Genomic DNA, 57,671 nt, shown 5'->3' with positions numbered 1-57,671 from the left:
GCCTTGCCGCGGAGCTTGCGGGTGGGCTTGACCCGGGTGCGGAGCTTGCTCGAGTAGAACCAGGTGGTCGGCACGGCGATGGCGTAGGAGCCGTCCTTGGCCGAGCTGGTCTTGCCGACCGTGCGCCAGCCGGAGGCGATCTTCTGCTCGAGGACGACGCGGCGCTTCTGCTTGCCCTTGTCCTTGATCCGGCCCGACATCACGACTGCTCCGCCGGGGTTGGTCGCGGTGGCGCTGAGTGCGGCGGAGACGCGCGTCTTGCGCCCTCCGGCCTCGGCAGGTGCGGCAAGCAGCGAGACGGTCAGCGTGCTCGTGGCGAGCATCGCGACGGCCGCCAGGACAGGTGTGCGTGAGAGTCGGCGCATGGAGTGACGCTACCCACGCACGCTGCGGGGAAACCCGCCGCAGCGATTCACGCCGCGACCCGGGCCAGTCGATAGCGTGGCGCCCATGGTCGAGGCGCGAGAGGAGCACCCTGCCCGGCGCCGGGTCGAGGCCCTCGCGCGCCGCTGGCGCGACCACCTCTGGCGGGTCGTCGTCACGACCGTCGGCTCCTGCCTGCGACACCGGGTCACCGGCCTGGCCGCGGAGGCGGCGTTCTTCGCGGTCCTCTCGGTGCCGCCGCTGGTGTTCGCGCTCGCCGGCGCCATCGGCTTCGTCAGCGACCGCTTCACCGCCGCGCAGATCGACGACGTGCGCAACGCGGTCCTCGAGATCTCGCGGCAGGCCCTCACCGACCGCGCGGTCGACAAGATCATCCGCCCGACGATCGACACGGTGCTGGACGGCGGTCGCTACGACGTGATCTCGATCGGCTTCATCCTCGCGCTCTGGTCGGGCTCGCGCGCCCTCAACGTCTTCGTGGACACCATCACGATCATGCACGGCCTCGGTGGCCACCGGGGCATCGTGCGCACGCGTGCGCTGTCGTTCGTCCTCTACGTCCTCGCGATGGTCACGGGCGCGGTCAGCCTGCCACTGGTGGTCGCAGGCCCGTCTCTCGTCGACAAGCTCCTGCCGGAGCGCCTGGACTTCCTCAACAGCCTCTATTGGCCAGTGGTGCTGGCGGTCTGCATCTGCTTCCTCGCCACGCTCTACCACGTGTCCGTCCCGGTGCGGACCAGCTGGAGCTTCAACCTGCCCGGGGCGGCGTTCGCCCTGTTCTGCTGGATCGCGGGCTCCTACGTCCTGCGCTGGGTCCTGACCGTCACCGCCGCGGAGTCCCGCTCGATCTACGGGCCCCTCGCGGCGCCCATCGCGGTGCTGCTGTGGCTGTACCTGCTCGCCCTCGCCGTGCTGATCGGCGCGGCGGTCAACGCCGCCTTCGACACCGTCTTCCCGCAGAAGAACACGACGCGCGCGCGCCTGGAGCTGGTGCAGCGCCTGCGCGACCGGATCATCGTGCGAGACTCCTGACCGTGCACGACACCAGCAACCAGGCCAGCGTCGGCCGGGTGTCCCTCCCCGATCGGACGAGGTCGCCGTGGTGGGAGCTCGGGCGCCGGCTGCTGATGGCGATCTCGATCCTCGTCGGCACCTGGCTGCTGGTCTACTTCGACCGGGAGGGCTACCGCGACGGCAACGACCCGACCAACACGCTGAGCCTGCTCGACGCGTTCTACTACACGACTGTCACGCTCAGCACGACCGGCTACGGCGACATCGCTCCCGTCTCGGACGCGGCGCGACTGGTCAACGCCCTCGTCATCACGCCGGCCCGCATCGCCTTCCTGGTCCTGCTGATCGGCACCACCCTGGAGGTCCTCGCCTCCCAGGGACGCGAGATGTTCCGGGTCGCCCGGTGGAGGAAGAACATGGACCAGCACGTCGTCGTCGTGGGCTACGGCACCAAGGGCCGCAGCGCGATCGACACTCTCGTGAACAACGGCTACGACCGGTCCTCGATCGTCGTGGTCGACCCCGGCACCGTCGCGCTGAGCGAGGCCAACCGCGACCAGCTCGTCGCCATCGCCGGCGACGCCACCCGCCGCGGCGTGCTGCGGCAGGCCGGTGTGGAGAAGGCGACCCACGTCATCATCACCACCGACCGCGACGACTCCAACGTGCTCGTCACGCTGACCGTGCGCCAGCTCAACCCGGACGCCTGGATCGTGGCGGCGGTGCGCGAGCAGGAGAACGTCCCGCTGATGCGGCAGTCCGGTGCCAACTCCGTGATCACCTCCTCCGACGCCGTGGGCCGCCTGCTCGGGCTGTCGTCGATGTCGCCGATGCTCGGCTCGGTGATGGAGGACCTGATGACCTACGGCGAGGGCCTCGAGGTCGCCGAGCGCGACCTCCTCGTCAACGAGGTCGGCAAGCAGCCGCAGCGGCTGCCGGACCAGGTCATCGCGGTCGTGCGCGACGAGAAGGTCTACCGCTACTTCGACCCGGTGGTGTCCCTGCTGGCGCGCGGCGACCGGCTCATCGTCGTACGTCCTGCCAAGGAGCTGCCGTGGGCGCCCCGCCCCGGCACCCACGGCGAGGAGCTCGCCGAGGACGACGACTGAGTGGACGCCCTGTCGTGATCGCGTCGCACGCCCACCGCTTCGTCTTCGTCAAGACCCGCAAGACCGCCGGCACCAGCCTGGAGATCGCGCTGTCGCGCCACTGCGGCCCCGACGACATCGTGACGAAGATCAGCCCCGAGGACGAGGAGCTGCGCGCCGCCGCCGGGGGAGTGGGGCCGCAGAACGACGACACCGACCCCAGCTCGTACGCCCACATGGGGGCCCGCCGGGTCATCGAGGTGATCGGCCGCGAGACGTGGGACGCCTACTTCACCTTCGCCGTCGAGCGGAACCCGTACGACGTCGTGGCTTCGTCGTTCCGCTACAGCGCGCGCAAGCCCACCTTCACCAAGACCTTCGCCGAGTTCGTGCGCACGCCGCGCCGACTGGACCGGCTCGCGCTCAACGAGCGGCTCTACCGCCTCGGCGGGCGCGTGGTGGTCGACCGCGTCTACCGCTACGAGGACCTGCCGGCCGCGGTCGCCGACGTCTCGTCCCGCCTGGGCATCGCGCTGGACCTGCCGCACGCCAAGCAGGGGAGCGGGCCGCACTACCGCGAGCTCTACGGGCCCGGCGACGCCGAGATCGTGGCCGAGCGCTTCCGGCGCACGATCCGGGAGTTCGGCTACGAGTTCTGAGGGTGCCCAAGCGGGCTCCGACGAATTACACAATTGTTCTTCGTCCATCGGCGTGGCGGCCTTGACATTTGCCTCATACGATCGCTTCTCGTGCCCCATCAGTCACAAGTGCCACACCCGTCACAGAGCGCCTCGACGCCCGGAACCATTCTCCGGGACGTCGTGCGCCGAGTCCTGGGAACGGCCAAGCTGCTCGCCGGCGCGTTCGTCCTGGTCGTGCTCGTCACGCCCGGCAACGCGAGCCAGTTCAGCCTCGCGTCGTCGACGTACCTGTGCCAGGGCTACCAGGGCTGCGCGGCCGCGGGCTACAGCGACGCCGGCTACCGGCAGGCCTCCTCGACGATGTACTGGAAGATGTACTCCGGGCACAACTGCACCAACTACGTGGCCTACCGGCTGGTCCAGGCGGGCATGCCGAACACCCGTCCCTGGAGCGGCAACGGCAACGCGTCGAACTGGGGCGTGGCGATGGCCGGCATCACCGACCAGACCCCGACCGTCGGCTCCGTGGCCTGGTACAAGCCCCACGTGACCCCGGCCGGCTCGAACGGCCACGTCGCCTACGTCGAGCAGGTCATCTCCGACACGGAGATCGTCGTCTCGGAGGACTACTGGGGCGGTGACTTCTACTGGCGCCGCGTGACCAAGACCGGCGGCGGCTGGCCCAGCGGGTTCATCCACTTCAACGACCGCGTGGTCAAGCCGACGTCGGCGCCCACCATCGCCGGGTCGCCCGCGGTCGGTTCGCCGCTCGAGGTGGCGGTCGGGGCGTGGACGCCCGCGCCCACCAGCATCGGCGTGCAGTGGCTCGCCGACGGCGTCGCCATCCCGGGCGCCACGACGACCGGCTACGTGCCCACGCCCGACGTCAAGGGCAAGACCCTGACGGCCCAGGTGACGGCGCAGCTGAGCGGCTACACCCCGGGCTCGGCGGCGCTGGCGACCGCACCTGTCGCCCCCGGCACCTTCCAGCCCACCCAGCAGCCGGCCATCCAGGGCACCCCAGAGGTCGGCACCACCCTGTCCCTCAGCACGCCGTCGTGGACGCCGCAGCCCGCCAAGGCGGTCACGCAGTGGTACGCCGACGGCGCCGCGCTCGACGGGGCCACCGGTTCGACGCTGACCCTCACCCGGGACCAGATCGGCAAGAGCATCAGCGCCCGCGTCATCGCCAGCTCCAAGGGCTACAAGAAATCGAGGGCGACCGCGCCGGCGACGACGCCCGTCCAGGCCAAGCCGGTGGTGGTCCTCACCCCGTCGCGGGTCAAGGGCACGCCGCAGGTGGGCAGCCGTCTCAAGGTGAAGGCCGGCACCGTCAAGCCCGGCGACGCCACGACCACCTACCAGTGGCTTCGCGACGGTCGACGGGTCGCCAAGGCGACCAACCCGATCTACACGGTCCGCAAGGGCGACGTCGGCCACACCCTGTCGGTCGAGGTCACCCGCGAGCGGCGCCACTTCCGCCCGACGACGGAGACGGTCGCCGTGGCGGCCCCCGTCACGACCGTGCCCGAGCTGAAGGTCCGTCCCGAGGGCAAGCGCGGACGTGCGATCGTCGACGTGAAGGTCAGGGCGCTGGGAGTGCCGAAGCTGACGGGCACGATCACGGTCCAGGTCGGCAAGAAGATCGTCGAGGGCCAGCTCGTCGGGGGCAAGGCGCACCTCGTCGTGCGCGACCTCCAGAAGGGCACCAAGCCCGTGGTCGTCCGCTTCGCCGGGACCGACCTCGTGCAGCCGGGCGTCTCGCGCACCACGGTCGACGTGCGGTGACGCGCCCGGCGCGAAGATCGAGCACCTGGACAAGAAGTGGCCGGAAGCACGTAGCTGGAAATGCCAGAAGGCCCCGCTTCGGCGGGGCCTTCTGTGGTGGTGGGCGATACTGGGTTTGAACCAGTGACCTCTTCCGTGTCAAGGAAGCGCGCTACCGCTGCGCCAATCGCCCGTGTTGAGTTGTGATGACGCGAGGTGGGTACGGGATTTGAACCCGTGTAGACGGATTTGCAGTCCGTTGCCTCGCCTCTCGGCCAACCCACCGTGGAGGTTCCGAAAATGTACGGGGGAGACCTTCCGAGCGGACAACGAGACTCGAACTCGCGACCTCAACCTTGGCAAGGTTGCGCTCTACCAACTGAGCTATGTCCGCCTGCTAACCCCGGCCGGTTTCCCGTCCTGAGCGCGAGTGGAACAGTAGTACATGGGTTGCGTGGCTCCCAAATCGGGTCGCCGGTCTGCGTGTTCTGCCCGCATAGGGTGAGCGCATGCGTGCGTGGCTCAACGGTGACCTGCTGGCCGATCCGACCCAGGGGGCCATCGCGGTCACCGACCACGGCTTCACCGTGGGCGACGGGGTCTTCGAGGCCGTGAAGACGATCGACGGCGTGCCCTTCGCGCTCGGCCGCCACCTGGCCCGCCTCGAGCGCTCGGCCGCCGGCCTCGGGCTGCCGGTCCCCGACCTCGACGTCGTACGGCAGGGGGTGGAGGCGGTGCTGGCGGACGGCGCCGCCGGCGACCGGATGGGTCGGCTGCGGATCACGTGGACCGCCGGGCCCCACCCGATGGGCTCGGGCCGCGGCGGCGGGCCGCCGACGCTGGCAGTGGCCTACAGCGCGATCTCGCACCCGGCCGCAGCGACCACCGTCGTGACGGTCCCGTGGACCCGCAACGAGAACGGTGCGACCGCCGGGCTCAAGACGACGTCGTACGCAGAGAACGTGATCGCGCTCGCCCATGCGGCCGAGCGGGGCGGCACCGAGGCGATCTTCGCCAACACCGCCGGCCACCTCTGTGAGGGCACGGGGTCCAACGTCTTCTACGTCGTCGACGGCGAGCTCCGCACGCCGACGCTGGCCTCGGGGTGCCTGGCCGGGGTGACCCGCGAGCTCGTCATCGACTGGTGCGGAGCCCGCGAGGTCGACGAGTCGCTGACCGAGGTCCGAGCGGCGGCCAGCGAGGCCTTCCTGGTGTCGACGACGCGCGACGTGCAGGCCGTCTCGCGCTGGGACGACCGCGACCTGCCGAGCCCCGGACCGGTGACGGAGTGGTGCGCGGCGACGTGGGCCTCCCGCGAGGCTGAGACGATGGAACCGTGACCGACCCAGCTCCCGGCCTCGACCCGGCCATCGCCGCCCGGCTCCACCCCACCGCGGAGGGCCTCGTGCCCGTCGTCGTGCAGCAGCACGGCTCCGGCGAGGTGCTGATGCTGGCGTGGGTCGACCACGAGGCGCTGGCGCGCACCATCGACACCGGCCGGGCGACGTACTGGTCGCGGTCACGCCGCGAGTACTGGGTCAAGGGCGACACGTCCGGCCACGTCCAGTGGATCAAGGAGATCCGCCTGGACTGCGACGGCGACACCCTGCTCTTCGTCGTCGAGCAGGTCGGCGCGGCCTGCCACACCGGCGACCGCACCTGCTTCGACGCCGACCTCGTGCACCGGATCCGTGGCTGAGCCCACGCGCCGACCGAGGAGCACCTTCGGCCCGGTCGTCCTCCTCGGGCTGGTGGCGGCGACCGCCGCTGCGGTCGCGGGCAGCAAGTCGTGGGTGACAGGGAGCTCCGGCGACTTCGACACCGCCGACCAGGGCAACCAGGCGATGGTGTCGACCCTCTCGGCCAACGGGGCGAGCGAGTCGCCACTCGCCCTCGCGCTCGCGCTCGTCGTGCTCGCGGGCTGGGGCGTCGTGCTGGTCACGCGCGGGGGCTTCCGGCGCGCGGTCACCGTCCTCGCCCTCGTCGCGTCGGTGGGACTCGTCGCTGCGACCGCCGAGGCCTTCTGGAGCCTGCCCGGCAAGCTGGCCGACGCCCTGCTCGAGCTCTCCGGCACCGACACCGCCAGCACCAGCTTCACCGGCTGGTACGCGGTCGCGCTGGTCGCCGCACTGCTGTGCGTCGCATCGACGGCGGCCGCCGTACGCCTGGTCCCGACGTGGCCCGAGATGGGCAGCAGGTACGACGCCCCGGGCGGGGCTGCGGCCGACGGCTCCGGCGCGGCCGAGGTGCCGACGGAGAACATCGACATCTGGAAGGCCCTCGACGAGGGTCGCGACCCGACCGCCTAGACTCAGCGCGCAACGATCCGGTTCGACGAAGGAGCACCCACGATGGCGTCAGGCCACGGCAACACCCCCGCTGCTTGGACCGCGGTGGCGGTCGCGATGCTCGGCTTCGTCGTGGGCAGCGTCGCCCTGCTCCAGACCCCGACCCAGATGACCCTGCTGTGGATCGGCATCATCGTCGCGGTCGTGGCGTTCCCGCTCTTCCTCGTGCTGGCCAAGCTGGGCTTCAACACGTCCGACCACTGACGGCGTCCGATCACTGGGCGTGTCCGAGCGGTTGCCGCCCGGGTGAGAGGCTGAGCGCATGCCTGCGACCGGTTCCGTTCTCGACGACATCGTCGCCGGCGTGCGGGAGGACCTCGCCCGCCGCGAGGCCGACCTGCCGCTGTCCGAGCTGCTCGCGCACCTGGCCGACGCACCGGCCCCGCGCGACCCGATGCCGCACTTCCGGGCCCGCGGCTCGAGCGTCATCGCCGAGGTGAAGCGCAAGAGCCCGAGCAAGGGTGCGCTCGCCGACATCCCCGACCCCGCCGAGCTCGCCCGGGCCTACGCCCGGGGTGGCGCCGCGGCGATCTCCGTGCTCACCGAGGAGCGCCGGTTCGGCGGCAGCCTGGCCGACCTGCGCACCGTGCGGGCGGCCGTCGAGACGCCGCTCCTGCGCAAGGACTTCATCGTCGAGACCTACCAGCTCGTCGAGGCGCGCGCCGCGGGCGCCGACCTGGCGCTGCTGATCGTCGCCGCCCTCGACGACGACACCCTGCGCCGCCTCCACGACGAGGCGGGCGAGCTGGGCCTCACCGTCCTGGTGGAGGTCCACGACGAGGCCGAGGTCGAGCGGGCCCTCGCGCTCGACGCCGAGCTGATCGGCGTCAACAGCCGCAACCTCAAGACCCTCGAGGTCGACGCCGACGTGTTCGGCCGCCTCGCCCCCCAGATCCACGCCGACGTGGTCAAGGTCGCCGAGAGCGGCATCACCGGCGTCGCCGACGTGCAGCGGTTCGTGTCCGAGGGCGCGGGCGCGGTGCTGGTCGGCGAGGCGCTGGTCAAGGACGGCGACCCCGAGGCCGCCGTACGAGCAATGACAGGAGTGACAGCCCGATGAGCCAGGTGGAGAGCCGGACGATGCCCGGCGGTCCGATGCGCTACGAGGCCGACGAGCGCGGCTACTTCGGAGAGACGTGGGGCGGGCGGTTCATGCCCGAGGCCCTCGTCGCGGCGCTCGACGAGCTGACCGTGGCCTGGCAGGACGCGATGGCCGACGAGGCGTTCGTCTCCGAGTTCGAGCGGGTGCTCCGTGACTACGCCGGCACGCCGAGCCGGCTCTACCACGCCGAGCGGCTCTCGGCGCAGGTCGGCGCCCGGGTGCTGCTCAAGCGCGAGGACCTCAACCACACCGGCGCCCACAAGATCCGCAACGTGATGGGCCAGGCGCTGCTCACCAAGCGGATGGGCAAGACCCGCGTCATCGCCGAGACCGGCGCCGGCCAGCACGGCGTCGCCAGCGCCACCGCGGCCGCGTGGTTCGACCTCGACTGCACCGTCTACATGGGCGCCGTCGACACGCGTCGCCAGGCGCTCAACGTCGCGCGCATGCAGCTGCTCGGCGCCAAGGTCGTCCCGGTCGAGTCCGGCAGCGCGACGCTGAAGGACGCCATCAACGAGGCGCTCCGCGACTGGGTCGCCAGCGTCGACCACACCGCCTACCTCTTCGGCACGGCCGCCGGCCCGCACCCGTTCCCGAGCATGGTGCGCGACTTCTGCCGCGGCATCGGCGACGAGGCGCGTGCCCAGTGCCTCGACCAGTACGGCGTCCTGCCGGACGCCGTCGCGGCGTGCGTCGGCGGCGGCTCCAACGCCATCGGCCTGTTCACCGCGTTCCTCGAGGACGAGGGCGTCGAGATCCACGGCTTCGAGCCCGGGGGAGACGGCGTCGAGACCGGTCGGCACGCGGCGACCATCCACGCCGGCGAGGCGGGCGTGCTGCACGGCGCGCGCACCTACGTCCTGCAGGACGAGGACGGCCAGACCATCGAGTCGCACTCGATCTCGGCGGGCCTCGACTACCCCGGTGTCGGCCCGCAGCACTCGTGGCTCGCGGCGTCCGGCCGGGCGTCGTACACCCCGGTGACGGACGCCGAGGCGATGGACGCGATGGCGCTGCTGAGCCGCACCGAGGGCATCATCCCGGCGATCGAGTCGGCGCACGCCGTGGCCGGCGCGCTGGAGGTCGCCAAGCGCCTCGGCGAGGAGAAGGGCCCCGACGCGACGATCATCGTGAACCTGAGCGGTCGCGGCGACAAGGACATGGGCACGGCCATCGAGTGGTTCGGCCTCGGCGATGCCGAGGACGGTCCGGAGACCGATCTCGAGCAGGCCTCGAAGGAGGCCGTGCAGTGACGTCGACGAGTGCCGCGTTCGAGAAGGCGCGGTCCGAGCACAGGGCTGCGCTCATCGGCTACCTCCCGGCCGGTTTCCCGAGCGTCGAGGGGTCGATCAAGGCCCTCCACACGATGGTCGAGGCCGGCTGCGACGCGATCGAGATCGGGCTGCCCTACAGCGACCCGGTGATGGACGGCCCGACGATCCAGGCCGCCGCACAGCAGGCGCTCGACGCCGGCGTGCGCACGCGCGACGTGCTGGAGGTCGTCCGTGCGGTCGCCGAGACCGGCGTACCGACCCTGGTGATGACCTACTGGAACCCCGTGGAGCGCTACGGAGTGGAGCGGTTCGCCGCCGACCTGGCCGCGGCCGGGGGAGCGGGGCTCATCACGCCCGACATCACGCCCGACTACGGCTCGGAGTGGATCGCCGCCGCCGACGCGCACGACCTCGACAAGGTCTTCCTTGTCGCACCGAGCTCCACCGATGCGCGGGTCGCGATGACCGCCGCCGAGAGCCGCGGCTTCGTCTACGCCGCCGCCGTCATGGGTGTCACCGGTGCCCGCGAGGCCACCTCCGACCTCGCCGGGCCGCTGGTCGGCCGCGTGCGCGCGGCCGGCGACATCCCGGTCGCGGTCGGCATCGGCGTCAGCACCGGCGACCAGGCGGCCGAGGTCGCCGGCTACGCCGACGGCGTCATCGTGGGCTCGGCGTTCGTCCGCGCCCTGCTGGACCACCCCGACGACGAGGCCGCCGGGCTCGAGGCGCTGCGCGCGCTGACCGCCGACCTCGCCGAGGGCGTACGCCGTGCGTAGAGCCCGCACCCTGCTGGCCGTCTCCCTGCTGGGCCTGGTCACCGCCTGCGGTGGTGCCTCCGAGGAACCGGCCGGTCTCACCGGCACCCAGCTCGACCCGCCCTTCGAGGTCTCCTCGACCCCGCTCGTCGACACCAGCGGGGCGTCGTACAGCCTCACGAAGGACACCGACAAGGACCTCACGCTGGTCTTCTTCGGCTACACCAACTGCCCCGACATCTGCGGGCAGGTGATGGCCACGCTCGCCGGCACGCTCACCCGGCTCACCGACGAGCAGAAGGACCGGCTCGACGTGGTCTTCGTGACCACCGACCCGGCCCGCGACACCGAGAAGGTCGTCGAGAAGTACGTCGACGCCTTCGACCCGAGCATCATCGGCCTCACCGGCAAGCTGGACGACATCATCGAGGTCGGGCGCAGCATGGCCGTCGGGATCGATCAGGGCGAGAAGCTGCCCAGCGGCGGGTACGACGTCACGCACGGCACGCAGGTGCTGGCGATCGACGCCGACGACGAGACTCCGGTGTTCTGGGACTACGACGTCTCCCAGGCGCAGCTGGCCCACGACGTCACCGCCTTGCTCGACCAAGGATGATGACCACCATGCTCACGCTCCCGGCACCCCTGGTGACCCTGCTGTCGATCCCCAGCCCGTCCCAGGGCGTGTGGCACCTCGGTCCGGTGCCGATCCGCGGCTACGCGCTCTGCATCATCATCGGCATCGTCCTCGCGATCTGGATCGGGGAGCGGCGCTGGGTCGCGCGTGGCGGGCTCCCGGGCGAGGTCAGCGACATGGCCATCTGGGCGGTCCCGTTCGGCCTCGTCGGTGGCCGGCTCTACCACGTCATCACCGACTGGCAGCTCTACTTCGGCGACGGCAAGAACCCGATCACCGCGCTCTACGTCTGGCGCGGCGGCCTCGGCATCTGGGGAGCCATCGCGCTGGGCGCGGTGGGTGTGTGGATCTACGCCCGGACACGCGGGATCAAGCTGCTGCCACTGCTCGACGCGCTCGCGCCCGGCGTGCTGGTCGCGCAGGCGATGGGTCGCTGGGGCAACTGGTTCAACCAGGAGCTCTACGGTCGCCCGACCGACCTCCCCTGGGGCCTGGAGATCGACGTCGCGCACCGCGAGACGCGCTACCTCGACGTGGCGACGTACCACCCGGCGTTCCTCTACGAGTGCGTGTGGAACCTCGCCGCCTTCGCCCTGCTGATCTGGCTGGACCGCCGGTTCAAGCTCGGCCACGGCCGGGTGCTCGCGCTCTACGTGATGCTCTACACCGCCGGCCGCGGCTGGATCGAGAACCTCCGCATCGACGACGTGCAGATGAACGACGTCTTCGGGCTGCGGCTCAACGTGTGGACCTCGATCGTGCTGTTCGTCCTCGCGGCGCTGTTCTACGTCTGGTCCGCGAAGCGGCACCCGGGGCGCGAGGAGGTCGTGCGCACCCGCGAGCCCGAGACCGACGACGCCGAGGAGCGCGAGACTGCCGATCCCACGGCCTGAAACGGCGCGCGACGGCGCCTGTCACCGGTGATAGATTCCGTCTCGCTCGGGCCAACGTCGTCCCCAGCGGTAACGCCCACCCCTCTGCACGCCCCTGGCATGCGGAGATGACGACGGGAGAATGCCTCCATGCACGCATTCCCGCCGAGCCAGGGTCTCTACGACCCTCGCCACGAGAAGGACGCCTGCGGCGTCGCCATGGTGGCGACCCTGACGGGTGAGGCCAGCCACGACATCGTGGCCAAGGCGCTCACCGCCCTGCGCAACCTCGACCACCGCGGCGCCGCCGGCGCCGAGGTGAACTCCGGTGACGGCGCCGGGATCCTGCTCCAGGTGCCCGACGCGTTCCTCCGCGACGTCGTCGACTTCGAGCTGCCGCCGGCCCGGTCGTACGCCGTCGGCACGGCGTTCCTGCCCGGCGACGCCGACACCGTGGCCAAGACCCGCCAGCGGATCGAGGAGATCGCCGACGAGGAGGGCCTCGCGGTCCTCGGCTGGCGCGAGGTTCCCGTCGACGACTCCACGCTCGGCGCGACCGCGCGCAGCGTGATGCCCGCCTTCGCCCAGCTGTTCGTGGCCGGCAAGGGCGCCCGCGTCAGCGGCATGGGCCTGGAGCGGATGGCTTTCTGCCTGCGCAAGCGCGCCGAGTCCGAGACCGACGTCTACTTCCCGTCGCTCTCCTCGCGCACCCTGGCCTACAAGGGCATGCTCACCACCGACCAGCTCGACCAGGTCTTCCCCGACCTGACCGACGAGCGGATCGCCTCGGCGATGGCGGTCGTGCACTCGCGCTTCTCCACCAACACGTTCCCGAGCTGGCCGCTGGCCCACCCGTTCCGGTTCATCGCACACAACGGCGAGATCAACACCGTGATGGGCAATCGCAACTGGATGCGGGCCCGCGAGGCGCTGCTCGAGAGCGACCTGATCCCCGGCGACCTCGAGCGGCTCTTCCCGATCTGCACGCCCGGAGCGTCGGACTCGGCGTCCTTCGACGAGGTGCTCGAGCTGCTGCACCTCGGCGGCCGCTCGCTGCCGCACGCGGTGCTGATGATGATCCCGGAGGCGTGGGAGAACCACCGCGACCTCGACCCGCAGCGCCGCGCGTTCTACGAGTTCCACTCCACGCTCATGGAGCCGTGGGACGGCCCCGCGTGCGTGGTGTTCACCGACGGCACCCAGATCGGCGCGGTGCTCGACCGCAACGGCCTGCGCCCCTCGCGCTACTGGGTCACCGACGACGGCCTCGTCGTCCTGGCCTCCGAGGTCGGCGTGCTCGACCTCGACCCGGCCACCGTGGTCCGCAAGGGCCGCCTGCAGCCCGGCCGCATGTTCCTCGTCGACACCGAGGAACACCGGATCATCGAGGACGAGGAGATCAAGGGCCAGCTCGCCGCGGAGCACCCGTACGACGAGTGGTTGCACGCCGGCCTGATCCACCTCGACGACCTCGACGACCTCGAGCACATCGTCCACACGCACGCCTCGGTGACGCGGCGCCAGCAGATCTTCGGCTACACCGAGGAGGAGCTGCGCGTCCTGCTGAGCCCGATGGCCAACACCGGCGGCGAGGCGCTCGGCTCCATGGGCACCGACACACCCATCGCCGCGCTCAGCGACAAGCCGCGCCTGCTGTTCGACTACTTCTCGCAGCTGTTCGCGCAGGTCACCAACCCGCCGCTCGACGCCATCCGCGAGGAGCTCGTCACCTCGCTCAGCGGCTCGATCGGTCCAGAGGCCAACCTGCTGCAGCCCACCCCGGCCTCGTGCCGCCAGGTCGTGCTGCCGTTCCCGGTCTTCTCCAACGACGACCTGGCCAAGATCCGCCACATCAACCGCAACGGCGACATGCCGGGCTTCCAGGTCCACATCGTCCGCGGCCTGTACGACGTCGCCGGGGGAGGGGAGGCGCTCGCCGCGAAGCTCGACGAGCTGTCGGCCGAGGTCTCCGCCGCGATCGCCGACGGCGCACGCATCATCGTGCTGTCCGACCGCCACGCGACCGCCGACCTGGCGCCGATCCCGTCGCTGCTGCTCACCGGCGCGATCCACCACCACCTCGTCCGCGAGAAGACCCGCACCCAGGTCGGGCTGCTGGTCGAGGCCGGCGACGTGCGCGAGGTGCACCACGTGGCGCTGCTGGTCGGCTACGGCGCGGCCGCGGTCAACCCCTACCTCGCCATGGAGTCGGTGGAGGACCTCGCCCGCGAGGCCTACTACGTCAAGGTCGACCCGGAGAAGGCCGTCGCCAACCTGATCAAGGCGCTCGGCAAGGGCGTGCTCAAGGTGATGTCCAAGATGGGCGTCTCCACCGTCGCGTCCTACACCGGCGCGAAGATCTTCGAGTCCGTCGGCCTCTCGCAGTCGGTCGTGGACCGCTACTTCACCGGTACGACGTCGAAGCTCGGCGGCATCGAGCTCGCGACGATCGCCGAGGAGGTCGCGCGCCGCCACGCGGTGGCCTACCCCCGCGGCGGCATCTCGCCGGCGCACCGCGAGCTGACCATCGGCGGCGAGTACCAGTGGCGCCGCGAGGGCGAGCCGCACCTCTTCGACCCGGAGACGGTGTTCCGCCTGCAGCACTCGACCCGCACCGGCAGCTACGACATCTTCAAGCAGTACACCGACCGGGTGAACGAGCAGTCGCAGCGCCTGATGACCCTGCGCGGTCTGTTCACCTTCAAGGACGGCGAGCGCGCGGCGATCGACATCGACGAGGTCGAGCCGGTCTCCGAGATCGTCAAGCGCTTCTCCACCGGCGCGATGTCCTACGGATCCATCAGCAAGGAAGCCCACGAGACGCTGGCGATCGCCATGAACCGGCTGGGCGGCAAGTCCAACACCGGTGAGGGCGGGGAGGACCCCGACCGCCTGTACGACGCCGAGCGACGCTCGTCGATCAAGCAGGTCGCGTCGGGCCGGTTCGGCGTCACGTCGGAGTACCTCACCAACGCCGACGACATCCAGATCAAGATGGCCCAGGGCGCGAAGCCCGGCGAGGGCGGCCAGCTGCCCGGCCACAAGGTCTACCCCTGGGTGGCCAAGACCCGGCACTCCACGCCGGGTGTCGGCCTGATCAGCCCGCCGCCGCACCACGACATCTACTCGATCGAGGACCTGGCGCAGCTGATCCACGACCTGAAGAACGCCAACCCGTCGGCGCGCATCCACGTGAAGCTCGTCTCCGAGGTCGGCATCGGCACGGTCGCGGCGGGCGTGTCCAAGGCCCACGCGGACGTCGTACTGGTGTCGGGGCACGATGGCGGCACCGGCGCCTCGCCGCTCACCTCGCTCAAGCACGCGGGCGGTCCGTGGGAGCTCGGCCTGGCCGAGACCCAGCAGACGCTGCTGCTCAACGGGCTCCGCGACCGGATCGTGGTGCAGGCCGACGGCCAGCTCAAGACCGGCCGCGACGTCGTCATCGCCGCGCTGCTCGGTGCCGAGGAGTTCGGCTTCGCGACCGCGCCGCTGGTCGTCAGCGGCTGCATCATGATGCGCGTCTGCCACCTCGACACCTGCCCGGTCGGCGTCGCCACGCAGAACCCGGTCCTGCGCGAGCGCTACAGCGGCCAGGCCGACTACGTCGTGAACTTCTTCGAGTTCATCGCGCAGGAGGTCCGCGAGCTGCTCGCCGAGCTGGGCTTCCGCAGCGTCGCGGAGGCCGTCGGCCAGGTCGGCACGCTCGACGTCGCCGAGGCGATCGACCACTGGAAGGCCTCCGGCCTCGACCTCGCGCCGATCCTGCACCAGGCCTCGCGCCACGGTGAGTTCGGCCAGTTCGAGGACCAGGACCTGCGCAACACCAAGGGCCAGGACCACGGCCTCGACAAGGCGCTCGACAACGAGCTCATCGCCATCGCCGCACCGGCGCTGGAGTCCGGTGAGCCGGTGCGCGCCCAGGTCGCGGTGCGCAACGTCAACCGCACGGTCGGCACGATGCTCGGCCACGAGGTGACCAAGCGCTACCGCGGCGAGGGCCTGCCCGACGGCACGATCGACATCACGCTGACCGGCTCGGCCGGCCAGTCGTTCGGCGCCTTCCTTCCCCGCGGCATCACGCTGCGACTCGAGGGAGACGCCAACGACTACGTCGGCAAGGGCCTCTCGGGCGGCAGGCTCGTCGTACGCCCCGACCGGGCGGCGACCTTCACGGCCGGGGAGCAGATCATCGCCGGCAACACGATCGGCTACGGCGCCACCTCGGGCCAGGTCTTCCTCAGCGGCCGCGTGGGCGAGCGGTTCTGCGTCCGCAACTCCGGCGCCAGCGCCGTGGTGGAGGGCGTGGGCGACCACGGCTGCGAGTACATGACCGGCGGCGTCGTCGTCGTGCTCGGCCCGACCGGCCGCAACTTCGCGGCGGGCATGTCCGGCGGCTACGCCTTCGTGCTGGACCTCGACGAGTCGCGGGTCAACCCCGAGCTCGTCGAGCTCGCCCCCGTCGAGGGCAAGGCCGCCGACGAGCTCAAGGCACTCGTCGAGCAGCACGCCGAGGAGACCGGCTCGGCGGTCGCCGCCGAGCTGCTGGCCGACTGGACCACCGCGCTGGGCCGCTTCACCGAGGTGATGCCCAGCGACTTCAAGCGCGTGCTCGAGGCTCGCGAGGAGGCCCTGGAGGACGGCCTCAGCGAGGACGAGGCCGCCGCACGGATCATGGAGGTGCTGCATGGCTGACCCGAAGGGTTTCCTGAAGAACGGCCGCGAGGTCGCGTCCCGGCGCGAGGTCGCGGAGCGGGTGCAGGACTGGGACGAGGTCTACCCCGACGGGATCGGCCGCGCGCTGCTGCCGATCATCAACACCCAGGCCGGACGCTGCATGGACTGCGGCATCCCGTTCTGCCACCAGGGCTGCCCGCTGGGCAACATCATCCCGGAGTGGAACGACCTGGTCTGGCGTGACGACTGGGACGGCGCGATGGACCGCCTCCACGCGACCAACAACTTCCCGGAGTTCACCGGCCGGCTCTGCCCGGCTCCCTGCGAGACCGCCTGTGTCCTGGGCATCAACCAGGACCCGGTGACCATCAAGAACGTCGAGGTCTCGATCATCGACCGCGCCTGGGGCTCGGGCTACGTCCGGCCGCAGCCGCCGGAGTGGCTCTCGGGCAAGACGGTCGCGGTCATCGGCTCCGGACCGGCCGGTCTCGCCGCCGCCCAACAGCTGACCCGTGCCGGCCACACCGTGGCGGTCTACGAGCGGGCCGACAAGATCGGCGGGCTGCTGCGCTACGGCATCCCCGAGTTCAAGATGGAGAAGAAGCACCTCGACCGGCGCCTGGACCAGATGCGCCGCGAGGGCACCGTCTTCCGCGCGGGCGTCAACGTGGGTGGCGACCTCACCGGTCCGCAGCTGCTGGCCCGCTACGACGCCGTCGTGCTCGCCATGGGCGCCACGGACGCGCGTGACCTCCCGGCCACCGGGCGCGAGCTCGGCGGGATCCACCAGGCGATGGAGTTCCTGCCGCAGTCCAACCGCGCGTCGCTCGGCGAAGAGGTGCAGGACCAGATCGTGGCGACCGGCAAGGACGTCGTCATCATCGGCGGCGGAGACACCGGCGCGGACTGCCTCGGCACGTCGATCCGCCAGGGCGCGCGGTCGATCACGCAGCTGGAGATCATGCCCCGGCCCGGCGAGGACCGGCCCAGCAGCCAGCCGTGGCCGACGTACCCCATGACGTTCAAGGTCTCCTCGGCCCACGAGGAGGGTGGCGACCGGCTGTACGCCGTCTCGACGCAGGAGTTCGTCGGCGACGCCGACGGCAACGTCGCCTCGCTCAAGCTGGTCGAGGTCGACGCGAAGTTCCAGCCCGTCGAGGGCACCGAGCGCGAGATCCCGGCGCAGCTGGTGCTGCTCGCGATGGGCTTCGTCGGTCCCGAGAAGGCCGGCCTGATCGAGCAGCTCGGGGTCGAGCTCGACCAGCGCGGCAACGTCGTGCGCGACGAGTCCTACGCCGCCTCGGTCCCCGGCGTGTACGTCGCCGGCGACGTGGGGCGCGGCCAGTCGCTCATCGTGTGGGCGATCGCCGAGGGGCGCAGCGCGGCGGCCTCCGTCGACGCGTACCTCACCGGCTCGACCACGCTGCCCGCGCCGATCAAGCCGCACGAGCGCCCGCTCGTCGTCTGAGGTCCGGCACGCGAGCGGTGCGTGAGGCAGGTTCTTTGAGCAGAAAACCTGTCTCACGCACCGCTCATGTGCGGATGAGGTCGTTGGAACGATCCAAGACCCGCTAGGGTGAAGGACGTGCGTAGAGCCAAGATCGTCTGCACCCTCGGTCCCGCCGTGAACACCCCGGAAGGGATCAGGGCCCTCGTCGATGCCGGCATGGATGTCGCCCGGCTGAACATGAGCCACGGTCGGTACGCCGACCACGAGGCCGTCTACCGCCTGGTCCGCCAGGCGTCCGACGACACCGGGCACGCCATCGGCATCTTCGCCGACCTCCAGGGGCCGAAGATCCGCCTGGAGACGTTCTCCGACGGACCGGTCAAGCTCAAGAAGGGCGCCCGGTTCACCATCACCACGCGCGACGTCGAGGGTGACGTCGAGCAGTGCGGCACGACCTACAAGGGCCTGCCCGGTGACGTGAGCCCCGGTGACCCGCTCCTCATCGACGACGGCAAGGTGCGGCTCAAGGTCGTCGCCGTCGAGGGCCAGGACGTGATCACCGAGGTGGTCGTCGCCGGCAAGGTGTCCAACAACAAGGGCATCAACCTGCCCGGCGTGGCGGTGTCGGTGCCCGCGCTGTCGGAGAAGGACACCGAGGACCTGCGCTGGGCGCTGAAGCTCGGCGTGGACTTCATCGCACTGAGCTTCGTGCGCAGTGCGACCGACGCCGAAGACGTGCGCGCGGTGATGCGCGAGGAGGGCGTCTTCGTCCCCGTCATCGCCAAGATCGAGAAGCCCCAGGCGATCGCCAACATCGACGAGATCGTCGACGCCTTCGACGGCGTCATGGTGGCCCGCGGCGACCTCGGCGTGGAGTGCCCGCTCGAGGACGTGCCGATCCACCAGAAGCTGATCATCGACAAGGCCCGCCGCAACGCCAAGCCCGTGATCGTCGCGACCCAGATGCTGGAGTCGATGATCAGTGCGCCTGCGCCGACCCGCGCCGAGGCCAGCGACGTCGCCAACGCCGTGCTCGACGGCGCCGACGCCGTGATGCTCTCCGGCGAGACGAGCGTGGGGGAGTACCCCATCATCGCCGTCGAGACGATGGCCCGGATCGTGGAGTCGACCGAGGACCACGGCCTGAGCCACATGGCCGCCGTCACCTGGCAGCCCCACACCCGCGGCGGCATCATCGCCAAGGCCGCGGCCGAGGTCGCCGAGAGCGTGGGTGCGAAGTACGTCGTCGCCTTCACGACGAGCGGTGACTCCGCCAAGCGGCTCTCGCGCTACCGCGGCCCGATCCCGATCCTCGCCTTCACGCCGCAGGCGCGCACCCGCTCGCAGCTCGCGCTGACCTGGGGCGTGGAGACCTTCCAGGGAGCGGAGGTGGAGCACACGGACGAGATGGTCCGCCAGGTCGACGAGTCGCTGCTCCACATCGGCCGGGTCAGGGAGGGCGACCTCGTGGTCATCATCGCGGGCAGCCCGCCCGGCATCCCCGGCTCCACCAACGCGCTCCGCATCCACCGGATGGGCGACGCGATCAACGAGGCCGCGCCGGCGTACCGCCGCGAGCGCTGACCTCTCGCGGCTTCCTGCCCCGAAACCCCTCAGGTCGGGGCCTGTCCGGGCGATGGGTGGAGCGGTGACCTGACGACACGGACGTCAACGGCGCCGCGAGCCACTCGGAGAACAGTTGAAGACGTCGAACCGCCCTGCCCTGCGTGACCTGAGGATCGGGGTACGTCTCACGGCTGCCTTCGCGGCCTGCGGCCTACTCGTCGGCCTCGCCGCCTTCCTGGGCCTCTCGGCCCAGAGCAAGGCCGACGGGATGCGTGACCAGCTCGAGGAGGTCGCCTCGCACCGAGCCCTCGCCGACCTGATGCTGATCAACATCAACGACATCACCGGCTGGCAGGGCCTTTACCTCGCCGACGCCACGGCCTTCGGCGTCGAGGCGGCGCTGTCCTCCGACGGCTACAACCGCGAGGGCTACCTGAAGAGCAAGGACGCCATCGAGGCGATGTTCGCCGACGTCGACACGACCGGTCTGACGGGGGAGCAGAAGGACCTCCTCGCCAGCACCGAGGCGAACTTCCAGCAGCTCTTCGCCGAGGACGACTGGGTCGTCGAGCGACTCCAGGCCAAGGGCCTCGACGCCATGCCCCAGATCATGAACAGCATCAACGGCGGCTCCGCGGGCGAGGCCTGGACCGCGGTGTACGACGACATGAGCGCGTTCGGTGACTCCCTCGAGGCCCGCGACAAGGCCCTCCGGGCCGACCTCGCCGTGGTCTCGCGCAACGGTCACCTGATGGTCTACGCCGGCCTCGTGCTGGTCGTGCTCGCCGGCACCGCCGTGGTCGTCTCGGTCACCCGGTCGATCACCCGACCGCTGGCGCGCGCCGTTGCCGTGCTCCAGGCTGTCGCGGCGGGACACCTCGACCAGCGGCTCGAGGACGACCGAGGGGACGAGATCGGCCAGCTGGCGACCGCCCTCAACAGCGCCGTCTCCAACCTCGGCGGCGCCATGTCGGAGATCGCCGGCACCGCGATCCAGCTGGCCGGCGCCTCGGAGGAGCTGTCCGCCGTGTCGGGCCAGATGACCAGCTCCGCGTCGGACTCGTCCGCGCAGGCGGCGCTCGTGTCGTCCGCGGCCGGCCAGGTGTCGAGCAACGTGCAGACCGTCGCCGCGGCGACCGAGCAGATGGGTGCCTCCATCCGCGAGATCGCCGTCAACGCCAGCAACGCCGCGGGTGTGGCCGCGCGCGCCGTCGTGGCGGCCGAGTCGACCACCGCGACCGTCGCCAAGCTCGGCGAGTCGTCGACGCAGGTCGGCAACGTGGTCAAGGTGATCAGCTCGATCTCCGAGCAGACCAACCTGTTGGCCCTCAACGCCACCATCGAGGCCGCCCGTGCCGGCGAGTTCGGCAAGGGCTTCGCGGTCGTGGCCAACGAGGTCAAGGAGCTCGCGCAGGAGACCAGCAAGGCGACCGGCGACATCGACCAGCGCATCCGGGCCATCCAGGCGGACACCCAGGAGGCCGTCACGGCCATCTCCGAGATCGCCCAGATCATCGCCCAGATCAGCGACACCCAGAACGTGATCGCCTCCGCCGTCGAGGAGCAGACCGCCACGACCCAGGAGATGACCCGCTCGGTCGCCGACGCCGCCGTCGGCTCCACCGACATCGCCGAGAACATCACCGGCGTCGCCCGCACCGCCTCGGACACCCAGGCGGCCGCCGGCAGCACCAGCTCGGCGGCCGAGGAGCTCTCCCGGATGGCCCAGCGCCTCCAGGGCCTGGTCGCGCAGTTCCAGTACGACGCCCCAGCTGCGGCCGCCTCCGCCTGACCGCAGGCCCGCGCCGGCCCCCCTGGCCGGCGCGGGCTACGCCTTCGGTCCGATCAGGGCGTCGAGCCTGCCGACGGCAGCTCGCCGCGAGACCGACACGGTCCATGGACCCGACCGTCGCCACTCGACCTCGGCCAGGTCCAGTGCCCAGCCGCACAGCACGAGGATGTCCTCGGACCGGTTGGAGAACTGCCAGCGCGGGTAGTCGTAGCGACGCTTCTCGCCGGCGACCACCCGGGTGGCCCAGTTATTCACGCGCGCACCGTCCGAGTGGAAGAGGCCACGCAGGAAGCCGGCCGGGAACGCCCGCACGACCTCCTCCTGCCAGGGCTCGAGGACGATGCTGCGCTCGTGCTTGCGTCCAGAGCCGTGCTGCGGGAACAGACACGGCCAGTGCTTCCAGGTGTTCTGCACGACCAGCGTTCCCGGCGCACGCACGTGGGTAGCGCGGCCTGCCGGATGAACTGAGGTGATGAGTCGGTCGACGTCATGAATCACGCTCGGCCATGCCGGATCGCACGAGACCCTCAGTGTGGTGTGCGACTGATGGCGCGAGATGCAGCCGTCGCCCAGGTAAAACCCGAGGAGGGTTGCGTAGTCGCCACCTCGAACCGGGCACGCCCCGGCGCAGCGACAGCACTGGCTCGCCAGTGAGTCCGGATCTCGCGACCAGGCGCGAATAGTGGAGCGGGCGATTCCTGTCGCCCTGCTCGCGGACGACAGAGCGGCACCTTCGCTGAGGAGCGTGAGAGCCCGAGCCCGGTCCGCTGGTAGGTACATGTCGTCAGCGTGGAGGAGCCCTCCGACAGTGCCCCGGGTGAGATTCGAACTCACACTGAATGCTGTTTGAGAGCATCGCCTCTGCCGTTGGGCTACCGGGGCCCGAAACGCGGGGAAACCGTACCCGACTAGCCTTACCGTCGTGACGCAGCCTGCCCCCGACCCGGTCGACTCCAGCACCGCTCCCGACGGCGTACGACGTGTGGTGATCGCCGAGGACGAGGCGCTGATCCGGATGGACCTCGCCGAGATGCTGGGCGAGGAGGGCTACGAGGTCGTCGGCCAGGCCGGCGACGGCCAGAAGGCGATCGAGCTGGCCCGTGACCTGCGGCCCGACCTGGTCATCCTCGACGTGAAGATGCCGGTCCTCGACGGGATCGCGGCCGCCGAGGTGATCGCCTCCGAGCGGATCGCGCCGGTCGTCATCCTCACCGCCTTCTCGCAGCGCGACCTGGTCGCGCGGGCGCGCGACGCCGGGGCGATGGCGTACCTCGTCAAGCCGTTCCAGCGCGGCGACCTGGTGCCGGCGATCGAGATGGCGGTCAGCAGGTACGCCGAGATCACCGTGCTCGAGCGCGAGGTCTCCGACCTCCAGGAGTCGTTGGCGACCCGGAAGTCCGTCGACCGCGCCAAGAGCGTGCTGCAGGAGAAGCTCGGGCTGAGTGAGCCCGACGCGTTCCGCTGGATCCAGAAGACCGCCATGGACCTGCGCCTGTCGATGCGGCAGGTGGCGGACGGCGTGGTCGAGCACGGAGTGGCCGGCCTCGGCCAGGGCGACGGCGCCTGAGCCGCCACCACCTGGTGGCGCCCAGTGCGCGCCTCGCAGCAGATCTCGCGGCGAACCGATGGCGGCACCGCGGAAACCGTTGATGACACCGCAGGTTTCGGTTCTGTTTCCGGTACAGACCGCTTGGTCACGAAACGGCAACGGCCATCAAAACCCGGCGTGCAATCGTGTCCCGCGCCACATTCATGGTGTTAGGTTCCCCGCACGAGGCTGCCGAGGTGGACAGCCCATAGAACTACGGAGGGATCCATGATCCGCTCATCCAGGACGTGGCAGGCTGTCGCGTTGTCGGCAGTTGCCGGTCTGGCGCTCACCGCGTGTGGCACGACCGACACCGGTGGGGGCGACGCTTCGGGCGACGACTGCAGCTTCAAGATCGGTGTGATGGGCGCGCTGTCCGGCGCGAACGCCAGCATCGTCCTCCCGTCCGTCGACGGCGCCGAGCTGGCGCTGAAGCAGTGGGACAACGAGGACTGCGACGTCACCATCGAGAAGTTCGACACCGAGGGCGACCCGGCCAAGGCGACCCCGGTCGCGACCCAGATCGCCGGTGACGACTCGTTCATCGGTGTCATCGGTGGCGCGTTCTCCGGTGAGACCCGCGCGACCAAGGCCATCTACGGCGACGCCGGCGTGACCATGATCAGCCAGTCCGCCACCGCGACCGACCTCACCCAGGACGACCCGTCGCCGGTCTTCCACCGCATCGTCCCCTACGACGACTACCAGGGCGCGGCCATCGCCCAGTACCTCACCGACGAGCTCGGCGCGAGCAAGGTCTTCGTCGTCGACAACTCCGAGGCCTACGGCGAGCCCCTGGCCGACCGCGTCGAGGAGACTCTCGGCGACGCGATGGTGCAGCGTGACAAGACGCAGGTCGGCCAGACCGACTTCGCCCCGACCATCTCCAAGATGGAGTCGGCCAAGCCCGACGCCGTCTTCTACGGTGGTTACATCGCCGAGGCCGCGCCGCTGCTCAAGCAGATGCGCGACGCCGGCATCAAGGCCCCGTTCATCGGTGGTGACGGTCTCTACGGCTCCGACTTCGGCAACGCCGTCGGCGACGCCGGCGAGGGCGCCATCGTGATGTGCCCCTGCGCGCCGATCGAGGAGGACAGCACCTTCGCTGCCGACTACCAGGACGAGTTCGGCTCGGCTCCGGGTGCGTACGCCGCTGAGGGCTTCGACGCGATGAGCGTCTTCCTCGCCGCGCTCGACGACGGTGCTCGCACCCGCGAGGACGTCGAGTCCTTCGTCGACGGCTACACCGGCGACGGCCTCAGCAAGGAGATCTCCTTCGACGAGAACGGCGACGTTCCGAAGGACAAGGTCTCCTACTGGGCCTACAAGAACGAGGGCGGCACGCTCGTCCCCGACGTCGAGGTCAGCCCCGCCAGCTGATCCTCACGGATTGACCATGCACAACGGGGGTGGTCGGGCCTTGTGCCCGGCCGCCCCCGATCCATGGCCCTGACCGGGCCGCAATCCAGGAGGGCCCTGAGTGGACTTCGATGCCCTGATCAACGGGTTGGACCGTCACACACTTGACGGCATCACCCGCGGATCCATCTACGCGCTCGTCGCGCTCGGTTACACGATGGTGTACGGCGTGATGAAGCTGATCAACTTCGCGCACTCCGAGGTGTTCATGGTGGGCACCTGGGCGACGCTCGGGACCTACACCGTCATCGGTGCCACCGCCGGCCAGGGCCTCGGCATGATCATCGGGGCCACGTTGCTGGCCCTGCTGGCAGCCATGCTGGCCTCGGCAGGAACAGCCCTCGCCGTCGAGCGGATCGCCTACCGACCGCTCCGCAAGAAGGGCGCTCCGCCCCTCATCTTCCTGATCACCGGCATCGGCTGCTCGATGGTCCTCGTCGAGACCTTCGGCCAGGTGCTCCGCGTCTTCTTCGGCCCGCCGTTCGGCCGCGTGCTGGTCAACGTGCCGGCCGTGCTGCCGACCAAGACCGTCTTCACCATCCCGGGCCTCGACCTCGCGATCACCAACACCCGGCTGATCATCATCTTCGGCGCCATCGCGATGATGGTCGCGCTCGACTTCTTCGTGAACAAGAGCCGCCTCGGCCGCGGTGTCCGCGCCGTGGCGCAGGACCCCGACACCGCGTCCCTGATGGGTGTCAACCAGGACCGCGTGATCATGCTGGTCTTCGTCCTCGGTGGCGCGATGGCCGGTGTGGCCGCGCTGCTGTTCACGATCCAGTACGACAGCACGAAGTTCGACATCGGCTTCATCATCGGCGTCAAGGCGTTCACCGCCGCGGTGCTCGGCGGTATCGGCAACCTGCGCGGCGCCCTCATCGGCGGCCTGGTGCTCGGCGTCGTCGAGGTCTACGCCTCGACGATCTGGGACTCCAGCTGGGCCGACGTCACGGCCTTCGTGGTGCTGGTGCTCGTGCTGATGTTCCGGCCCACCGGCTTGCTCGGTGAGTCCCTCGGAAAGGCGCGCGCATGACGATCATCACCCAGCACACGAACCGGCTGCGCGACCGGCTCGACGGCGTACCGACCTGGGCCCGTGCCCTCGGCATGCTGCTCGTGGTCGCCTTCGCGTTCTACCTGCCGTACCTCAACATCCTGCCCTTCGCCTACATCCGGACCGACCTGTCGGCCACCGGCACCGACTGGGCGAGCGTGCTGTTCCTCGTGGTCGTCTACATGATCGTCGCGGTCGGCCTCAATGTCGTGATCGGCCTGGCCGGCCTGCTCGACCTGGGCTACGTCGGCTTCTACGCGCTCGGCGCCTACTCCGTGGCGCTGTTCGGCTCGACGTCGTCGCCGGTCGTCGAGGCCATCCAGTCGAAGTTCGGCCTCTCGGAAGAGTGGGCGGTCCCGTTCGCGATCTGCGTCCCGATCGCCATCGCGATGGCACTCATCGCCGGCGTCATCCTGGGTGCGCCGACCCTGCGGCTGCGTGGCGACTACCTCGCCATCGTGACCATGGGCTTCGGCGAGATCATCCGCATCTGCGCCCGCAACCTCGACAACGTCACCAACGGTGCTGCCGGCATCACCAACGTGCCGGTGCCACCCGGCCCGGAGATCGACGGACGCCCGTTCTTCAACGTCTCCGAGCCGGAGCGCTGGTACTGGCTGGCCCTGGTCGTGCTGATCATCATCATCTGGCTGGCCCGGCGGCTCGAGAACAGTCGCGTCGGCCGCGCCTGGCTCGCGATCCGCGAGGACGAGGATGCTGCCGCGATCATGGGTGTGGCCGCGTTCAAGTACAAGCTGTGGGCCTTCGCCATCGGCGCCTCGCTGGGCGGCATGGCCGGGCTGCTGTTCGGCAGCAAGCAGCAGTACGTCGAGCCCAACGGCTTCATGCTCAACCTGTCGTTCCTGTTCGTGGCCATGGTGGTCATCGGCGGCTCGGGCAACATCCTGGGCGTGCTGATCGGCGCCTTCCTGCTCACCTACCTGCCGGAGCGGTTCCGCGAGTTCCAGGAGTGGCGCCCGTTCGCCTTCGGCGTCGCCCTCGTCGCGGTGATGATCCTGCGCCCGCAGGGCTTGGTGCCGAGCAGACGAAGGGCCCGAGAATTCGCCGACCGCAAGGTCGAAGCCGAGGAGGCTGCAGCTGATGCCTGACGACGACAAGGTCACCGCGACCGCCGCCGACAAGGCGACCGAGACCACGGTGGCGCCTGACACCTCCGACCACGACCTGCTCAGCATGGACGTCGGCCAGGAGGGGGAGACGCTCCTGGAGATCGACCACGTCACGCTCCGCTTCGGTGGTGTGGTCGCGCTCAACGACGTCGACTTCTCGATCAAGCGGGGCGAGATCCTCGGCCTGATCGGGCCCAACGGCGCCGGCAAGACCACCTGCTTCAACGTGATGACCGGCGTCTACACGCCCACGTCGGGTGAGGTGCGCTTCAACGGCAAGGCGATCAGCGGCAGCAAGCCGCACAAGATCAACCAGCTCGGCATCGCGCGCACGTTCCAGAACATCCGTCTCTTCCCGGAGATGTCTGCCCTGGAGAACGTCATGGTCGGGTGCGACGCCCGCCACAAGACGAGCGTGCTCGGCGCGCTGTTCCGCGCCTACCGGATCCGCCCCGAGGAGCACCAGCTCCCGGAGAACCCGCTGAGGCGCAGCTTCGCCAAGGTGTTCGGCATCAGCCGCCACACCCTGGAGGAGCGCGGCGGACGTGAGCGCAGCATGGAGCTGCTGAAGTTCGTCGGCATCGCCGACCGCGCGCACGAGTTGTCCCGCAACCTGCCCTACGGCTACCAGCGACGCCTCGAGATCGCGCGTGCGCTCGCCACCGAGCCGCAACTGCTGTGCCTCGACGAGCCGGCAGCCGGTTTCAACCCGGCGGAGAAGGAGGACCTCATGGACCTCATCCGCCGCATCCGCGACCTGGGGCACACGGTCCTGGTCATCGAGCACGACATGAAGCTGGTCCTCGGCGTGACCGACCGCATCGTGGTGCTCGAGTTCGGCCAGAAGATCGCCGAGGGCACTCCCGAGGAAGTCGCCCGCAACCCGAAGGTCATCGCCGCCTACCTGGGAGAGCCCGACGATGCTGCTTGAGCTGAACGAAGCCGTCCTCAACTACGGCAAGATCCAGGCCCTCCACGGCATCAGCGTGCAGGTCAACGAGGGCGAGGTCGTCTCGCTGATCGGCGCCAACGGCGCCGGGAAGACCTCGACCATGCGTGCGCTGTCCGGCGTGCGTGGCCTGGCCTCGGGCACGGTGGTGTTCGACGGCGAGGACGTGACCAAGCTGCGTGCCGACCAGCGGCTGCGCAAGGGCCTCGTGCTCTGCCCCGAGGGCCGAGGGATCTTCCCCGGCATGACGGTCACCGAGAACCTCAACATGGGCGCCTACACCCGCAAGGACAAGGCGGCCATCGACGAGGACTACGACCGGGTGTTCGGACTCTTCCCGCGTCTCCTCGAGCGCAAGAAGCAGGTCGCGGGCACCATGTCCGGCGGTGAGCAGCAGATGCTGGCGATCGGTCGCGCGCTCATGTCGCGGCCCAAGCTGCTCATGCTCGACGAGCCGTCGATGGGCCTGGCGCCGATGCTGATCCAGCAGATCTTCGACATCATCACCGAGATCTCGCAGCAGGGCACCACGATCCTGGTCGTCGAGCAGAACGCCAAGCAGGCGCTCTCGCGCAGCGACCGGGCCTACGTCCTGGAGACGGGGAAGATCGTCAAGACCGGCACCGGTACGGAGCTTCTTGACGATCCCTCGGTGCGAGAGGCCTACCTCGGCGTAGCCTGATCCGGCATGGCGTGAGAGAGGGGCCGGGCGGTAGGGTTTCGCCCGGTGTGGTGGTGCCGCAAATGGGTCGGCAGGGGGCCACTGTGGGTGCAACTGGAAATGGGTGGGTCGATGAGTCGGACGCCGGTGACCGTTCGTGCTGCAGAGCCGACGGACGTTCCTTCGCTGCGTGAGCTGTGGAGCGACATCCTCCGCAAGGGCGGCCTCGACGAGCAGCTGGCCGACGTGGCCCGCGTGGTCGCGACCGCGCAGGAGCGGGAGGACCAGTGCGTGGCCGTGGCGGAGGTCGACGGCGAGGTGGCCGGAGCCGTCTACCTCGAGGCGACGACCTTCACCCCGCTCAACCTCGAGCCGGCGGTCCTCGCCGTCTCTCCGCACGTGTTCCCGCAGTTCCGTCGCAAGGGTGTGGGCAGCGCGCTGATGGAGGTGGCGTGCCGGTTCGCCGACCAGCACGGCATCACCCATGTCCAGACCGCCGCCGCGGCGGAGGCACGCGACGCCAACCGGTTCATGGCACGCCTGTCCTTCGCCCCGCAGGCGATGCTGCGCGCAGCCACCACCAGCGCCGTACGAGCGCGGCTGCCGAAGTCGCGACAGGTCACCCAGGCCGCCACCAGCCGGCAGCGGATCGACCGGGTGCTGGCCGCCCGCCGGGTGCGCCGCGAGCGCGTCCCGGGCTGAGCCCGACCCGGATCAGCCCCGGGGCATCTCCACCAGCGCGCACGTGATGCGCGAGGTGCACACCCGCTTGCCGCGCTCGTCGGTGAGCACCACCTCGTAGGACGTCGAGGACCTCCCGAGGTGGACGGCCGTGGCGACGCCGGTGACTGTGCCCGAGGTCGCGGCGCGGTGGTGGGTGGCGTTGATGTCGACGCCGACGGCCACCTTGGCGGGATAGGCGTGGATCGCCGACCCGATCGAGCCGAGGGTCTCCGCCAGCACCACGCTCGCTCCTCCGTGGAGCAGCCCGAACGGCTGGGTGTTGCCCTCGACGGGCATGGTGCCGACGATCCGCTCCGCGGAGATCTCGACGAGCTCGATGCCCATCTTCTCGTTGAGCCGTCCCATGCCCTGGGGCATGTAGGCCAGGAACTCCTCGATGCTCAGGTCGGCCAGGGACTGGGGGGTCTCGCTCATGCGGTCATTGTGTCGGAACGCCCCGACGGCGCTCGTGCTCACCCCCGCCACGGCTGTCGGTGGCGACGACTAGAGTCGCGGACGTGCCTGAGACGAGTGAGACCGTGCGCCCCCGCCTCCTGCTCCTGGACGGTCACTCCCTGGCCTATCGGGCCTTCTTCGCGCTTCCCGTCGAGAACTTCGCGACGGCGACCGGCCAGCACACCAACGCGGTCTACGGCTTCACCTCGATGCTGGTCAACGTGCTCCGTGACGAGGTGCCGACCCACGTGGCGGTGGCCTTCGACAAGTCGCGCCAGACCTTCCGCCTCGAGCAGTACTCCGACTACAAGGCCAAGCGCAACAAGACGCCCGACGAGTTCAGCAGCCAGCTGCCGCTGATCCGGCGCATGCTCGACGCGCTCTCCATCCAGCACCTCGACCTCGCCGGCTACGAGGCAGACGACATCATCGCCACCCTTGTCACCGAGGCGCTGGCCGCCGGGATGGAGGTGCTGATCCTCACCGGCGACCGCGACTCCATCCAGCTGGTGACCGACGACTCGACCGTGCTCTACCCGATGCAGGGCGTGAGCAACCTCGCCCGCCTCACCCCGGCAGCCGTCGAGGAGAAGTACGGCGTCCCGCCCCACCGCTATCCCGAGCTCGCCGCGATCGTCGGCGAGACGTCCGACAACCTGCCCGGAGTGCCCGGCGTCGGGCCGGGCTTCGCCGCACGGTGGATCAACCAGTTCGACGGCCTCGACAACGTCATCGCCCGCGCCGACGAGATCACCGGCAAGAAGGGCGAGGCGCTGCGCGAGCACCTCGGCGACGTCATCCGCAACCGCCAGCTCAACGCGCTGGTGCGCGACCTCACCCTGCCGATGGCGCCCGGTGACCTCGAGCGCCGCCCCTGGGACCGCACCGTGGGCCTCGAGCTCCTCGACGAGCTCGAGTTCCGTGGCGAGCTGCGCGGCCGTCTCCTCGACACGATCGACCCCGACCCGGCCGAGGTGGTCGAGGCAGAGTCCGGCTTCGAGCTCGACGGGAAGCGGCTCGCCGCGGGCGAGGTCGCGGCATGGCTCGAGGAGCACGCGCCCGAGGGCCGCCGCGTGGGCGTCGCCGTCGGCGGCACCTGGCGGGCCGGCACGGGTGACGTGCAGTCGGTCGCCGTCGCCACCGGCTCCGGCGAGGCCGCCTGGATCGACTGCGCCGACCTCGGCCCCGACGACGACGCCGCCGTCGCGGCCTGGCTCGCCGACGCGGGTCGCCCGAAGGCGATCCACGACGCCAACGGCCCGAGCCTGGCCCTCGCCGCCCGGGGCTGGCAGCTCGCCGGGCTCGAGGTGGACACCGCCCTGGCGGCCTACCTCGTCCAGCCCGACCAGCGCTCCTACGACCTGGCCGACCTGACGCTGCGCTACCTCAAGCGCGAGCTGCGCCAGGACACCGCCGACGCCGACCAGCTCAGCTTCGACGCGATGGACGACACCTCCGCGAGCGACACGGCGATGCTCACCGCGCGGGCCGTCCTCGACCTCGCAGACGCGCTCGACGGCGCCGTCGAGGAGCACGGCGGCACCCGCCTGCTGCGCGAGGTCGAGCTCCCGCTCATCGGCACGCTCGTGCGGATGGAGCAGGCCGGCATCGCGGTCGATACCGACTACCTCGAGGGTCTGGAGTCCGAGTTCGGCGACCAGGTCCGCACCGCTGCCAACGACGCCTACGACGTCATCGGCAAGGAGATCAACCTCGGCTCGCCCAAGCAGCTCCAGGTCGTGCTCTTCGAGGAGCTCGACATGCCGAAGACCAAGCGCACCAAGACCGGCTACACGACCGACGCCGACGCGCTGCAGCAGCTCTTCGAGAAGACCGAGCACCCGTTCCTCCAGCACCTGCTGCGCCACCGCGACGTGATCCGCCTGCGGCAGACGGTCGAGGGCCTGCTCAAGACGGTGGCCTCCGACGGCAGGATCCACACGACCTACAACCAGATCATCGCCGCGACCGGACGGCTCTCCAGCACCGACCCCAACCTCCAGAACATCCCGATCCGCACCGAGGCGGGTCGCCGCATCCGCGAGGGCTTCGTGGTCGGCGAGGGCTACGAGTCGCTGCTGACGGCCGACTACAGCCAGGTCGAGATGCGGATCATGGCGCACCTCTCCGAGGACGCCCTCCTCATCGGGGCGTTCAAGTCCGGCCAGGACTTCCACTCGATCACCGCCGCCCGGGTGTTCGGCGTCGACGCGGCCGACGTCAGCGTCGAGCAGCGCGCCAAGATCAAGGCGATGAACTACGGCCTCGCCTACGGCCTGTCCGCGTTCGGGCTCTCCCAGCAGCTGCGCATCGACACCTCCGAGGCTCGCGGCCTCATGGACGAGTACTTCGAGACCTTCGGGGGCGTGCGCGACTACCTCGGCGGCATCGTCGACGAGGCACGTCGCTCGAGCTTCACCGAGACCATCCTCGGCCGTCGGCGCTACCTCCCCGACCTCACCAGCGACAACCGCCAGCGGCGCGAGACCGCGGAGCGGATGGCGCTCAACGCGCCCATCCAGGGTTCGGCCGCCGACCTGGTCAAGGTCGCGATGCTCGGTGTCGAGCGGGCGCTCACCGAGCAGGGGCTGAGGTCCCGGATGCTGCTCCAGGTCCACGACGAGCTGGTGTTCGAGGTCGCACCGGGGGAGCACGACGACCTGGCCGCGCTCGTCCGCACCGAGATGGGCGGAGCCGCCGACCTGCTGGTCCCGCTCGACGTCTCGGTCGGCACGGGCCGCAGCTGGCACGACGCCGCGCACTGAGGGGCGCCGTGCGGCGCGTCAGGCCACCGGGTCTGCGGCGAGCGGGGCGGCAGGTGCCTGCCGGGCGATCCTGAGGCTGGCGGCGGTCAGCACGACGAGCAGCGCGGCGTCGACGCCGACCACCACCGCGACGAGCCCGTCGAGGGTGTCGATCCGGGAGCCCAGCACCACCAGTGCCACGAGCGCCGCCCAGACCAGGAGCACCGACCGACGGCCCTGCCGGGCGAGGACGGCGTACACCTGGAGCTGCAGCATCGCCAGGACTGTGCCGAGGAGGGCGAAGACCCACAGCAGAGGTTCGACCTCACCGAAGTCCGACCCGCCGACGAACACCATCGCCACGCCTGAGAGCACCTCGGCAGCGACGACGGCGATCCCGCCCAGGACCGCGACCGCGACCAGGCTGCGCACCAGGGCGCGGCGCCGGCTGTCGGGCGTGGCCATGTCGGGGAAGGCGATCACCACGACGAACTGGGGGAGGAACAGCATCACCTTCGCCATGATCAGGCCCGCGGCGTAGAGCCCGGCGTCGTGCTCGTCGAGCACCTGGCGGGCGAGGACGATGTCGACGCTGGAGAGGGCGAAGTAGGCGAAGAGCACCTGGGCGTTGTGGGCGCTCTCCAGCAGCATCGCGCGGGCGGAGTGCTCCGGCGTCGCCCCCTCAGGGGTACGACGATGACGCAGGGCCCACCACCCGACGGCCAGCGGGAAGAGGTAGCCGATGCCGACCGAGAGGATCGCGCTGGTGGCGTCGGGACGCCAGAGGATCACCGCGGTGCCGACGACCAGCCGGGGGATCCCCCCGGCGAGGTAGAAGACCGCGAGGGCGCCCCAGCGGCGCTCGCCCTGGAGGATGCCCGCCTGGCCGCCGGCCAGGGTGAGCGGCACCGCGGACACCGCGACGACCGCGGCGGTGACCAGGCTGTCGAGGTTCAGCAGCGCGTTGATCGCGGGGATGAGCAGGCAGAGCACCAGCCCGACGGCCAGGGAGACCTTGGTGGTCAGGGCGAGGATGGCGTGCTCGATCGCGCCGACGTTGGCCTGGTCGACCGCGATCCGTCGGGCGGCGGTGGCCTGCAGACCGAGGGCGACCACCTGGACGACGATCAGCAGGCTCAGGCACGCGACGAAGGCGCCGTACTGGCTGGGGCCGATGAGCCGGGCGGCGAGCATGGTGAAGCCGTAGGTCGCCACGTTCATCACGCTGGTGGCCACAGCGACCGCGCTGCCGTCGAAGGTGCGCCGGGTGCGCACGCTGCCCGGGGTCGTCACGCCCCGCATCCTAGGTTCACGTCGGCCCACCCTCAGTAGGGATCGGCGGTGTCGGTGTGGCCCAGCAGGCGCGCCAGCGAGCGCGCACGCACGCGCAGCAGCACCTTGACCACGAGGTTGCGGACGAACCACGGCAGCTCGCGTCCCACCCGCAGCCGGTCGGCGACCCGCGGGCGACCGACCTCGAAGCGCGCCAGCGATCCTGTGCGGCCGACGTAGCGGTGGCGGTTGCCCGTGGACGCGTCGCGCAGCACGGCGAGCGTGACGCCGAGTGAGGAGAAGGCGTCGTGGACGAGGACCGTGTCACCGGTGCGGAGGAAGCCGCTCCAGAGCAGGTCGTCGCGGCACGACCACAGGTCGTGCTTGCCGTCCACGTAGAGCAGCCGCGCCTCGCCCGACCAGGACTCGCGGGCCTGTCGGCTGGTGGCGACGTGCAGGTCGACGCGATCGCCGAGGCCGGCCCCGGCCAGGTGCGCACGGAAGCGCTGCTCGGTGTCCGCCCGCCCGTACTTCCAGTCGTCCGGGAACGGGTCGACCGCCGTGACGGCGGCGCCGCTCGCGGCCAGCACGATGGTCGAGCGGCCGAGGTGGCTCCCGATCTCGACGACCCGACCCGGCGCGATCGCGCGGGCGGCGTCGTACAGGTCGCGCGCCTGCGCCTCGGTGAGCCAGCCGTCGACGCGGTCGGCCAGGCGCCAGGCGTCCTCGAAGGCGAGGATCGGCTCGGTCTGGTCAGGCACGGACGTCCTCGTCGAATGGGGGCTGCGGCGATCCGGCACAGCATAGGCTGGCCCGGTGGCGCCGGCAGGGAAGTTGAGCACTCGGCCCACCCCTTCTCGACAGGCACGCACGTGGCAGGACTGGGCCGTGCTGCTGTGGCCGCCCGCGCTGGCCCTGGTGCTGCTGGCCCCGCTGATGGTCCGGCCCGGCCACCCGCTCGCGCGTGACCTGGTCTTCGTGCCGCGCCAACCCTTCACCGACGCCACCTGGGGCCTCGGTGACGTCGCCCCCCGCGCGGTGCCGCTCGACTCCGTGGTCGCCGCGCTGACGCACGTCGTCGACGGGGGAGTGCTCGCCCGGATCGTGCTGCCGCTCGTGCTCGCCGTGCTGGGGTGGGGCGTGTCGTCGCTCGTCGCGCCCCTGGGCCGCACCGCCCAGCTCGCCGGGTCGGGATTCGCGGTCTGGAACGCGTACGTCGTCGAGCGCCTCGCCCTCGGGCAGTGGGCGTTGCTGCTCGGGGTGGCAGCGCTGCCGTGGCTGGTGTCCGCCGCGATGCGCTTCCGGCGGGACGGTCGCCGCGTCGACCTCGCCGCGGCCGTCGCCTGGTCCGCCCTGGCGTCGTTGACGCCGACGGGGGGACTGCTCGCCATCGCCGGGCTGCTCGTCGGGTGCGCGCCCCGCCTGGGACGTACGGCTGCAGTGCTCGTCGCTGGCCTCGCCCTGCAGGCGCCGTGGGTCGTGGCCGCGCTCACCGGTCCCGGCGGACAGGTCTCCGATGTCTCCGGCGTGGCCGTGTTCGCCCCGGACACGGAGTCCCCCTACGGTCCGGTGGTCGCGCTGCTCGGCCTCGGTGGGATCTGGGACGCCGGCTCCGAGCCGGCCACGCGGACGACCTGGCTGGCCCTCGTGGCCGCTGTCGTCGTGGTCGCCGTCCTCGTCGCCGGGGTGGTGCTGTTGCGACGGGCGTGGGGGACCGGAGACACGGTCCGGTGGGTGGTGCTGTCCGTGCTGCTCGGTGGCACGGCGCTGCTCGCGGCCACGTCACCCGGCGCCGAGCTCATGGTCCGCCTCGTCGACACCGTTCCCGGCGCCGGGCTGCTGCGCGACACCCAGAAGCTGCTGGCCCCGGTCGTCATCCTCGCGGCAGCCGCGTTCGGCGCCTGCGTGGCCGCCGCGGTCCGCGCGGTGCCCGGGACGGACGCGCGACCCCTGGCCGTCTTCGTGCTCGTGCTCGTCCCGGTCGTGCTCGTACCCGACGCCACGACCGAGACGTGGCCCACCGTCGAGCCGGTTGCCTTCCCCGACGACCTCGAGCGGGCTGCCGAGGTGCTGTCCGGCGCGGAGGGTGTCGTCGTGACCCTGCCGTGGCGCGCCTATCGCGCCTTCGCCTGGGGCCACCGGGGGATGACCTCGTCCGACCCGGCGGTCCGGATGTTCGACGCGGACGTGGTCACCAGCGACTCCCTCCAGGTCGGCGCGGTGCTGGTGCCCGGTGAGAGCACCCTTGCGGCCGACATCGGGCGAGCGCTCGAGGAGGGGCCGCCGGCGCAGACCCTGCCGGACCTCGGCGTGACCTGGGTCGTGGTCTACCCCGACGACCGGGAGGCCGCGCAGCTCGACCTCGCGGGCCTGGAGCCGGTCCTGTCGGAGCAGTACGTCGAGGTCTACCGGGTGCCGGGCGCCGAGGCGCGGCCCGCACCGGACTCCGCCGCGCGGCGGGCGGCGGTGTGGGCGGCACACCTGCTCGCGCTCCTGACCGCGTGCGGGGCGCTCGGCGCCCGACTGGCGGCGTCCCGAGCGACACGGAATCCCGCTCGTCGAGAACGGGACGCGGACCGTCAGTTCATGTAACCTAACGCTCGGTAACTTCGTCAGAGGGAGACATCAGTGAGCACCACGGGACCCACCGGTAGCGCCGGCGGTTCGTCGTTTATCGGCGTCTTCACCGCGACCGCCCTTCCCGCGCTGATCGGCGCCCTGGTCGCTGCCGGCCTCATCGTCACGGTGGTCTTCAGCCAGACCGCCGGCCCGGACAAGAACCCCGCCAGCCAGCAGATCCTCGTCTACGGCGACTGATCTCCTGCTGCTCCGGCCTCCCGGAGCACGCGCTCGGCCCTGATGGCGCACGCCTCCCACGTGAGGGAGGCCGCCAGGTCACGGGCCGCTGCACCCATGGCGCGGCGTCGCGTCTCGTCGTGCAGGAGCTCGCGCACGGCCTCGACCATCTCGTCGAGGTCGCCGACCAGGCGGCCGGTCCGGCCGTCGTGGATCGACTCGGTCACGCCGCCGGCGCTGGCGTACGCGACGCTCGGCGTGCCTTGGGCGCCCGACTCGGTGATCGCCAGGCACCAGCCCTCCTTGACCGAGGGCATGACCATCAGCCAGGCCCGCCCGACCAGCTCGTCGCGCCTGGCATCGCTGACGTGCCCGTGGAACGTCACCCGGTCGGTCACTCCCTCAGCGGCTGCGGCCGCGACCAGCTCGGCGTGCCACCACCCCTCGCCGACGACGTCGAGGTGCAGGCCGAGGAGGTCGTCCTCGAGCCGACGCAGCACCGCGAACGCGTGCTCGATCTGCTTGTGCGGAACGAGCCGCGACAGCACCACCAGACGGGGCGTGGCCGCCTCGGCGGGCACAACCTCGGGCGGAGCGGCGGAGAGCCCGTTGCGCACCACCGTGATGGCTGCGGGGGCGATGCCGATCGCGGCGAGGTCGCGGGCGGACGAGTCGGACACCGTGAGGAACGGGCGCCGGCGGTAGAGGAGCGGCACGAGGCGGCTCTCGACGAACCAGCCGATCCGTCCGGCGAGGCCGGGGTAGATGATCCGCCACTGCTCGGCATGGACGTGGTGGACCAGGGCGACCACGCCGTGGCGTCGTACGAGCGGGGAGGCGAACGGGAGACCGTTGACCACGTCGACGACCACGTCGACGTCGCGCCGGTGCCGGACCAGCCACGCCAGCCCCCAGAGGTAGACGGTCAGTCGACCACCCACCCGCCGCAGCAGTACGCCGTCGCGCTCCTCCCGCCGCGCCGACCCGGGGTGCCGGGCACAGAGCAGCGTGACCTGGTGGCCGCGGGCGGCCAGCTCACGGCCGACGGACTCGACGAACACCTCCGAGCCGCCGCCGTCCGGGTGGGTCGTGTCCCGCCAGGAGAGGAAGGCGACGCGCACGTCAGCTCGTGCCGAGCGCCAGCCCGGCCTGCTCGGCGAGGCGCTCGCACAGCGGGATCGGCAGTCCGAGCTCCGGCGTCACGCTGAGTCCGTGGTCGGCCAGCTCCTGGTCGGTGTAGGCGTCCTCGGCGAGGGAGGGCAGGGAGTCCCAGTCGTCGTTGAAGTAGACCGACTCGGTGTAGCCGAAGGCGCCGCCGGGGGACGTCTCGAGGCGGAAGAAGCCCACGTCGAGGAGGTTGCGGATGCCGAGCGCGAACTGGCCGTCGGTCGGGATCTCGAACAGCTCGCCCCGCACGGCCTCGTCGCCCTTGTAGAGGATCGGCCGGACGAGCCGGTCCTCGCGCACGTCGAGCCACACGGACTGGTCCTGGGCGCCAGAGATGTCGAGGATCTTGACCTTGCCCGGGGCGAGGTCGCCGGTGACCTGGAACCGCCAGACGCGGTCGCGCTCCTCGACGGGCACCCAGGGCTCGTACTGGTCGCCGGTGTGGAGGTAGAGCGCCTCACAGTCGCCGCGGATGGCCAGGTCGTCGGTGTGTCCCCCCTCGGGCAGGCCGTCGACGTGGCTGATGAGCCTGCTCTGTGCGCCGGGCGACAGGTCGGCCTGCCAGGCGACGTAGCGCTGGAGCGCCTCACCTCGGTGCAGCGAGGCGGCCATGAACAGCCCGATCGCCATCTGCGCGAGCACGGCGAAGACCATGCCGAAGGCGAGGAGTCCGGTCACGGGGACGGTCCAGCGGCGACGGCGGGAGACGAAGCGGGCCAGCAGCGCGGTGCCGATGGCCCCGCCGAGGACCATCGCGGGCACGAAGTCGCTGGAGTAGCGCGTGGAGTAGTAGCCGTAGGTCATCACGCCACCGGTGCAGAGCACGCTCGCGACGAGCGGGACCCGGAGCCGGGCGGCGACGGGATCCAGCCGGGGCCAGAAGGCGACGACCACGGCGAGCACCATCAGGAGCATGAAGATCCACATGAAGCCAGTGACGCTGCCGGTGCGGTAGGCCTGGTCCACGAACGCGCCGTTGTAGGCCTTGGCCGGCTGCGCCGGCAGCGTGATCCACGGGAAGTAGTCCGTGAACCGGATCCCGTCCGGGCGCAGGTAGGCCATGAACGAGGTGGTGAAGAACTGCGGTCCGCTCAGCGTGCCGTCGTTCGCGGCGAGCGCGTCCTGCCGGTGCTGGTTGACCTGCGTCCAGACCTGGTCCTTGAGCGGGAACATGTAGATCGCGTCGAACTTGTAGAGATTGAGCGCGATCGAGGCGCAGAGCGGACCGACACCGGCCAGCAGGATGCGCCACCACAGGCGGCGGTGCTCGGCGGAGAACGGACGGAACCGCACGAGCAGGCCGAGGCCGATCGCGCCGAGGCAGATCGCCCAGCCCTCCGTCGTACGGCATCCCACGGTGACGAGCGCGAAGACCGCGAGCCAGAAGACCGTGTGGGTCGACGGGGCCAGGCAGGTGCGCACCATCCAGTAGAGGCCGCCGACCGCGGCGGCCACGGCCCACGTGTAGACCTCGTGGTAGACCCACGGGAGGCTGGCGTCGTAGGTGAGGAAGGTGCCACCGGTGGCGCCCGCGACGAAGATCCCGGCGAGCGTGCCCGAGCGCCAGGTCAGGTCACCCTCGACGAGGTGGTCGAGCAGCAGCCAGATGAGCTTGGTGGCCATGACCGCGAGCACGATCCAGGCGACCGCCATCGACAGCAGGGTGAGCTGGTAGTCGAACTCGTGGGTGGTCATCAGGACCGGCAGCCGCAACAGCGCGGGGAACGGCGGGAAGTAGGTGAAGGTCTTCCCGTCGTGGACGAAGCCCTCGATGGCCAGCGACTGCGGGTCCATGTCGAGGTGGCCGTCGAGGATCGCGCGCGCCTGGTCGTCGAAGAAGTTGGAGAAGTAGCCGCCGCCCAGCGCCGTACGACCGATGTCGGTCGAGTAGTTCAGCAGCGTCAGGAAGTAGCCGAGGCCGCCGACGAGCAGGCCGGCGGCGGTGGCGATGAAGCGGATGCGGGCCTGACGGTCGGCGTAGGCCGGGACGGAGTCGGTGGTCGTGCGGGTCAGGACAGTCGAGGTCACGCCACTTCCAGCCGGTAAAGGAACTGATAGCCGAACAGTCGCGGCCAGGCGCGGACCAGACCACGGTCCGTCCGCTCGATGCGCTTGACCACGCGACCGCCCAGGTTGTCCTGGGTGGAGTCGGCGAAGGTGTTGAACGGGGTGCCGACGATGCGGGTCTCGAGCACGCTGAGGCCGCAGTCGGCGAGGAGCCGCTCGATCATGTCACGGGTGAAGAACCGGATGTGGCCCCGGTCCAGCGGCCCGCGCTGGTCGTAGTCGAACTTGCCGACCGCGATGCGGCCGCGGGGGTACCAGTGGCCGAAGTTGGGCACCGAGACGAGCAGCTCGCCGCCGGGGCGCACCTTCGACGCGAGGTCGGAGAGCAGCAGGTGCGGCTCGACGACGTGCTCGAGGATGTCGCCGGCGACTACGACGTCGTACTGGGCGTCGAGGCCGTGGGGGAGCGGCAGGTTCAGGTCGGCCTCGATGAACTCGTCGACCCGGTCGGCGACGCCTTCGTGCTTCTGCCGGTCCAGGCCGGTGACGTGGTGGCCGAGCACCCGGGCGCGCTGGGCGAAGCGGCCGTCGTAGCAGCCGGCGTCGAGGACCCGGCCGGGCTCGTGGCGGCCGAGCCACTCCAGCAGCACGGCGTGGGAGCCGTAGACGTCCTTGAGGGCGTACTCGTCGGACTCCAACGACTGGACGCCGCCGCCGAAGCCGTGCTCGGTGGCCCAGTGGCGGACCACGTCGCCGGCGACGTCGCGGGCGTACTTCACGCCGTTGACGTAGCAGATCTCGTCGCCGTAGTAGGTCGGGATCGGGACCTCGACGATCCGCTTCCTCGCGCGGATCAGGCCGAGGATGATCTCGGTGTCGAAGTCGAAGTCGTCGCTGTACGACGCCAGGTCGAGGTCGGCGAGCGCGTCGGTGCGGTAGGCGCGGTAGCCCGAGTGCCACTCGGAGAGCCGCTGGCCGGTGAGGGTGTTCTGGAAGCGCGTGAGGATCTTGTTGCCGACGTACTTGTAGGCGGGCATCCCGCCGGCCCGGGCGCCGCCCTTGTCGAGCATCCGCGAGCCGAAGACGGCGTCGGCGTCACCGCTGACCAGCGGGGCGACGAGGTCCTCGATGCACTCGGGGGCGTACTGGCCGTCACCGTGCAGCAGCACGACGACGTCGAGCCCGTGCTCGAGCGCCCAGCGGTAGCCGACCTTCTGGTTGCCGCCGTAGCCGAGGTTGCGCTCGTGCTTGACCACGGTGATCGGGAAGCGCGCGGAGTCGCGGAACCGCATGCCGATCTCGTAGGTGTCGTCGATGCTCGCGTCGTCGCAGACCATCACGTGGTCGACGGAGTCGAGGAACGACTCCGGAAGCCGGTTGAGCGTCTTCTCCAGCGTGGAAGCGGCGTTGTACGCCACGACGAGCACGCCCACGCGCGGGACGTGACGTCCGGTGGACGGCCCCGCGGGCACCTCGATCGACTGCACGGCTCTCCCTCCAAGTGCCGTCCTCACGCGCGGGTGACCCTCGTCACCGACAGGAGAACCGGGCGAGTGTAACCCGCCAGTAGCCTTTGCGTCCGAACGTCGTGAAGGCCGTCCTGAATTCTGCGGCAAGCCGCGTCTGAGGGTCACCTCAGGTGGCATGATGCGCGCCATGGAGACTGCCCTGAAGCTCGTCGACCAGACGCGCCTGAACGCTGACCTCGCCGCATCGACCGAGGCCTACCGCACCGCCCAGCCGTTCCCCCACATCGTGCTCGACGACGTGCTGCACACCGAGGCGTTCGCCGCCGCCGTGCGTGACTTCCCGGGGATCAAGGACGAGTTCTGGAAGGGCTACCTCCACGTCAACGAGACCAAGTACTGCAACGTCTACCCCGACACCTGGGCACCGAGCCTGCAGGCGATCGCCCAGGAGTTCTGCTCCCCGGAGTTCGTGGCCTACCTCGAGGAGCTCACGGGCATCGCGAACCTGATCCCGGACTACACGATGGACGGCGGCGGCCTGCACCAGACGCTGCGCGGCGGCCACCTCAACATCCACGCCGACTTCACCACCCACCACACCCACGAGAACTGGGCGCGCCGGGTGAACATCCTGCTCTACCTCAACGAGGAGTGGCACGACGACTGGGGCGGCAAGCTCGAGCTCTGGGACCAGAAGATGACCGCCTGCCAGGGCAGGGTCACCCCGGCCGGCAACCGGATGCTGGTCTTCACGACCTCCGACGACTCCTTCCACGGCCACCCCGACGGCCTGACCTGCCCGCCGGACATGGCGCGACGCTCGCTGGCGATGTACTACTTCACCGAGGAGGCGGCGCCGGTCCGCAAGTCGACCAACTACCAGGCGCGCCCCGAGGAGACCCGGGCGAAGAAGGCCGCGATCGCCGCGGACCGGACGGTGCTCGACGTCTACGACCGGGTCAAGCGGCGCCTCGGCATCTCCGACGAGCTCGCCCACAAGGTGCTCCACTCCGTGGACCGGCTGCGGCGCAAGAAGTAGCCACCGCTGACGCCAACGGCCCCCGAGCGCTGCTCGGGGGCCGTTCGTCGTCCGTGGTGCGAGGGCGTCACTGCTTGCAGATGACGTACTCACCGGGCGCGTTGAAGCTGACCTGGAGCAGGGCGTCCTTCGCGGTCGAGGCGATGTGGATCGAGTCGCCGCCGGCCACCTGCCAGATGCGGCCGTCGCCCACGACGTCGTCGCGCACCAGCCGGGTGGTGATCTCGGTCGCGCCGCTGTTCACGCCGATCTCGATCCCGTCGAGCGTGGCGACCTGGAGCATCGGGTTGGGCACCGTCGCGGTGTAGGTGGCGCACCCGGGAAGCTTGCGGATCTTGCGGTTCCAGCCGAAGGCGAGGTCGATGTACGCGGGGTTGAAGAGGTCGTACTCCTGCGTGCCGACGCCGACGTTGAACATCGTCTCCGCGGTCAGGCGGTCGTGCATGCTGGCCTCGCCCGCAGGCAGCACCTCGCGCACCTCAGGCCGGGCGATGAGGTCCTGCGTGATGCCGACGTTGACGAAGTCGTCGTAGCTCGTGGTGATCTGGCGCTGGTCCGCGTCGGCACTGGCCATCATCCCGTGGAACCGGCCGAGCCACGCCTTCGAGCCGAAGGAGTAGCCCTCGGAGAAGTCGCGGACCTGGCTGACGCCGTGGACGGCGTAGCCCACGAGAGCGAGCGAGATCCCCGCGACGGGCAGCCAGCGCGGCTCGACGGTGGCCCGCATCAGCCGGGCCACGCCCAGCGCGAGCGCCGGGCTGAGCAGCACCAGGCTGAAGTAGGCGTAGCGCGCGGGCGAGTTGTCGATGTCGCCGATGTTGAGCCGGCCGACGCCCTCGAGCACCAGCTGCGCGGTTGCCGCTGCCAGGCCCGACCACGCCAGGGTCCGCAGGGCGGGACGACCCTCGCGGTCGGTGAGCAGGTTAAGGATCAGCGCAGCGAAGACCACCGGGCCGACGCCGGGCACGCCGACCGCGCTGCCGAAGACCTTGGTCAGCCCGTCCCAGACGTAGTTGGGCACGTCGGCGAGGTTGCCGAAGGTCCGGTCGGCGCCGCCGGCGCCCGAACGTCCCCAGACCGCGAACCAGGCCACGAAGACCGCGGCAGGGGGACCGGCCACCCGCAGGCCCGCCGAGACCGACCAGTGGACGGAGACGAAGACGGCTGCCAGCACCACGGTCGAGATGCCGGTCGCGGAGAACATCAGCGCCACCGAGAGGAGCACCGCGGCCAGGACGAGGCCACGGCGGGCCGCATCCGTCACCACGACCACGACGATGCCCGCCAGCCCGAACGCGAGCGCGCCGGAGTGCGACATCGCAGCGTCGTACACCAGCATCTCGGGCGCGACGCCGGTGAACAGGATCGCCAGGGCGGTGCCGAGCGCGACCGACCGCGGGCACCCGGTGCGTCGCAGGAGGACGTGCACGGCGAGGACGATCGCGACGTGGAAGCCGATCAGCACGATCAGCCACGGGAGGTACGTCTTCATCCCGAAGAGGTCGAAGAGCACGCGGTAGGTGAGTCCGTGGGCCAGAGACCAGTGCCCGTTGTAGGCATCCATCAGCGTGCCCTGGGTCTCGCCCGGGATGGTGCCCTTGTGGAACAGGAAGGTCCAGTCGTCGCCCCAGAACCACGCGTCGCTGCTGAGCCACACGAGGTAGGCGCCGTAGAGCACGCAGGCGGCGAGGAGCAGGTAGGTGGCCAGGTCGAGCCGGCGCACGTGCCCCCGCGCGCGGTCGAGTGGCGAGGCGGGCGTCGCCGCCCGTCGGCCGGTGGCGGCCCGCTCGGTCGTCGAGGAGGTCATGCCCGGGTCACCTGCTGCCGGGCCGCGGTCCACACCGACAGAGCACGGCCCCTGACGAGCGGCAGCAGGCCGCCGTCGGCCTCGGCCCACGCCGGGTGGCGCAGCAGCTCGGTGGCCCGACGCTCCACGAGGCGGTGGGCGAGCAGCGAGATCAGCACGGTGAGCACAAGTGCCACGACGGTGCGGGGGACCCAGGCCCAGTCCTCTGTGTGGCGCGAGAGGAACGTGAACACGGGGTAGTGCCAGATGTAGAGGAGCAGCGAGTGCCGGCCCAGGAAGGCCAGCGGGCGGGCGCTCATCACGGTCACGGGTCGCGGGGCGACGGTGAGGAGCGCGGTGGCACCGAAGAGCAGCGCCAGGTCGAGCTCGAGCAGGGTGACCCCCCACGCGAGGAAGCGCTCGTCGCGCGAGCAGTAGTAGGCGAGCGGCACCAGTGCGACGAGGGTCGCCGTCGCGGTCCAGCGCACGGCCCACTGCGGCACGTCGAGGCGTCGTACGAGGGGGAGCGCCGCGCCGAGCATCACGCCGACCACGAACGGGTCCATCCGGGCGGTCGTGCGCACCAGGACCTGGAACACGAACTCGGTGTCGGTGACGTGGAAGCGCCACCAGGTGAGGAGGAGCAGCAGCCCGCCGAGCACGAACAGGACGCCGACGGGGCGGCGTCGCATCATGTAGAGGACGGCGGCCATGACGACGAAGGCCTGCATGTCGACCGAGAGGTACCAGAGGTGGCCGAAGTCGGGGCGTGAGGTGAGCAGGTTGCCCTGGACGTACCAGTTCCACGTGTAGGTCAGCACGTGCCAGACCGAGTCGACGTTGTCCTCGGAGGCCGTCTTGTCGGTGCTGTCGAGGGTCGAGACGACGAGCACGGCCGCGAGCAGCAGCCAGAGCGAGGGGCCCACGCGCAGGACACGCCGGACGAAGGTGACTCCGGGGCGGGTGTGCTCGAGCCCGCGGGAGGCGAGCGAGACGTAGGCGAGGTAGCCCGCGGCGACCAGGAAGACGGTGACGGCGAAGTTGCCGCTGCGGAAGAGCGGCCGGATCCAGGCGGTCTCGTCGATCCGCTCGATCGGCCAGATCACCCAGCCGTGGGAGAGCACGACGAGGACGATCGCGACGCCCCGGATGCCGTCGATCAGGGCCACTCGTCGCGAGGTGTTCATCCCGCTCGTCGCGACATCGCCCACGGGCGCGGCGCTACCGGCTCCGAGAGAGGTTGCAGACATGGCGGGAACCCTAACCCGGGCGGTCGTGGTCGTATCAGACGACGCAAAACTTCCCCGCGTCGATTGGCTACCGAACAGTCACTTCGCTGCTAGAGTCGCCCCGACTTTGAGGGCGACCGGGAGGAAAATCGCTATGCGTAAGGGCTTCGGCATCGGATTGACGGTGCTGGGTGGATTCTTGGTCACCCTGGCGATCCTGGCTCAGTTCTGGGCTCCCGGTCGTCTGATGAAGACGCCTCTCGACACCGACAGCCTCACGCTGCTCGACGGCACCGCCCAGCTCTCCGACGGCACCGGTGGCACCAACGAGTTCCCGATCAAGGCCTTCAGCGTGACCCGCGCCGACTCCGACCGTTCGGACTCCGACGTCATCGTCTTCCAGAACTCCAGCTGCCTGGTCAAGGACGAGGGTGGCATCGACGAGTGCGTCAGCGCCAGCGACCCGCAGGAGCGCCTGCTCTCGGCGAGCACCGACAACTTCGCGACCGACCGCCGCACCGCAGAGGCCGTCGACGACCCGAAGTACCTCCCGCCGAGCGCGGAGGACAAGGAGGGCCTGATCAACAAGTGGCCCTTCGAGGCGGAGAAGAAGACCTACAAGTACTGGGACGGCTTCGCCGGTGAGGCGGTCGACGCGAGCTACGACCGCACCGAGGACGTCGACGGCCTGGAGACCTACGTCTACAAGATCGAGGTCGCCGACGCGCCGATCGAGGTGACGGACGGCGTCCAGGGCACCTACTCCACCGACCGCGAGATCTGGATCGACCCGACCACGGGCGCGATCGTGAACCAGTTCGAGCACCAGGAGCGGATCGACGACGAGGGCAACCCGTTCCTGATCCTCGACTACGGGTTCACCGACGACCAGATCGCCGGCAACGCCGACGACGCGAAGTCCAACTCCAGCGCGCTGAACCTGATCAGCAGCACGGTGCCGCTCATCGGCTTCATCGTCGGCATCCCCGCCCTGCTGATCGGCCTCGCGCTGCAGCTGATGCGTCGCCGCTCCGCCGCCGCCTGACCGCGACACCCGAGAGGTAGCTCCGCGACCGCATGACTGAGATCGCGACCGTCCACACCGACGACGTGCGGTGGTACGCCGACACGTTCGAGCGGGTCGTGCACAACGTGGAGTCGGCGGTGCTCGGCAAGAAGCACGTCGTGCGACTCGCGCTGACGTGCCTGGTGTCGGGTGGCCACCTGCTGCTCGAGGACCTGCCCGGCACCGGCAAGACGATGCTGGCGCGCGCGGTGGCGAAGTCGCTGGACTGCTCGTTCGCGCGCATCCAGTTCACGCCCGACCTGCTCCCCTCCGACGTCACGGGCGTCACCGTCTACGACCAGGCGCACGGCGAGTTCTCGTTCCACCCGGGCCCGATCTTCCACAGCATCGTGCTCGCCGACGAGATCAACCGCGCCTCGCCGAAGACGCAGTCGGCGCTCCTGGAGGTGATGGAGGAGGGCCACGTCACCGTCGACGGCCGCACCCACGAGGTGGGCCGGCCGTTCATGGTGATCGCGACCCAGAACCCGATCGAGCAGGCCGGCACCTACCAGCTGCCCGAGGCGCAGCTCGACCGGTTCCTGATGCGCACCAGCGTCGGGCACCCCGACGCCGAGTCGACCGAGGCCCTGCTGGCCGAGTCGCGCGTGCGCGACCGGGCTGCCGGACTGAGCCCGGTGGTCGGCGCGAGGGAGATCTCCCAGATGGGCCAGCTCGCCGACATGGTCCACGTCGACCGGGCGATCATCAGCTATGTCCGCCGCCTGGCCGAGGCCTCGCGCGACGTGCCGGACGTGCGGATCGGGCTGTCGAGCCGCGGTGCGCTGGCGTGGATCCGCGCCGCGAAGGCGTGGGCTCTGGCCGAGGGCCGCGGGCACGTGGTGCCCGAGGACGTCGCCACGCTGGCGCGTCCGGTCCTGGGCCACCGGCTGCTCATGGCGTCCGGCGCCGCCTTCGGCGGCGTCACCCCCGAGGAGGTCATCGACGACCTGCTGGTGCAGGTCCCGGTGCCTCGCGACCGCGCGTGAGTGTGCTGCAGGTCCCGCGCACGGCCGCCCTCGGGCGGCTGCTCTCCCGGGTGGTCGCACCCCTCCGCATGCTGACGGGGCTGGGCCGGAGCGTCCTCGTGCTGGGCATCGTCACGCTGGTCCTGGCGGTCCGGCTCAACTGGCAGGAGTTCACCCAGCTCGCCGTTGTTGCCTTCGGCCTCCTCGTGCTGGGCCTGGTCTGGCAGGTGCTGCCCGGCACCCCGGTCGCGCAGCTGGTGCTGCGACCCAACCGCATCGTCGAGGGCGGCACGCCGCCCACGGCGACCCTGAACCTGCAGGCCGGCGCTGCGCCCATGCTGTTCCCGAAGGTCACGGTCCCGGTGGGACGCCGCACCGTCTCGCTCCGGCTGCCCTTCCTCGCTCCCTTCGCCCGCCACACCGAGGCGGTGCCGCTGCCGGCCGTGCCGCGCGGGGTCTACGTCGTCGGTCCGGTGACCTACGAGAAGACCGACCCGGTCGGCCTGGTGACGCGCAAGTTCCACTCCGGCGACGCCCTCGAGCTGCTGGTCGCACCGCGCGTCACCGACCTCTCCGTCTTCGCCGGTGGTCTCACCAACGACCTCGACGGCGCGACCAGCCAGCAGCTCTCGATGAGCGACCTGGCCTTCCACGCACTGCGCGAGTACGTCCCCGGTGACGACCTGCGCCACGTGCACTGGCGCTCCTCGGCCAAGGCCGACCAGCTGCTGGTCCGGCAGTACCACGAGACCCGGCGCGGCCACGTCACCGTCCTCGTCGACGGCGCCCGGTCGTCCTACCCGCGGCTGCGCGACTTCGAGCTCGCCGTCTCGGTCGCGACCTCGATCGCGCTGCGCGCCGTCCGCGACGACTTCGACACCTACCTCCGCTGCGGTCCGCACCTGGGTCGCGGCCGCAACGCGATCGCGATGACCGACGCCGCCTGCCGCTTCACCGCGGGCGACGACGACTACCTGTCCCACGCCGCCGACGCGGCGGCGGCTGCCAGCGGCACGGGGCTCGTGGTGCAGGTGACCGGTGCGGCACGCGACCTCGTGCAGCTCGACCAGGCCGCCCGTCGCTTCGACCGCGGCGCAGACTGGATCGTCGTACGCGCCAACAGCGAGGACGACGCGCGGCTGCGCGACAGCGGCTCGCTGCGGGAGATCTCCATCCCCGACCTGGCCCGGCTCCGCGAGCTCCTGGCGCGAGGCATGCGATGAACCGGGAGCGCGGCACCGTCGTCGACGTGCTCGTCGTCCTGCTCCTGATGGCGGTGACGCTCTCGCTCCTCGACGACACCTTTGCCGACCGGAGCTACCTGGTGACCGGCCTCGTGCCGGTGGTCCTGCTGCTCGGTCTCGCGCTGGTGTGCAGACGCCTCCACGAGGGGGTGTGGTGGTACGCCCTGGGTGCTGTGGTCCTGTTCGCGCCGCTGGGTGCGTGGGTGGCGCTGCACCGACCGGGCCCCTACGTGCTACCGAGCCTCGAGACGATGAACCGCGTGCTCGGCCTCAGCGTCAGCGCGCCCACGACCCTCGTCAGCACCGTCCCGCCGGTCGACCCGAGCGGCCAGGTGATGCTGGTGCCGTACCTGATCGGCTTCCTCGCCGCCGCTCCTGCTGCGTGGCTCGCGGTGGCCACACGCAGCACGCTCGCGCCTGCGGTGCCGCTGGTGGCCGGCCTCGCCGCGACGATCCCGCTGGGCGTGCTGGTGCCGACGTTGCTGGTGCCGCGCGGCATCTTCTTCGCCATCGTGCTCGTCGTCTGGGCGGCCGCCCGGGCCCGCCGGCGCGAGGCCCTCGTCGGCGAGGCGCGTGGGTCCGTCGCCGCGGCGATGACCGCGGTGCTCACGGTCACCCTGGTCTCGGGTGTGACCAGCCTGCTCGTCCCCGACCGCAACGAGGTCGACCGGGTCCTGCTCAAGGGCGACGGCAACAGCGCCGTCGTCGCCGGCGCGGCCGACTCGGTCGTGCCGCGCCGCGTGGGTCGTCGCAACGAGCTGTTCAAGGCGACCGGCGTGCCCGAGGGGCGGTTGCTGCGCTTCGCCGCCCTCGACCTGTACGACGGCCAGGCGTGGGTCCCGGCGGACGAGTCGCCCGGCACCGACGGCTTCGGCACCTTCAAGCGCATCGGCGAGAACGTCGAGCCGCTGCACGACGGCCGCTCCGTCGGTGTGCGGATCCAGATCCGGCCCGGCTACTCCAGCGACTGGCTGCCGATGCTCGGTGAGCTCACCAGCCTGCAGCTCGACTACACCGACGGCCGCACCCAGCTGGCCGACGTGCGCTACAACCAGGCCACCTCGAGTGCCCTCGTCATCGGCGGCGTGAACACCCGCGACGACTACACCTTCGGCTCGGTGCTCACCGAGGACCAGTTCACCCGCCGCGACGCGACCCAGGAGGCGACCGAGGACCAGCGCCAGCCGGCGGGGGCCTTCCTCGACCAGTACGTCAAGCCGTTCGACCGCGCCGAGATCCGCCCGATCGAGCGGGTGCTCCTGCTGGCGCGCTACCTGAGGCTCAACGGCACAACCCGCTTCACCGGGTCGTCGTCCCAGGCGCCGGTCGACCTCGGGCTGCGGCTGCTCGGCTCGAAGGACATGTCGGGGACGCCCTTCCAGTACACCGCGGTGATGGCGCTCGGCGCCTCGCGGCTGGGTGTCCCGGCCCGGGTCGTGACCGGAGCGGAGCCCGCCCCGAACGGCCTGGTGACCTACGACGACGTCACGTCCTGGGTCGAGCTCCAGTTCGCCGACGGCACGTGGCGGCCCCTCGACCCCCAGCGCTATGTCGGCGTCCACCTGGTGGCCGAGGGCGACGCAGGCGCTGGCGGGGCCGGCGACCCCGGCGGGTTCGTGGAGGAGCAGCTCGAGGAGGCGGCCAAGGGCAAGGACAAGGAGATCCGCATCCCCAGGGGCACGCCGATCGTCCTGCCGGAGGGCACCGCCGTCCGCGAGCCGCTCTCGCCGTGGGCGGTCATCCTGCGGGTCGTCGGTGGCGTGCTGGCGGGAGTGCTCCTGGCGCTGCTGCTCGTGCCCGTCGTGAAGCTGCTACGTCGCGGTCGTCGCCGGCGCGCGTCGTCGTGGTCGTCCCCCTACGTCAACGGCTGGCAGGAGGTGCTCGACGCCGCGCGCGACCGGGGCACGCCGGTCCCCGACACGTGGAGCCGCTTCGCGCAGGCGACGCGGCTCGGTGCCGGACTCGAGCTCGCGCGGCAGGCCGATGCCGCGGTCTTCGCCGCGCAACCGGCCGACGTGGAGGAAGGTCGCGCGTTCTGGGACGAGTGCCAGCGGCTGCGCCGGCAGCTGGTGCGCGAGGCCGACGCGCCGCGCCGGGTGTGGGCCCACCTCAACCCGGCCTCGCTCCTCGCCGGCTGGGCGCGCAACCGGTCGCGGCAGGCGTCAGCGACCCGTCAGGTGCGCGACGAAGATCGCGGTGCCCGGCGTGAGCAGCCCGCGGGTGCGTGACCAGCCGCCCCACACGCGGTCGTGGTCGGCGGGCCACTCCGGCTCGACGAGGTCGGCCAGCGTGAAGCGCTGTCCGTGCAGCAGCCGGACCCAGTCGCCGAGCGTGCGGTGGTGCTCGACGTACGACACCACGCCGGAGGCGTCGTCGACCTCGACGTAGGGGGTGCGGTCCCAGTAGGACTGCGTCGCGGTCAGGCCGGCCTCGCCGGGGTCGTCGGGGAACATCCACCGCGTGGGATGGGTGATCGAGAACGCGAACCGACCGCCCGGCCGGAGCACACGCGCGGCCTCTGCCACCGCGGTCTCGATGTCGCTGACGAACTGCAGCGCCCCGAAGGAGCAGAACACGACGTCGAAGCTGGCGTCGGCGAAGGGCAGGTCGGTGGCGGTCCCGCGCACCGACGGGACGGCGACCCCGGTCTCCTCGTCGAGGCGCAGCGAGTGCTGGAGCTGGCGGTGCGACAGGTCGAGCCCGAAGCCGCGACCGCCGTGCGTGCGCACCCAGCGTGAGCACTGGCCGGCGCCGCTGCCCACCTCGAGCACGTCGAGGTCGGTGACGTCGCCGAGGATGCCGAGCTCGTCCTCGGTGTGCCCCTCGGGCCCCCACACGAACCCGGCGTCGCCGAGGAACGCGCCGTGGGTGGCCTGGTACTCGTCGGCGTAGCGGTCCCAGTCGGGGCCGTTGGCGAGGCGGGACTCGTGCTCGGTCACGGGACGACGCTCGACCCGGACGGACTGGGGCAGGTGGTCCTCCACACGGAGAGCGTACGGGTGGCTGGCGCGCCTGGACGGGGCGCGTGCCACGATCTCCCGGTGAGCGACCTCGGCACCTCCCTGACTCCGCTGTCGGGAGGTCACTCGGGGCGCACGTTCCTCGGCGACGTCGGCGGCGAGCGGGCCGTGGTGCGGGTGTACCCGCCCGGCGACCCCCGCGGTGCCACGGCGCCGGAGGTCGACGCCGCGGTGCTGCGGCTGGTGCGTGGGCTGCTGCCGGTGCCGGAGGTCGTGGAGGTACGCCGCGAGCAGCCGCACGACCTGCAGCCAGGGCTGCTCGTCACCGAGTGGCTGCCGGGGGAGCGGGCCGACCTCGTCGTCGCGGACCTCGAGGCCGCCGGCGACGCTGACGGCCTGTCACGGCTCGGCGCGGAGACCGGGCGCGTCGCCGGCATGCTCGCCGGCATGCCGATGCTGCGGCCGGGGCCCTTCGTGGACTCCACGCTGACGCTGGGGGAGTTCCCCGACGGTGGCCTGCTCGAGTGCGTGGAGCACCGACTGACCGGCTGGTCGGAGGGCGAGCGCGCCCGGCTCGGCGAGGTCGCCGCGCAGGCCCAGGACCTGCTCGACACGGTCGACCGCGCGAGCCTCGTGCACAGCGACCTCAACCCGAAGAACCTGCTCGTCGACCGCGATACCTCGAGCGTCACCGCCGTCCTGGACTGGGAGTTCGCCCACGCCGGGCATCCGTGGACCGACGTCGGCAACCTGCTCCGCTTCGAGCGCCACCCGGCGTACGTCGACGCGGTGCTGTCGGCGTGGACGAGCCTGCGCGGCGGAACCCCGGAGCAGCTCCTCGAGGGCGCCCGGTCCGCCGACCTGTGGGCCCTGGTCGACCTCGCCGCGCGCGCCGGCGCCAATCCGGTCGCCGACCGCGCGGAGACGTTGCTCCGCGCGATCGGCGAGTCGGGCGACGTGCACGCCTGGCCGTTCGGCTGACCCGACGGTCAGGCGCTACGTGCCCTGGGATCAGCCCACGTCCCCCCGGTCCTCCCGCGGAAGGAGCATCCGGCGCTCATCGCGGCTGCGCGGGCCCGAGGCGTAGTTGGACGGGTCGGAGCGGTACGTGACCTCCCGGCCGTCGCTGACGCCTCCGCGATCGGTGTCGCACTTCGACGGGTCCGTCCTGTGCTTGCCGAAGCGCTTGTTGGCCTTCCCGGTCTTCTCCACCTTGTCGGACAGGCCGTCGCGGTCGGTGTCCTTCTTGGTCGGGTTGGTCCGGGTGAGACCGATGACGATGACCTTCCCGCCACGCAGGACCACGCGCTGCTTGATCTTGTAGCCCACGACCTCCGCCCGGTCGGAGAGGCCGTCGCGGTCGGTGTCCTTCCTGGTCGGGTCGGTCGCGACCTTGATCCACGACCGTGCCTTGCGGCCGCACACCTTGAACCGTTCACGGATCCGGAAGCCGACGACCTCCGGGCCGTCGTTGAGGCCGTCCTTGTCGGTGTCGGCGACGTTCGGATCGGTGCCGTGGACCGACAGCTCCTGCCCGTCGGTGAGGCCGTCGCCGTCGGTGTCGGCCTTGTTCGGATCGGTGCCCTGTTGTGCCTCCTGGGCGGTCGTCAGGCCGTCCCCGTCGGGGTCGGCGGTCGGGGCGCCGGGCGCGGCCGGCGGGTCGTCGTCCACCGCCTTGTTCGGGTCGGTGCCCCGACCGACCTCCACGCCGTCGGTGACGCCACCGCCGTCGGTGTCCGCCTTGAGCGGGTCGGTGTCGTACGTGTTCACCTCGGCGCCGTCGGACAGCCCGTCGCCGTCGGAGTCGCCCTTCCCGGGGTCGGTGCCCAGGGTGGCCTCCTGCTCGTCGCTCAGCCCGTCGCCGTCGGTGTCGAGAGGCGCAGTCACGTCGTCGGAGCCGTCGAGCGGGTCGGTGCCGTGGTCGACCTCGTCGCCGTCGTCGACACCGCCGTCGTCGGAGTCGGGGTCGAGCGGGTCGGTCTTCTCGGTGTTGACCTCCTGGCCGTCGGTGAGGCCGTCGCCGTCGGTGTCGGCGTCAGAGGGATCCGTGCCGAGGTCTGCCTCCTGCTCGTCGGTGAGGCCGTCGCCGTCGGAGTCGGCGGCCGGGCCGGGCTGGTCGTCGGAGCCGTCGCTCGGGTCGGTCCCGTTCTGGACCTCGTCGCCGTCGTTCACGCCGCCGTCGTCAGTGTCGGCGTCGAGCGGGTCGGTGTCGTACGTGTTCACCTCGGGGCCGTCACGAAGGCCGTCGTCGTCGCTGTCCGCGTCGTTCGGGTCGGTGCCGAGGCCAGCCTCCTGGTCGTCGGAGAGCCCGTCGCCGTCGGTGTCCACGACAGGGTCGGCGGCGCAGGTGATCCCACCGGCCGGGGCGCCCGCTGCGGCGGACAGGGGTGCCACGTCCACCGTGGCGACGTTGACCCCGTTGCCCTGGAGGGGAAGCAGGTTCAGCGTGAGGTGGAGGAGTGCCGCGCTACCGGTGGCGCTCGTGCCGTCGGCCGCGACGGCGCGGGACAGTGCCCCGAGTGAGAGCTCGACCTGGAGCAGCGGGTTGGCCGGCAGGGTGAACCGCGCAGTCTCGTTGGCCGCGTCCAGCACGAACGGTGAGCCCGGTGCGCCCGGCGCGGTCACCGTGACCACGGGCTGGGTGTAGGTGACGTCGGCACCGCCGGGCCGACCTGAGGCGGTGGCCGTCAAGACGGGTGCCTCGCTGATGCCGACGGTGACCGTGTCGAACAGCTCGAGCGCGGCGACGTCGGTGGTGGCCGTCGAGGTGACGGCGCGCGCGTCGCCCACTCCCGGTGCCTGCGTCAGCCGCACGGACTGGGTCGCGCTGACGGTTCCCGGTGCCTCGAGGAGCGAGCCGACGGTGCCCAGGTCGAGCACCGAGACGTCCGCGGTCGACGTGGTCGAGGTGGTCAGCGGCGTACCGGGCGCCGGGCAGCTGCCGTCCGCAGCAAGTCGGGCGTGCGCCGTCGAGCTGGACACGCCTCCGGCGATGATCGGAGGTGCCGAGATCCGGGCGACCTGAGGACCGGTCGCCGGGTCCGGGTGGTCGGGTGGGGCCGTCTGCTGGGCCTGCGACAGGAGGCCCGACAGGTCGATGCCGGCGGCGTCGGCACCGAGGTTGGACGCGCTGGCCCGCGCTCGCGGCGTCGCGGCACCGAACGAGCCGGTGGTCGGCGCGACGTCGACACGCGCGGCCCGGATCCGCGGCAGCGGCTCCGGCAACCCGACGTCGGCGACGGTCAGGCCGAGCAGGCCGGCGGAGGTGGTGGCGGTCGCACCGTCGGGCACGACATCGGGAGTGGCGGCTGGTGCTGCCACAGCTGGTGACTGGCCGAACGCGAGCACGGAGCCCGGGACCAGGACGAGTGCGGCGACGATGCGCAGCCTGCGGCTGCGGTGTAGTGACATGTGTATTTCTCCCCGTGGTTGTCACAAGCGCGGGGCCGTGGTCTGGACCCCTCAGCTCATCAACGACATACCCACAATGGGGTAACGCAGGGGTGCGGCGATGACCGTGGTGGTCCAGTCCGGGCGGCACGTCGCCGTACGCCTCCCGTGAGCGTGGGCGGAGCGTGGGCCCCGGTTGGACTCAGGACCTCGGGCACGCGTACTCTTAAGTGTTGCGCCAGTCGTCCGCCCGGGTTCCATACCGAGCGAAACCAGGCTCGCCGGGCTCCCGTCAGTGACCAGTCACCGACGGAGGCCAGTGAAACAGGCGGCTGCGTGCGTCCGCACGACTCCATCCATCCAAGGAATCACTTCCCATATGACGAGCACGCTCTCCACTCTTCCGGACTACGACGCGCCCCAGGTGGCCGTCAACGACATCGGGTCCGAAGAGGACTTCCTCGCCGCTATCGACGAGACCATCAAGTACTTCAACGACGGCGACATCGTCGACGGCACCATCGTCAAGGTGGACCGCGACGAGGTCCTCCTCGACATCGGCTACAAGACCGAGGGCGTCATCCCCTCGCGCGAGCTGTCGATCAAGCACGACGTCGACCCCAACGAGGTCGTTACCGTGGGCGACAAGGTCGAGGCCCTGGTCCTCCAGAAGGAGGACAAGGAAGGTCGTCTGATCCTGTCCAAGAAGCGCGCGCAGTACGAGCGTGCCTGGGGCACCATCGAGCAGGTCAAGGAGGAGGACGGCGTCGTCGAGGGCACCGTCATCGAGGTCGTCAAGGGCGGCCTCATCCTCGACATCGGCCTCCGCGGCTTCCTGCCGGCCTCCCTCGTGGAGATGCGTCGCGTCCGCGACCTGCAGCCCTACGTCGGCCAGACGCTCGAGGCGAAGATCATCGAGCTCGACAAGAACCGCAACAACGTGGTCCTGTCGCGCCGCGCCTGGCTCGAGCAGACCCAGTCCGAGGTCCGCCACGGCTTCCTGACCCAGCTCCAGAAGGGCCAGATCCGCAAGGGCGTCGTCTCCTCGATCGTCAACTTCGGTGCGTTCGTGGACCTGGGTGGCGTCGACGGTCTCGTCCACGTCTCCGAGCTCTCCTGGAAGCACATCGACCACCCGTCCGAGGTCGTCGCCGTGGGCGACGAGGTCACCGTCGAGGTCCTCGACGTGGACATGGACCGCGAGCGTGTCTCCCTGTCGCTGAAGGCGACGCAGGAGGACCCGTGGCAGCACTTCGCCCGCACCCACCAGATCGGCCAGATCGTCCCGGGCAAGGTCACCAAGCTGGTGCCCTTCGGTTCGTTCGTCCGTGTCGAGGAGGGCATCGAGGGCCTGGTGCACATCTCCGAGCTGGCCGAGCGCCACGTGGAGATCCCGGAGCAGGTCGTCCAGGTCAACGACGACGTCATGGTCAAGATCATCGACATCGACCTCGAGCGTCGCCGGATCTCGCTGTCTCTCAAGCAGGCCAACGAGACCGCTGCGGCCGCCGACGTGGAGGAGTTCGACCCGACCCTCTACGGCATGACTGCGACCTACGACGAGCAGGGCAACTACGTCTACCCCGAGGGCTTCGACCCCGAGACGGGCGAGTGGCTCGAGGGCTTCGACGAGCAGCGTGCGGTCTGGGAGGACCAGTACGCCAAGGCGCACGCCCGCTGGGAGGCGCACGTCAAGCAGCAGGAGGAGGCCAAGCAGGCCGAGGTCGAGGCCGGCGAGGCCACGTCCTACTCCTCCGGTGGCGACGCGGCGGCCGAGACCGGTGGCGACACCGGCGGCTCGCTGGCTTCCGACGAGGCGCTCCAGGCGCTCCGCGAGAAGCTGACCGGCGGCTCGAACTGATCCGCTGATCGCCTGATCCGCACGTAGCACCACGAAGGCCCGCCGGGACACCCGGCGGGCCTTCGTCGTACCTCCTTGCCTCGTGGGGCACGAGTCGCGTTCCGTCACGCGAGCCCGCCGTAGCGGGTTAGGGTCGTGGCTCGTTGGGGACGACGTGGGGAACGTGATGGGGCTGGTTCATCGGGGGACGGCGGCAGCAGCCGGCCTGGTCGTCCTAGCCGCGCTCGCGCCGGCTGTGGCACGCGCGGAGGAACCGACGCGGATCATGCTGGTCGGCGACTCGATCACGGCGGGCTACACCGGCGACTGGACCTGGCGCTACCGGCTGGCCACCCACCTCGACACGGTCGGTGCGCAGGTGGACTTCGTCGGCCCCTACGACGCGCTCTCTCCCTACCGCGGCGGTCCCTACGAGTACGTCGACCCGGACTTCGACCGCGACCACGCGGCGGTCGGTGGCCGACGTTGGGCGTCGACGCTGAGTGCTCCGGACGTCGGGCCGTCGGCGGTCGCCGAGCTGGACCCCGATGTCGTCGTCGTGATGCTCGGCGTGAACGATCTCGTCTTCGGCGGCGCGAGCGGCCAGGACGTCGCCGACATGGCCACCACGTGGATCACCGACCTCCAGGCACGGGACCCCGACATCGACGTCGTGCTGGGCGAGCTCACGCCGATCGCCTGGGCCGACGTGGCACCGGCGAACCTGGCGCTGGCCCGCCTGCCCGACTCGCTGTCGACCGACACCTCCACGGTGGTGCTCGCCCGGACCAGCCAGGACTACGTCGTGGACCAGGACACGGTCGACTACGTCCACGCCGACGCCTCCGGCGAGCTCACGATCGCGGCCGCGATGTCCGACGCGCTCGCCGAGCTCTCGATCGGCGCTCCGGCCGTGCGCCCGTTGCCGGTCGTGCCCCAGGGTCCGCGCCTCGCGCCCGAGCTGACGGCTGGCTGGACCGGGGACGACGACCAGCCCGCGGTGCACCTCGACTGGGTTCCGCACGGCGCGGACGGCGAGTACGTCTGGGTCCGGAGCGCCGACCAGCCGGGCTGGGCCCGGCTCCCCGAGCTGTTCACCGGCGACGGAACCGACCTCGACCTCGATCCGGCGCTCGACCACGACGTGCGCCTGCAGCCGGTTCGCGGGATCGTGCCCGCGGACGACGTCCGCAGCAACGTCGTACGTGTTCCGGCGCTGCGCCCGCCTGAGCCACCGACCAGCACACCCACGCCGACTCCCACCGACAACCCGAGCCCGACGCCCACCGTGCCCACGACCGAACCACCCACGACCCCACCGCCGACCACCGCTCCGCCGACGACCGCTCC

At 70.8% G+C, this 57,671-nt stretch carries 47 protein-coding genes and 4 tRNA genes (2 of these 51 only partly in view); 35 read left to right on the top strand and 16 right to left on the bottom strand.

Annotated elements, in window-relative coordinates:
* Positions 1–365, bottom strand: partial view of a matrixin family metalloprotease gene (locus tag J2X46_RS17870; RefSeq protein ID WP_310252933.1) — the start only. The gene continues 700 nt to the left of window position 1, outside the view; only the first 365 of its 1,065 coding nucleotides appear in the window; its start codon is at positions 363–365; its stop codon lies off the left edge, out of view.
* A gap of 85 nt (positions 366–450) precedes the next feature.
* Here J2X46_RS17870 and J2X46_RS17865 point away from each other — a divergent pair, with 85 nt between their 5' ends.
* From J2X46_RS17865 to J2X46_RS17850, 4 genes are all read left to right on the top strand, one after another.
* Positions 451–1,416, top strand: coding sequence for a YihY/virulence factor BrkB family protein (locus J2X46_RS17865; protein ID WP_310252932.1), 966 nt, complete (start codon positions 451–453; stop codon positions 1,414–1,416).
* A gap of 95 nt (positions 1,417–1,511) precedes the next feature.
* Positions 1,512–2,507: a potassium channel family protein gene (locus J2X46_RS17860; protein ID WP_397215051.1), complete on the top strand. Its 996-nt coding sequence runs from the start codon at positions 1,512–1,514 to the stop codon at positions 2,505–2,507.
* A 14-nt stretch (positions 2,508–2,521) separates the two neighbouring features.
* Positions 2,522–3,145, top strand: coding sequence for a hypothetical protein (locus J2X46_RS17855; RefSeq protein ID WP_310252930.1), 624 nt, complete (start codon positions 2,522–2,524; stop codon positions 3,143–3,145).
* Positions 3,146–3,307: 162 nt separating this feature from the next.
* A complete protein-coding gene (locus J2X46_RS17850; protein WP_310252929.1) occupies positions 3,308–4,915 on the top strand; it encodes a CHAP domain-containing protein in 1,608 nt (535 codons plus the stop codon).
* Between the two features lie 97 nt (positions 4,916–5,012).
* Here the strand turns inward: J2X46_RS17850 and J2X46_RS17845 are convergent.
* The 3 genes from J2X46_RS17845 to J2X46_RS17835 all read right to left on the bottom strand — a co-directional run bounded on the left by J2X46_RS17845 (position 5,013) and on the right by J2X46_RS17835 (position 5,288).
* Positions 5,013–5,087, bottom strand: a tRNA-Val gene (locus J2X46_RS17845).
* A gap of 21 nt (positions 5,088–5,108) precedes the next feature.
* Positions 5,109–5,179, bottom strand: a tRNA-Cys gene (locus J2X46_RS17840).
* A gap of 36 nt (positions 5,180–5,215) precedes the next feature.
* Positions 5,216–5,288, bottom strand: a tRNA-Gly gene (locus tag J2X46_RS17835).
* Between the two features lie 115 nt (positions 5,289–5,403).
* Here J2X46_RS17835 and J2X46_RS17830 point away from each other — a divergent pair.
* From J2X46_RS17830 to J2X46_RS17770, 13 genes are all read left to right on the top strand, one after another.
* The gene (locus J2X46_RS17830) at positions 5,404–6,234 is read left to right on the top strand and encodes an aminotransferase class IV (protein ID WP_310252927.1); all 831 of its coding nucleotides are present in this window, start codon (positions 5,404–5,406) and stop codon (positions 6,232–6,234) included.
* Positions 6,231–6,593 (top strand): phosphoribosyl-AMP cyclohydrolase, encoded by a 363-nt coding sequence (gene hisI / locus J2X46_RS17825; RefSeq protein WP_310252925.1) that lies wholly within the window; start codon positions 6,231–6,233, stop codon positions 6,591–6,593. The genes J2X46_RS17830 and hisI overlap by 4 nt, the downstream gene beginning before the upstream one ends.
* Positions 6,586–7,203, top strand: a complete 618-nt coding sequence (locus J2X46_RS17820) for a Trp biosynthesis-associated membrane protein (RefSeq protein ID WP_310252923.1) — start codon at positions 6,586–6,588, stop codon at positions 7,201–7,203. The genes hisI and J2X46_RS17820 overlap by 8 nt, the downstream gene beginning before the upstream one ends.
* Positions 7,204–7,245: 42 nt before the next feature.
* A complete protein-coding gene (locus J2X46_RS17815; protein ID WP_310252921.1) occupies positions 7,246–7,446 on the top strand; it encodes an HGxxPAAW family protein in 201 nt (66 codons plus the stop codon).
* 58 nt (positions 7,447–7,504) lie between these two features.
* Positions 7,505–8,302, top strand: a complete 798-nt coding sequence (gene trpC, locus J2X46_RS17810) for an indole-3-glycerol phosphate synthase TrpC (protein WP_310252919.1) — start codon at positions 7,505–7,507, stop codon at positions 8,300–8,302.
* Positions 8,299–9,597: a tryptophan synthase subunit beta gene (gene trpB, locus J2X46_RS17805; RefSeq protein ID WP_397215016.1), complete on the top strand. Its 1,299-nt coding sequence runs from the start codon at positions 8,299–8,301 to the stop codon at positions 9,595–9,597. The genes trpC and trpB overlap by 4 nt, the downstream gene beginning before the upstream one ends.
* On the top strand, positions 9,594–10,394 hold the full coding sequence (gene trpA / locus J2X46_RS17800; protein ID WP_310252917.1) for a tryptophan synthase subunit alpha: 801 nt from the start codon (positions 9,594–9,596) through the stop codon (positions 10,392–10,394). Before trpB ends, trpA begins: the two co-directional genes overlap by 4 nt.
* Complete coding sequence (locus tag J2X46_RS17795; protein ID WP_310252915.1) at positions 10,387–10,989, top strand: SCO family protein; 603 nt, start codon at positions 10,387–10,389, stop codon at positions 10,987–10,989. The genes trpA and J2X46_RS17795 overlap by 8 nt, the downstream gene beginning before the upstream one ends.
* Positions 10,989–11,903, top strand: coding sequence for a prolipoprotein diacylglyceryl transferase (gene lgt, locus J2X46_RS17790; RefSeq protein WP_310252913.1), 915 nt, complete (start codon positions 10,989–10,991; stop codon positions 11,901–11,903). The genes J2X46_RS17795 and lgt overlap by 1 nt, the downstream gene beginning before the upstream one ends.
* Positions 11,904–12,032: 129 nt before the next feature.
* Positions 12,033–16,574, top strand: a complete 4,542-nt coding sequence (gene gltB, locus J2X46_RS17785; RefSeq protein WP_310252911.1) for a glutamate synthase large subunit — start codon at positions 12,033–12,035, stop codon at positions 16,572–16,574.
* Positions 16,567–18,024, top strand: coding sequence for a glutamate synthase subunit beta (locus J2X46_RS17780; RefSeq protein ID WP_310252908.1), 1,458 nt, complete (start codon positions 16,567–16,569; stop codon positions 18,022–18,024). Before gltB ends, J2X46_RS17780 begins: the two co-directional genes overlap by 8 nt.
* 117 nt (positions 18,025–18,141) lie before the next feature.
* A complete protein-coding gene (gene pyk / locus J2X46_RS17775; protein WP_310252906.1) occupies positions 18,142–19,590 on the top strand; it encodes a pyruvate kinase in 1,449 nt (482 codons plus the stop codon).
* Between the two features lie 115 nt (positions 19,591–19,705).
* Positions 19,706–21,364, top strand: a complete 1,659-nt coding sequence (locus J2X46_RS17770) for a methyl-accepting chemotaxis protein (RefSeq protein WP_310252904.1) — start codon at positions 19,706–19,708, stop codon at positions 21,362–21,364.
* 36 nt (positions 21,365–21,400) lie between these two features.
* On the opposite strand, the gene J2X46_RS17765 is transcribed toward J2X46_RS17770, so the two are convergent.
* Together J2X46_RS17765 and J2X46_RS17760 are read right to left on the bottom strand one after the other, a co-directional pair.
* Entirely contained in the window at positions 21,401–21,802 is a 402-nt protein-coding gene (locus tag J2X46_RS17765) for a hypothetical protein (RefSeq protein ID WP_310252903.1), read from the bottom strand.
* Positions 21,803–22,173: 371 nt separating this feature from the next.
* A tRNA-Leu gene (locus J2X46_RS17760) sits at positions 22,174–22,246 on the bottom strand.
* Between the two features lie 40 nt (positions 22,247–22,286).
* On the opposite strand from J2X46_RS17760, the gene J2X46_RS17755 reads away from it, so the two are divergent.
* The 7 genes from J2X46_RS17755 to J2X46_RS17725 all read left to right on the top strand — a co-directional run bounded on the left by J2X46_RS17755 (position 22,287) and on the right by J2X46_RS17725 (position 28,867).
* Positions 22,287–22,931 carry a response regulator gene (locus J2X46_RS17755; protein ID WP_310252901.1) on the top strand — a complete coding sequence of 215 codons (645 nt, stop codon included), beginning with the start codon at positions 22,287–22,289 and terminating at the stop codon, positions 22,929–22,931.
* Positions 22,932–23,216: 285 nt separating this feature from the next.
* On the top strand, positions 23,217–24,332 hold the full coding sequence (locus J2X46_RS17750; protein WP_310252899.1) for a branched-chain amino acid ABC transporter substrate-binding protein: 1,116 nt from the start codon (positions 23,217–23,219) through the stop codon (positions 24,330–24,332).
* Between the two features lie 100 nt (positions 24,333–24,432).
* The gene (locus tag J2X46_RS17745) at positions 24,433–25,404 is read left to right on the top strand and encodes a branched-chain amino acid ABC transporter permease (protein WP_310252897.1); all 972 of its coding nucleotides are present in this window, start codon (positions 24,433–24,435) and stop codon (positions 25,402–25,404) included.
* On the top strand, positions 25,401–26,534 hold the full coding sequence (locus J2X46_RS17740) for a branched-chain amino acid ABC transporter permease (protein WP_310252895.1): 1,134 nt from the start codon (positions 25,401–25,403) through the stop codon (positions 26,532–26,534). The genes J2X46_RS17745 and J2X46_RS17740 overlap by 4 nt, the downstream gene beginning before the upstream one ends.
* Positions 26,527–27,486: an ABC transporter ATP-binding protein gene (locus J2X46_RS17735; protein WP_310252893.1), complete on the top strand. Its 960-nt coding sequence runs from the start codon at positions 26,527–26,529 to the stop codon at positions 27,484–27,486. Before J2X46_RS17740 ends, J2X46_RS17735 begins: the two co-directional genes overlap by 8 nt.
* Positions 27,476–28,186, top strand: a complete 711-nt coding sequence (locus tag J2X46_RS17730) for an ABC transporter ATP-binding protein (protein ID WP_310252891.1) — start codon at positions 27,476–27,478, stop codon at positions 28,184–28,186. Before J2X46_RS17735 ends, J2X46_RS17730 begins: the two co-directional genes overlap by 11 nt.
* Positions 28,187–28,297: 111 nt before the next feature.
* Entirely contained in the window at positions 28,298–28,867 is a 570-nt protein-coding gene (locus J2X46_RS17725; protein ID WP_310252889.1) for a GNAT family N-acetyltransferase, read from the top strand.
* 12 nt (positions 28,868–28,879) lie between these two features.
* On the opposite strand, the gene J2X46_RS17720 is transcribed toward J2X46_RS17725, so the two are convergent.
* Entirely contained in the window at positions 28,880–29,323 is a 444-nt protein-coding gene (locus J2X46_RS17720) for a hotdog fold thioesterase (RefSeq protein WP_310252888.1), read from the bottom strand.
* Positions 29,324–29,406: 83 nt separating this feature from the next.
* Between J2X46_RS17720 and polA the strand changes: the two genes are divergently transcribed.
* Positions 29,407–32,109 (top strand): DNA polymerase I, encoded by a 2,703-nt coding sequence (polA, locus tag J2X46_RS17715; protein ID WP_310252886.1) that lies wholly within the window; start codon positions 29,407–29,409, stop codon positions 32,107–32,109.
* Positions 32,110–32,127: 18 nt separating this feature from the next.
* Here the strand turns inward: polA and J2X46_RS17710 are convergent, their stop codons facing one another.
* Together J2X46_RS17710 and J2X46_RS17705 are read right to left on the bottom strand one after the other, a co-directional pair.
* Entirely contained in the window at positions 32,128–33,390 is a 1,263-nt protein-coding gene (locus J2X46_RS17710) for a lipopolysaccharide biosynthesis protein (RefSeq protein WP_397214998.1), read from the bottom strand.
* A 23-nt stretch (positions 33,391–33,413) separates the two neighbouring features.
* Positions 33,414–34,121: a class I SAM-dependent methyltransferase gene (locus tag J2X46_RS17705; protein ID WP_310252882.1), complete on the bottom strand. Its 708-nt coding sequence runs from the start codon at positions 34,119–34,121 to the stop codon at positions 33,414–33,416.
* A gap of 127 nt (positions 34,122–34,248) precedes the next feature.
* On the opposite strand from J2X46_RS17705, the gene J2X46_RS17700 reads away from it, so the two are divergent.
* Both J2X46_RS17700 and J2X46_RS17695 read left to right on the top strand, forming a co-directional pair.
* The gene (locus J2X46_RS17700) at positions 34,249–35,952 is read left to right on the top strand and encodes a hypothetical protein (RefSeq protein WP_310252881.1); all 1,704 of its coding nucleotides are present in this window, start codon (positions 34,249–34,251) and stop codon (positions 35,950–35,952) included.
* Between the two features lie 36 nt (positions 35,953–35,988).
* Positions 35,989–36,177, top strand: a complete 189-nt coding sequence (locus tag J2X46_RS17695) for a hypothetical protein (protein ID WP_310252879.1) — start codon at positions 35,989–35,991, stop codon at positions 36,175–36,177.
* Here J2X46_RS17695 and J2X46_RS17690 read toward each other — a convergent pair.
* Genes J2X46_RS17690 through J2X46_RS17680 form a run of 3 tightly spaced genes read right to left on the bottom strand, consistent with a single transcriptional unit; the run spans position 36,165 to position 40,817 of the window.
* A complete protein-coding gene (locus J2X46_RS17690; RefSeq protein WP_310252878.1) occupies positions 36,165–37,277 on the bottom strand; it encodes a glycosyltransferase family 4 protein in 1,113 nt (370 codons plus the stop codon). The genes J2X46_RS17695 and J2X46_RS17690 overlap by 13 nt on opposite strands.
* A 1-nt stretch (position 37,278) precedes the next feature.
* The gene (locus tag J2X46_RS17685; RefSeq protein WP_310252876.1) at positions 37,279–39,351 is read right to left on the bottom strand and encodes a hypothetical protein; all 2,073 of its coding nucleotides are present in this window, start codon (positions 39,349–39,351) and stop codon (positions 37,279–37,281) included.
* A complete protein-coding gene (locus tag J2X46_RS17680) occupies positions 39,348–40,817 on the bottom strand; it encodes a bifunctional glycosyltransferase/class I SAM-dependent methyltransferase (RefSeq protein ID WP_310252875.1) in 1,470 nt (489 codons plus the stop codon). Before J2X46_RS17680 ends, J2X46_RS17685 begins: the two co-directional genes overlap by 4 nt.
* Positions 40,818–40,986: 169 nt before the next feature.
* On the opposite strand from J2X46_RS17680, the gene J2X46_RS17675 reads away from it, so the two are divergent.
* Positions 40,987–41,838, top strand: a complete 852-nt coding sequence (locus J2X46_RS17675; protein ID WP_310252873.1) for a 2OG-Fe(II) oxygenase — start codon at positions 40,987–40,989, stop codon at positions 41,836–41,838.
* 67 nt (positions 41,839–41,905) lie between these two features.
* Here the strand turns inward: J2X46_RS17675 and J2X46_RS17670 are convergent, their stop codons facing one another.
* On the bottom strand, positions 41,906–43,645 hold the full coding sequence (locus J2X46_RS17670; RefSeq protein WP_310252871.1) for a hypothetical protein: 1,740 nt from the start codon (positions 43,643–43,645) through the stop codon (positions 41,906–41,908).
* Complete coding sequence (locus tag J2X46_RS17665) at positions 43,642–44,874, bottom strand: acyltransferase (RefSeq protein WP_310252869.1); 1,233 nt, start codon at positions 44,872–44,874, stop codon at positions 43,642–43,644. Before J2X46_RS17665 ends, J2X46_RS17670 begins: the two co-directional genes overlap by 4 nt.
* Between J2X46_RS17665 and J2X46_RS17660 the strand changes: the two genes are divergently transcribed.
* From J2X46_RS17660 to J2X46_RS17645, 4 genes are read left to right on the top strand one after another with little or no spacing between them, the layout of a single operon-like run.
* Positions 44,774–45,898, top strand: coding sequence for a DUF3068 domain-containing protein (locus tag J2X46_RS17660; protein ID WP_310252868.1), 1,125 nt, complete (start codon positions 44,774–44,776; stop codon positions 45,896–45,898). The two genes, J2X46_RS17665 and J2X46_RS17660, sit on opposite strands and share 101 nt — an antisense overlap.
* A 32-nt stretch (positions 45,899–45,930) precedes the next feature.
* Positions 45,931–46,908: a MoxR family ATPase gene (locus J2X46_RS17655; protein ID WP_310252867.1), complete on the top strand. Its 978-nt coding sequence runs from the start codon at positions 45,931–45,933 to the stop codon at positions 46,906–46,908.
* Positions 46,905–48,110, top strand: coding sequence for a DUF58 domain-containing protein (locus J2X46_RS17650; protein ID WP_310252865.1), 1,206 nt, complete (start codon positions 46,905–46,907; stop codon positions 48,108–48,110). Before J2X46_RS17655 ends, J2X46_RS17650 begins: the two co-directional genes overlap by 4 nt.
* Complete coding sequence (locus tag J2X46_RS17645; RefSeq protein WP_310252863.1) at positions 48,107–50,359, top strand: transglutaminaseTgpA domain-containing protein; 2,253 nt, start codon at positions 48,107–48,109, stop codon at positions 50,357–50,359. Before J2X46_RS17650 ends, J2X46_RS17645 begins: the two co-directional genes overlap by 4 nt.
* Here J2X46_RS17645 and J2X46_RS17640 read toward each other — a convergent pair.
* Entirely contained in the window at positions 50,294–51,115 is an 822-nt protein-coding gene (locus tag J2X46_RS17640; protein ID WP_310252862.1) for a class I SAM-dependent methyltransferase, read from the bottom strand. The genes J2X46_RS17645 and J2X46_RS17640 overlap by 66 nt on opposite strands.
* 57 nt (positions 51,116–51,172) lie before the next feature.
* Between J2X46_RS17640 and J2X46_RS17635 the strand changes: the two genes are divergently transcribed.
* The gene (locus J2X46_RS17635; protein WP_310252861.1) at positions 51,173–52,072 is read left to right on the top strand and encodes a phosphotransferase; all 900 of its coding nucleotides are present in this window, start codon (positions 51,173–51,175) and stop codon (positions 52,070–52,072) included.
* 30 nt (positions 52,073–52,102) lie between these two features.
* Here the strand turns inward: J2X46_RS17635 and J2X46_RS17630 are convergent, their stop codons facing one another.
* A complete protein-coding gene (locus tag J2X46_RS17630; RefSeq protein ID WP_310252856.1) occupies positions 52,103–54,502 on the bottom strand; it encodes a binary toxin-like calcium binding domain-containing protein in 2,400 nt (799 codons plus the stop codon).
* 358 nt (positions 54,503–54,860) lie between these two features.
* On the opposite strand from J2X46_RS17630, the gene rpsA reads away from it, so the two are divergent.
* The gene (rpsA, locus tag J2X46_RS17625; RefSeq protein WP_310252853.1) at positions 54,861–56,342 is read left to right on the top strand and encodes a 30S ribosomal protein S1; all 1,482 of its coding nucleotides are present in this window, start codon (positions 54,861–54,863) and stop codon (positions 56,340–56,342) included.
* Positions 56,343–56,508: 166 nt separating this feature from the next.
* Positions 56,509–57,671 carry the 5' portion of a GDSL-type esterase/lipase family protein gene (locus J2X46_RS17620; RefSeq protein WP_310252851.1) on the top strand. It continues 271 nt past the right edge of the window, so only the first 1,163 of its 1,434 coding nucleotides appear in the window; it begins with the start codon at positions 56,509–56,511; the stop codon falls past the right edge of the window.

Origin of the sequence: Nocardioides sp. BE266, assembly GCF_031457855.1 — a bacterium.
Taxonomy (GTDB): domain Bacteria; phylum Actinomycetota; class Actinomycetes; order Propionibacteriales; family Nocardioidaceae; genus Nocardioides.
This window is presented reverse-complemented; position numbering and strand designations above follow the sequence as displayed.

Excerpts from the sequence above, each read along its gene's own strand:
- trpC (WP_310252919.1), top strand. The coding sequence starts at position 7,505 with ATGCCTGCGACCGGTTCCGTTCTCGACGACATCGTCGCCGGCGTGCGG.
- J2X46_RS17725 (WP_310252889.1), top strand. The coding sequence starts at position 28,298 with ATGAGTCGGACGCCGGTGACCGTTCGTGCTGCAGAGCCGACGGACGTT.
- J2X46_RS17860 (WP_397215051.1), top strand. The coding sequence starts at position 1,512 with ATGGCGATCTCGATCCTCGTCGGCACCTGGCTGCTGGTCTACTTCGAC.
- J2X46_RS17735 (WP_310252893.1), top strand. The coding sequence starts at position 26,527 with ATGCCTGACGACGACAAGGTCACCGCGACCGCCGCCGACAAGGCGACC.
- J2X46_RS17670 (WP_310252871.1), bottom strand. The coding sequence starts at position 43,645 with ATGACCTCCTCGACGACCGAGCGGGCCGCCACCGGCCGACGGGCGGCG.
- J2X46_RS17830 (WP_310252927.1), top strand. The coding sequence starts at position 5,404 with ATGCGTGCGTGGCTCAACGGTGACCTGCTGGCCGATCCGACCCAGGGG.
- J2X46_RS17655 (WP_310252867.1), top strand. The coding sequence starts at position 45,931 with ATGACTGAGATCGCGACCGTCCACACCGACGACGTGCGGTGGTACGCC.
- J2X46_RS17730 (WP_310252891.1), top strand. The coding sequence starts at position 27,476 with ATGCTGCTTGAGCTGAACGAAGCCGTCCTCAACTACGGCAAGATCCAG.
- J2X46_RS17865 (WP_310252932.1), top strand. The coding sequence starts at position 451 with ATGGTCGAGGCGCGAGAGGAGCACCCTGCCCGGCGCCGGGTCGAGGCC.
- J2X46_RS17665 (WP_310252869.1), bottom strand. The coding sequence starts at position 44,874 with ATGTCTGCAACCTCTCTCGGAGCCGGTAGCGCCGCGCCCGTGGGCGAT.
- J2X46_RS17710 (WP_397214998.1), bottom strand. The coding sequence starts at position 33,390 with ATGCGGGGCGTGACGACCCCGGGCAGCGTGCGCACCCGGCGCACCTTC.
- J2X46_RS17645 (WP_310252863.1), top strand. The coding sequence starts at position 48,107 with ATGAACCGGGAGCGCGGCACCGTCGTCGACGTGCTCGTCGTCCTGCTC.
- J2X46_RS17780 (WP_310252908.1), top strand. The coding sequence starts at position 16,567 with ATGGCTGACCCGAAGGGTTTCCTGAAGAACGGCCGCGAGGTCGCGTCC.
- J2X46_RS17675 (WP_310252873.1), top strand. The coding sequence starts at position 40,987 with ATGGAGACTGCCCTGAAGCTCGTCGACCAGACGCGCCTGAACGCTGAC.
- J2X46_RS17740 (WP_310252895.1), top strand. The coding sequence starts at position 25,401 with ATGACGATCATCACCCAGCACACGAACCGGCTGCGCGACCGGCTCGAC.
- J2X46_RS17660 (WP_310252868.1), top strand. The coding sequence starts at position 44,774 with ATGCCGTCGATCAGGGCCACTCGTCGCGAGGTGTTCATCCCGCTCGTC.
- gltB (WP_310252911.1), top strand. The coding sequence starts at position 12,033 with ATGCACGCATTCCCGCCGAGCCAGGGTCTCTACGACCCTCGCCACGAG.
- J2X46_RS17630 (WP_310252856.1), bottom strand. The coding sequence starts at position 54,502 with ATGTCACTACACCGCAGCCGCAGGCTGCGCATCGTCGCCGCACTCGTC.
- J2X46_RS17815 (WP_310252921.1), top strand. The coding sequence starts at position 7,246 with ATGGCGTCAGGCCACGGCAACACCCCCGCTGCTTGGACCGCGGTGGCG.
- lgt (WP_310252913.1), top strand. The coding sequence starts at position 10,989 with ATGACCACCATGCTCACGCTCCCGGCACCCCTGGTGACCCTGCTGTCG.
- J2X46_RS17720 (WP_310252888.1), bottom strand. The coding sequence starts at position 29,323 with ATGAGCGAGACCCCCCAGTCCCTGGCCGACCTGAGCATCGAGGAGTTC.
- trpB (WP_397215016.1), top strand. The coding sequence starts at position 8,299 with ATGAGCCAGGTGGAGAGCCGGACGATGCCCGGCGGTCCGATGCGCTAC.
- rpsA (WP_310252853.1), top strand. The coding sequence starts at position 54,861 with ATGACGAGCACGCTCTCCACTCTTCCGGACTACGACGCGCCCCAGGTG.